The organism is Desulfuromonadaceae bacterium (assembly GCA_019429445.1).
Lineage (GTDB): Bacteria > Desulfobacterota > Desulfuromonadia > Desulfuromonadales > JAHYIW01 > JAHYIW01.
This window is the reverse complement of sequence record JAHYIW010000009.1, coordinates 1-57,671: the sequence shown is the minus strand read 5'-3', so window position 1 is coordinate 57,671 and position 57,671 is coordinate 1. Positions and strand designations below refer to the sequence as shown.

General features: G+C 57.0%; 48 protein-coding genes (1 of these 48 running past the window's edge). 18 read left to right on the top strand and 30 right to left on the bottom strand.

The annotated features are described in order from the left end of the window. Positions 1 to 302, top strand: the final stretch of a protein-coding gene (locus tag K0A93_04920) for a potassium channel protein (GenBank protein MBW6511450.1). 706 nt of this gene lie to the left of the window's left edge; the window shows 302 of its 1,008 coding nt (coding positions 707-1,008); the start codon falls outside the window, past its left edge; it ends in the stop codon at positions 300 to 302. Between the two features lie 528 nt (positions 303 to 830). Further along, positions 831 to 2,171, top strand: a complete 1,341-nt coding sequence (gene ltrA / locus K0A93_04915) for a group II intron reverse transcriptase/maturase (protein ID MBW6511449.1) — start codon at positions 831 to 833, stop codon at positions 2,169 to 2,171. 236 nt (positions 2,172 to 2,407) lie between these two features. On the opposite strand, the gene K0A93_04910 is transcribed toward ltrA, so the two are convergent. From K0A93_04910 to K0A93_04855, 12 genes are all read right to left on the bottom strand, one after another. Continuing rightward, positions 2,408 to 2,800, bottom strand: coding sequence for a DUF4124 domain-containing protein (locus K0A93_04910; GenBank protein ID MBW6511448.1), 393 nt, complete (start codon positions 2,798 to 2,800; stop codon positions 2,408 to 2,410). Between the two features lie 15 nt (positions 2,801 to 2,815). After that, positions 2,816 to 4,816: an excinuclease ABC subunit UvrB gene (gene uvrB, locus K0A93_04905; GenBank protein MBW6511447.1), complete on the bottom strand. Its 2,001-nt coding sequence runs from the start codon at positions 4,814 to 4,816 to the stop codon at positions 2,816 to 2,818. A gap of 28 nt (positions 4,817 to 4,844) precedes the next feature. Next, complete coding sequence (cysS, locus tag K0A93_04900) at positions 4,845 to 6,323, bottom strand: cysteine--tRNA ligase (GenBank protein MBW6511446.1); 1,479 nt, start codon at positions 6,321 to 6,323, stop codon at positions 4,845 to 4,847. Between the two features lie 72 nt (positions 6,324 to 6,395). After that, entirely contained in the window at positions 6,396 to 7,451 is a 1,056-nt protein-coding gene (gene cheB, locus K0A93_04895) for a chemotaxis-specific protein-glutamate methyltransferase CheB (protein ID MBW6511445.1), read from the bottom strand. Between the two features lie 5 nt (positions 7,452 to 7,456). Next, entirely contained in the window at positions 7,457 to 9,568 is a 2,112-nt protein-coding gene (locus tag K0A93_04890) for a hybrid sensor histidine kinase/response regulator (protein MBW6511444.1), read from the bottom strand. After that, positions 9,565 to 11,331: a methyl-accepting chemotaxis protein gene (locus K0A93_04885; GenBank protein MBW6511443.1), complete on the bottom strand. Its 1,767-nt coding sequence runs from the start codon at positions 11,329 to 11,331 to the stop codon at positions 9,565 to 9,567. The genes K0A93_04890 and K0A93_04885 overlap by 4 nt, the downstream gene beginning before the upstream one ends. A gap of 61 nt (positions 11,332 to 11,392) precedes the next feature. Beyond that, complete coding sequence (locus K0A93_04880) at positions 11,393 to 11,941, bottom strand: chemotaxis protein CheW (GenBank protein MBW6511442.1); 549 nt, start codon at positions 11,939 to 11,941, stop codon at positions 11,393 to 11,395. 9 nt (positions 11,942 to 11,950) lie between these two features. Continuing rightward, positions 11,951 to 13,825 (bottom strand): response regulator, encoded by a 1,875-nt coding sequence (locus tag K0A93_04875; GenBank protein MBW6511441.1) that lies wholly within the window; start codon positions 13,823 to 13,825, stop codon positions 11,951 to 11,953. 36 nt (positions 13,826 to 13,861) lie between these two features. After that, a complete protein-coding gene (locus tag K0A93_04870; GenBank protein ID MBW6511440.1) occupies positions 13,862 to 15,523 on the bottom strand; it encodes a glutamine--tRNA ligase/YqeY domain fusion protein in 1,662 nt (553 codons plus the stop codon). Positions 15,524 to 15,546: 23 nt separating this feature from the next. Next, the gene (gene ispF / locus K0A93_04865) at positions 15,547 to 16,020 is read right to left on the bottom strand and encodes a 2-C-methyl-D-erythritol 2,4-cyclodiphosphate synthase (GenBank protein MBW6511439.1); all 474 of its coding nucleotides are present in this window, start codon (positions 16,018 to 16,020) and stop codon (positions 15,547 to 15,549) included. After that, the gene (ispD, locus tag K0A93_04860; protein MBW6511438.1) at positions 16,020 to 16,730 is read right to left on the bottom strand and encodes a 2-C-methyl-D-erythritol 4-phosphate cytidylyltransferase; all 711 of its coding nucleotides are present in this window, start codon (positions 16,728 to 16,730) and stop codon (positions 16,020 to 16,022) included. Before ispD ends, ispF begins: the two co-directional genes overlap by 1 nt. Positions 16,731 to 16,777: 47 nt before the next feature. Beyond that, positions 16,778 to 17,263, bottom strand: coding sequence for a CarD family transcriptional regulator (locus K0A93_04855; protein MBW6511437.1), 486 nt, complete (start codon positions 17,261 to 17,263; stop codon positions 16,778 to 16,780). A gap of 346 nt (positions 17,264 to 17,609) precedes the next feature. Between K0A93_04855 and K0A93_04850 the strand changes: the two genes are divergently transcribed. From K0A93_04850 to K0A93_04840, 3 genes are all read left to right on the top strand, one after another. Further along, positions 17,610 to 18,530, top strand: a complete 921-nt coding sequence (locus K0A93_04850) for a putative 2-dehydropantoate 2-reductase (GenBank protein MBW6511436.1) — start codon at positions 17,610 to 17,612, stop codon at positions 18,528 to 18,530. A gap of 84 nt (positions 18,531 to 18,614) precedes the next feature. Beyond that, positions 18,615 to 19,115 carry a GNAT family N-acetyltransferase gene (locus K0A93_04845; protein MBW6511435.1) on the top strand — a complete coding sequence of 167 codons (501 nt, stop codon included), beginning with the start codon at positions 18,615 to 18,617 and terminating at the stop codon, positions 19,113 to 19,115. Between the two features lie 2 nt (positions 19,116 to 19,117). Next, positions 19,118 to 20,239, top strand: coding sequence for a M20/M25/M40 family metallo-hydrolase (locus K0A93_04840; GenBank protein ID MBW6511434.1), 1,122 nt, complete (start codon positions 19,118 to 19,120; stop codon positions 20,237 to 20,239). A 16-nt stretch (positions 20,240 to 20,255) separates the two neighbouring features. Here the strand turns inward: K0A93_04840 and K0A93_04835 are convergent, their stop codons facing one another. Together K0A93_04835 and K0A93_04830 are read right to left on the bottom strand one after the other, a co-directional pair. After that, the gene (locus K0A93_04835) at positions 20,256 to 21,383 is read right to left on the bottom strand and encodes a DUF362 domain-containing protein (GenBank protein ID MBW6511433.1); all 1,128 of its coding nucleotides are present in this window, start codon (positions 21,381 to 21,383) and stop codon (positions 20,256 to 20,258) included. Next, on the bottom strand, positions 21,384 to 22,601 hold the full coding sequence (locus tag K0A93_04830; GenBank protein MBW6511432.1) for a mechanosensitive ion channel family protein: 1,218 nt from the start codon (positions 22,599 to 22,601) through the stop codon (positions 21,384 to 21,386). A gap of 125 nt (positions 22,602 to 22,726) precedes the next feature. Here K0A93_04830 and acnA point away from each other — a divergent pair, with 125 nt between their 5' ends. The 4 genes from acnA (at position 22,727) to K0A93_04810 (ending at position 29,566) form a co-directional block, all read left to right on the top strand. After that, the gene (acnA, locus tag K0A93_04825) at positions 22,727 to 25,396 is read left to right on the top strand and encodes an aconitate hydratase AcnA (GenBank protein ID MBW6511431.1); all 2,670 of its coding nucleotides are present in this window, start codon (positions 22,727 to 22,729) and stop codon (positions 25,394 to 25,396) included. A gap of 436 nt (positions 25,397 to 25,832) precedes the next feature. Further along, the gene (locus K0A93_04820) at positions 25,833 to 27,659 is read left to right on the top strand and encodes a caspase family protein (GenBank protein ID MBW6511430.1); all 1,827 of its coding nucleotides are present in this window, start codon (positions 25,833 to 25,835) and stop codon (positions 27,657 to 27,659) included. 192 nt (positions 27,660 to 27,851) lie between these two features. Next, on the top strand, positions 27,852 to 28,754 hold the full coding sequence (locus tag K0A93_04815) for a formylglycine-generating enzyme family protein (GenBank protein ID MBW6511429.1): 903 nt from the start codon (positions 27,852 to 27,854) through the stop codon (positions 28,752 to 28,754). Between the two features lie 338 nt (positions 28,755 to 29,092). Then, entirely contained in the window at positions 29,093 to 29,566 is a 474-nt protein-coding gene (locus K0A93_04810; GenBank protein MBW6511428.1) for a transposase, read from the top strand. Between the two features lie 336 nt (positions 29,567 to 29,902). Here the strand turns inward: K0A93_04810 and K0A93_04805 are convergent, their stop codons facing one another. Genes K0A93_04805 through K0A93_04790 form a run of 4 tightly spaced genes read right to left on the bottom strand, consistent with a single transcriptional unit; the run spans position 29,903 to position 32,982 of the window. Next, the gene (locus tag K0A93_04805) at positions 29,903 to 30,388 is read right to left on the bottom strand and encodes a YajQ family cyclic di-GMP-binding protein (GenBank protein ID MBW6511427.1); all 486 of its coding nucleotides are present in this window, start codon (positions 30,386 to 30,388) and stop codon (positions 29,903 to 29,905) included. 46 nt (positions 30,389 to 30,434) lie between these two features. Beyond that, positions 30,435 to 31,568: an AI-2E family transporter gene (locus tag K0A93_04800; GenBank protein ID MBW6511426.1), complete on the bottom strand. Its 1,134-nt coding sequence runs from the start codon at positions 31,566 to 31,568 to the stop codon at positions 30,435 to 30,437. Then, entirely contained in the window at positions 31,561 to 32,085 is a 525-nt protein-coding gene (locus K0A93_04795) for a cyclic nucleotide-binding domain-containing protein (protein MBW6511425.1), read from the bottom strand. The genes K0A93_04800 and K0A93_04795 overlap by 8 nt, the downstream gene beginning before the upstream one ends. Positions 32,086 to 32,115: 30 nt before the next feature. After that, positions 32,116 to 32,982 carry a hypothetical protein gene (locus K0A93_04790; GenBank protein ID MBW6511424.1) on the bottom strand — a complete coding sequence of 289 codons (867 nt, stop codon included), beginning with the start codon at positions 32,980 to 32,982 and terminating at the stop codon, positions 32,116 to 32,118. 323 nt (positions 32,983 to 33,305) lie between these two features. Here K0A93_04790 and uvrC point away from each other — a divergent pair, with 323 nt between their 5' ends. Then, on the top strand, positions 33,306 to 35,162 hold the full coding sequence (gene uvrC, locus K0A93_04785; GenBank protein MBW6511423.1) for an excinuclease ABC subunit UvrC: 1,857 nt from the start codon (positions 33,306 to 33,308) through the stop codon (positions 35,160 to 35,162). Between the two features lie 152 nt (positions 35,163 to 35,314). Here the strand turns inward: uvrC and K0A93_04780 are convergent, their stop codons facing one another. The 3 genes from K0A93_04780 to K0A93_04770 form a co-directional block, all read right to left on the bottom strand. Then, entirely contained in the window at positions 35,315 to 35,842 is a 528-nt protein-coding gene (locus K0A93_04780) for an NUDIX domain-containing protein (GenBank protein MBW6511422.1), read from the bottom strand. 115 nt (positions 35,843 to 35,957) lie between these two features. Beyond that, entirely contained in the window at positions 35,958 to 36,113 is a 156-nt protein-coding gene (locus K0A93_04775) for a hypothetical protein (protein MBW6511421.1), read from the bottom strand. 224 nt (positions 36,114 to 36,337) lie between these two features. Beyond that, positions 36,338 to 36,562: a DUF1049 domain-containing protein gene (locus K0A93_04770; protein ID MBW6511420.1), complete on the bottom strand. Its 225-nt coding sequence runs from the start codon at positions 36,560 to 36,562 to the stop codon at positions 36,338 to 36,340. A gap of 449 nt (positions 36,563 to 37,011) precedes the next feature. On the opposite strand from K0A93_04770, the gene rpe reads away from it, so the two are divergent. Next, positions 37,012 to 37,671 carry a ribulose-phosphate 3-epimerase gene (gene rpe / locus K0A93_04765; protein MBW6511419.1) on the top strand — a complete coding sequence of 220 codons (660 nt, stop codon included), beginning with the start codon at positions 37,012 to 37,014 and terminating at the stop codon, positions 37,669 to 37,671. Here rpe and K0A93_04760 read toward each other — a convergent pair. Continuing rightward, entirely contained in the window at positions 37,668 to 39,008 is a 1,341-nt protein-coding gene (locus K0A93_04760; GenBank protein ID MBW6511418.1) for a serine protease, read from the bottom strand. The genes rpe and K0A93_04760 overlap by 4 nt on opposite strands. Positions 39,009 to 39,055: 47 nt before the next feature. On the opposite strand from K0A93_04760, the gene K0A93_04755 reads away from it, so the two are divergent. The 5 genes from K0A93_04755 to K0A93_04735 all read left to right on the top strand — a co-directional run bounded on the left by K0A93_04755 (position 39,056) and on the right by K0A93_04735 (position 46,592). After that, entirely contained in the window at positions 39,056 to 40,921 is a 1,866-nt protein-coding gene (locus K0A93_04755) for a bifunctional homocysteine S-methyltransferase/methylenetetrahydrofolate reductase (protein MBW6511417.1), read from the top strand. A gap of 47 nt (positions 40,922 to 40,968) precedes the next feature. Further along, positions 40,969 to 41,385, top strand: a complete 417-nt coding sequence (locus tag K0A93_04750) for a hypothetical protein (GenBank protein MBW6511416.1) — start codon at positions 40,969 to 40,971, stop codon at positions 41,383 to 41,385. Between the two features lie 214 nt (positions 41,386 to 41,599). Then, complete coding sequence (locus tag K0A93_04745) at positions 41,600 to 43,558, top strand: FAD-dependent oxidoreductase (protein ID MBW6511415.1); 1,959 nt, start codon at positions 41,600 to 41,602, stop codon at positions 43,556 to 43,558. Positions 43,559 to 43,668: 110 nt separating this feature from the next. Continuing rightward, complete coding sequence (locus K0A93_04740; GenBank protein MBW6511414.1) at positions 43,669 to 46,209, top strand: molybdopterin-dependent oxidoreductase; 2,541 nt, start codon at positions 43,669 to 43,671, stop codon at positions 46,207 to 46,209. 68 nt (positions 46,210 to 46,277) lie between these two features. Further along, the gene (locus tag K0A93_04735; protein MBW6511413.1) at positions 46,278 to 46,592 is read left to right on the top strand and encodes a cupin domain-containing protein; all 315 of its coding nucleotides are present in this window, start codon (positions 46,278 to 46,280) and stop codon (positions 46,590 to 46,592) included. 57 nt (positions 46,593 to 46,649) lie between these two features. On the opposite strand, the gene K0A93_04730 is transcribed toward K0A93_04735, so the two are convergent. From K0A93_04730 to mltG, 8 genes are all read right to left on the bottom strand, one after another. After that, complete coding sequence (locus K0A93_04730) at positions 46,650 to 47,054, bottom strand: CoA-binding protein (protein MBW6511412.1); 405 nt, start codon at positions 47,052 to 47,054, stop codon at positions 46,650 to 46,652. 46 nt (positions 47,055 to 47,100) lie between these two features. Further along, positions 47,101 to 48,453, bottom strand: coding sequence for a 16S rRNA (cytosine(967)-C(5))-methyltransferase RsmB (gene rsmB / locus K0A93_04725; protein MBW6511411.1), 1,353 nt, complete (start codon positions 48,451 to 48,453; stop codon positions 47,101 to 47,103). Between the two features lie 70 nt (positions 48,454 to 48,523). Further along, the gene (htpX, locus tag K0A93_04720; GenBank protein ID MBW6511410.1) at positions 48,524 to 49,354 is read right to left on the bottom strand and encodes a zinc metalloprotease HtpX; all 831 of its coding nucleotides are present in this window, start codon (positions 49,352 to 49,354) and stop codon (positions 48,524 to 48,526) included. An 87-nt stretch (positions 49,355 to 49,441) separates the two neighbouring features. Then, a complete protein-coding gene (locus K0A93_04715; protein ID MBW6511409.1) occupies positions 49,442 to 50,161 on the bottom strand; it encodes a DUF116 domain-containing protein in 720 nt (239 codons plus the stop codon). A 76-nt stretch (positions 50,162 to 50,237) separates the two neighbouring features. Next, positions 50,238 to 51,161, bottom strand: coding sequence for a methionyl-tRNA formyltransferase (gene fmt, locus K0A93_04710; protein ID MBW6511408.1), 924 nt, complete (start codon positions 51,159 to 51,161; stop codon positions 50,238 to 50,240). Between the two features lie 29 nt (positions 51,162 to 51,190). After that, positions 51,191 to 51,709 (bottom strand): peptide deformylase, encoded by a 519-nt coding sequence (gene def / locus K0A93_04705; GenBank protein ID MBW6511407.1) that lies wholly within the window; start codon positions 51,707 to 51,709, stop codon positions 51,191 to 51,193. 387 nt (positions 51,710 to 52,096) lie between these two features. Then, a complete protein-coding gene (locus K0A93_04700) occupies positions 52,097 to 54,079 on the bottom strand; it encodes a response regulator (GenBank protein MBW6511406.1) in 1,983 nt (660 codons plus the stop codon). A gap of 33 nt (positions 54,080 to 54,112) precedes the next feature. Beyond that, positions 54,113 to 55,111 (bottom strand): endolytic transglycosylase MltG, encoded by a 999-nt coding sequence (gene mltG / locus K0A93_04695; protein ID MBW6511405.1) that lies wholly within the window; start codon positions 55,109 to 55,111, stop codon positions 54,113 to 54,115. Between the two features lie 701 nt (positions 55,112 to 55,812). Here mltG and K0A93_04690 point away from each other — a divergent pair. Next, complete coding sequence (locus K0A93_04690; GenBank protein ID MBW6511404.1) at positions 55,813 to 57,105, top strand: HipA domain-containing protein; 1,293 nt, start codon at positions 55,813 to 55,815, stop codon at positions 57,103 to 57,105. Between the two features lie 16 nt (positions 57,106 to 57,121). Beyond that, a complete protein-coding gene (locus K0A93_04685) occupies positions 57,122 to 57,397 on the top strand; it encodes an XRE family transcriptional regulator (protein ID MBW6511403.1) in 276 nt (91 codons plus the stop codon). The last annotated feature ends 274 nt before the right edge of the window (positions 57,398 to 57,671 follow it).

The following is a 57,671-nucleotide window of genomic DNA, read 5'->3' as shown; positions in this document are numbered from 1 at the left end:
CCGTCCTGCGTCCTTCAGTGGTCGATTTTATCGAGTTGGCAACCACGAGCAAGCACCTCGAGTTGCAGATCGAGGAGATCGCCATCGCCGCAAGCTCCGAACTGGTCGGCAAAGCCCTGATCGACTCCAACATCCGGCAAACCATGGGTGTTATTATTGTCGGGATAAAAAACAGTGCTGGGCAGATGGTTTTCAATCCACCACCCAGTATGGTGATCGAAGCTCACTCGGTTTTGATCACCCTCGGTGAACGCAAGGCGATCAATCAACTCGAAAATGTCGCCAAGGGATCACAACGGTGAATCATTTCCGGGTTCTTTTGAGTTCGATATACTGTCCGTACGCAGTAACAGTTGAATATCTCACGGGTTAAAGTCCCGTCCGGGGAGTTATCCGTTCACCCCGGTAGCTCAAGGGAGCGGCGTTCTGGCAACAGGGGGTCGTAAGTTCCCAATTGGCAAAGCAGCAGGCCGTAACGAAAGTGAACCTACAGGTAGCCTCGTAAAATTCGCTCGAAGATGCCGACCCGGTGGACAGACGGGGAAGGCCGCCGTCACAGACTTAAGATAACGGAAGTGGTCTGTGCAATCTTCCGGGGTAGCAGGGATGGCATGTTGCGGAAGATATTCAACCCAGTGCTGGAGACCCGGTGCGGTGCTGCCTAAGGAGCAGCAACCGGCGCGTATAAGGCAACGAAATCGCGCCGGGCCGTATCGGGAGTCGGAGGGGTCCATAGTACCGTTTGAGGATATGGGACAACACAACCCAGTCCGAGGGAAGGGACCCTGCTTTGTTCACGTAACCAAAGAGCGGCGGAGATGGGGATTGCCATGTCGCTAACAACCCCGGAAACAATCAGAACGCTACAGAGGAAGCTCTACTGTAAGGCCAAGCAAGAACCGGCCTGCCGCTTCCACGCCTTGTACGACAAGGTCTATCGGGCTGACATCCTTAGTCATGCCTATGCCCTTGTCCGCGCCAACAAAGGGAGCGCCGGGATTGACGGCGTCACCTTCGCGGCCATCGAGGAAAACGAAGGGGCACCTGCATTCATTGGGGAGCTGGAAGATGCACTGAGAAACAAGACGTACAAACCCGATCCAGTCAAACGGGTCATGATCCCCAAGAGCGACGGCAGTCAGCGTCCTCTGGGTATCCCGACCATTCGGGATCGGGTGGCGCAGATGGCCGCGAAACTGGTCATCGAGCCGATCTTCGAGGCGGATTTCTGCGAAACCTCCTACGGATTCCGACCGAAGAAGTCAGCCCACGCCGCAGTCGATGACGTCGCCAAAGCCATGAATACCGGCTATACCGAAGTTATCGACGCCGATCTGTCCAAATACTTCGACACCATCCCCCATGCTAACCTCATGGCGGTGGTCGCCGAGCGTATCTGTGACGGTGCGATTCTGCACCTGATTCAAATGTGGCTCAAGGCCCCGATCATGGAAATGGACAAGGACGGAACGAAACGGAATATCGGCGGCGGTAAGGGTAACCGCAAAGGAACCCCGCAAGGCGGCGTTATCTCACCGTTGCTGGCCAATCTCTACCTGCACATACTGGACAGGATCTGGGAGCGGAATAATTTGCAACAACGATTAGGTGCCCGCATCGTCAGATACGCTGACGATATTGTCATTCTCTGCCGGAGAGGAAAATCCGAGCAGGCGATGACGGTGCTGCGACAGATACTGGAGCGGCTGCAACTGACCCTGAACGAGACAAAGACGAACGTTGTCAATGCCTTCGAGGGAAAGTTCGACTTCCTTGGATTTACGATCTGGATGGGGAAAAGCAGGAAAAGTGGGAAAATGTATCCCCACGTTCAACCATCGAAGAAATCCGAGCAAAAAGTCAAAGACCGGATCACCGCGCTCACGAAACGAGAGCGGACGATCATGCCCCTTGAATGGGTGGTGAACGAAGTCAACGCCATGGTCAGAGGCTGGGTAGGCTACTTTCATTACCGCAATTGCAGCCAGACGCTGGGCCGGATACGGAATCACCTGGAACAGCGGTTGATCACTCATTTGCGCAAGCGGCACAAAGTCAGAGACCGGAATGCAGGCTACGTCAGATTTCCCAACAGGTCTTTGTATGTGAAATATGGCCTGTACAAAGTGCCAACGACCGCGGGTTGGGTGAAAGTGCATGCCTTGCAGTGAAGAACATCGGAAAGCCGTGTGCGGGAAAACCGCACGCACGGTTTGATGAGGGAGGGCAGGGTGAAACCTGCTCTCTACTCTACCCGGAACTCCGCGCTGTCCCCGGAACTCCCGGAACTCCGCGGAACTGTTTTCACGGAATAGCGTCTAAGAGAGGGAGCATGAAATAACCAGACTCCCGTCTACTCATCCCCCTGATGGGGTCATTAAGCCTGTCCTTGACCGCTGCCGCAGCCTCAATTGGCTGCGGGTGGCGGCACCGGTTTGTGTTTCACCGTCGGCAGGGTATTCACCTTTGCGGCAATTTTGACTTCGACACTCTCCCCGTCCTGGCGCGGCTGATCGGAAAAGTGCCACTGCCCCTGCGCATCTTTCCATTTGTAGATTTTTGTCTCCGGCTGGGGGAGGGCAGCGGCGATCTTGTCCTTGACGGTGTTGATTTCCGCCTGCGCCTCGTTCAGGGTGTCGCGCGCTTTTGCTTCGAGGCCGGTCAGGTCGGGCAGGGCGACCTTCGGTGCGGAGAAATGGTCGACAGTCAGTAGCGGCTGAGCGTTTTTCCCTTTGATGACAAACGGCAGGGCAACGGCCAGCGCCACGCTGATCAACAGGTAGAGCAGCTTTTTCTTCATCGGCAAAACTCCTTGTCAGCGGCCAGGCAGCTCCAGTTCGTGCCGTTCCAGCACCAGCATGCGGTCGCGCAATTCCGCGGCTTTTTCAAACTCCAGCCCGGCGGCGGCGGCCATCATGTCTTTTTTGAGCCGGGCGATTTCTTTTTTCAACGCGCCGCTGGTGCGATATTCCGCCAATTCCTCGGCGACCTCGTCGCGTGCGTGCTGCTCCCGGTCGGCGACATCTTCGAGGACGGATCGTAACGATTTGATGATCGATTGCGGGGTGATGCCGTGTTCGGCGTTGTAGGCCAACTGGGTCTGGCGACGACGGTCGGTTTCGTCGAGACAGGCCTGCATCGAACGGGTGACCTTGTCGGCGTACATGATCACCCGCCCGGCAACGTTGCGGGCGGCGCGGCCGCAGGTCTGGATCAGCGCGCGGGTGCTGCGCAAAAATCCTTCCTTGTCGGCATCAAGAATCGTCACCAGCGCGACCTCCGGGATATCGAGCCCTTCGCGGAGCAGATTGATCCCGACCAGGACGTCGAATTCGCCCAAACGCAGATCACGGATAATCTGGATGCGTTCCAGGGTGTCAATATCGGAATGCAGGTAGCGAACGCGGATGCCGTGCTCGTTGAGATAGTCGGTCAACTCCTCGGCCATCCGTTTGGTCAGGGTGGTCACCAGGACGCGCTGTTGCCTGGCGACGGTGAGGTGGATTTCGTCGAGCAGGTCATCGACCTGATGCTGTGCCGGACGGATTTCAATCAGCGGATCGACCAGCCCGGTCGGGCGGACGATCTGCTCAACGACCACCCCTTCGGCCTTGCGCAGTTCATAATCGGCCGGGGTGGCGGAGACGTAGATGGTCGGTAGCTGCCGCGCCTCGAATTCTTCGAACGTCAACGGCCGATTGTCGAGCGCCGAGGGGAGGCGGAAACCGTAGTTGACCAGCGTCTCCTTGCGCGAGCGGTCGCCGCGATACATTGCGCCGACCTGCGAGACGCTGACGTGACTCTCGTCGATCATCAGCAAGGCGTCATCAGGCAGGTAATCGAAGAGGGTCGCCGGTGGCTCCCCCGCTTGCCGTCCGTCCAGGTGGCGCGAATAGTTTTCGATCCCCTGGCAGTAGCCCATCTCCTCCATCATCTCAATGTCGAAGAGGGTGCGCTGTTCAATGCGCTGGGCTTCGAGCAACATATTTTTTTCACGCAGGTAGAGCAGCCGCTCCAGCAGTTCATCCTGAATCTGGCGCACGGCGCGGTCGAGCGTCGGGCGGGTAGCGACGTAGTGACTGGCGGGGAAGATCGCGGTTCTGCCGATCCGATCGAGCACATGGCCGCGCAGCGGGTCGATTTCACTGATCGCTTCGATCTCGTCGCCGAAGAACTCGATACGCAGGGCACGCTTTTCCTCATAGGCGGGGAAAATTTCGACCGTATCGCCGCGCACCCGGAACGCACCGCGATGGAAATCGATATCGTTGCGCTCGTACTGAATTTCAACCAGCTTTTTAAGGAGTGCATTGCGGTCGATCTCCATCCCCTCCTCAAGGCTGATCAGCATGCCGAAATAGGCTTCCGGCGAACCGAGGCCGTAGATGCAGGAAACCGAGGCGACGATAATGACATCGCGGCGGGTGAGAAGGCTGCGCGTGGCACTGTGGCGCAGTTTATCGATCTCTTCATTGATCGACGAATCTTTTTCGATAAAGGTGTCAGTGGTTGGAACGTAGGCTTCAGGCTGATAATAGTCGTAATAGGAGACGAAATATTCAACCGCATTGGCGGGGAAGAGTTCGCGAAATTCGGCGTAGAGCTGTGCCGCCAGCGTTTTGTTATGCGCCAGCACCAGCGTCGGGCGCTGGGTGCGGGCGATAACGTTGGCCATGGTGAAGGTTTTGCCGGAGCCGGTGACGCCGAGCAGCACCTGATGATGGTCGCCGCGATTGAGCCCCATGACCAGTTCGGCAATCGCTTGCGGCTGGTCGCCGCACGGCTCAAAGGGGGATTTTAAGACAAATTTGGCCATCTTGACGGAACTGTCCGGTAGTGCACGTTTACTTGATTTTCCAGGTGGTTCCGGTGCGCGAATCGAGGAGGATGATCCCTTTGGCGGCGAGTTCGTCACGGATTTCGTCACCGCGCGCAAAGTTTTTCGCGGCGCGCGCCTCGCGCCGCTCGACGATCAGGGTTTCAATCATTTCGGCACTGAGTCCGCTGGCGTTGATCCCTTCGTTTTTACTTTTGTTCAGCCATTCGGAGGGCACGGACTGAAAGAGCCCGAGCACCCCGCCAAGGCGGCGCAGTTTGTCTGCGGCGTCCTTCAGCGCCACCAGCAACAGGGGACATTCGGCATATTTATTTTCAGCCATGATCCGGTTCATGCCGCGCACAACTTCAAAGAGGTAGCCCATCGCCTGGGCGGTGTTGAAATCATCGTCCATGGCGGCGCAGAATTTGTCTTCGAGCACCTCGATCCGGTCACATGTCTCGCGTGATTCCGCATCGAGCACGGCGCAGGTGGCGTCGCGGTTTGGATGCGCGGCGAGGTGTGCATCGGCACGTTCCAGGGCCTCGTAAAAGCGGGTCAGGCCGTGACGTGATTCCTCCAGATTCTGATCGGAGAAATCGAGCGGCGAACGGTAATGGGCGGTAACGATAAAGAAGCGGATGACTTCGGGGGCGTATTTTTCGAGAATATCGCGAATGGTGAAGAAGTTGCCGAGCGATTTGCTCATCTTCTCCTGATTGACGTTGACGAAGCCGTTGTGCAGCCAATAGCGCGCAAAAGGTTTGCCGGTGGCACCTTCAGACTGGGCAATCTCGTTTTCATGATGGGGGAAAACCAGATCCTTGCCGCCGCCGTGGATATCGAAGCTTTCGCCGAGATATTCCATGCTCATCGCCGAGCATTCGATATGCCAGCCGGGGCGCCCTTTCCCCCACGGGGAATCCCACTCCGGTTCTCCCGGTTTGGCCGCCTTCCAGAGGGCAAAATCCATCGGGTGGCGCTTCAGTTCTCCCGGCGCGATGCGCGCGCCCGCCTGCATCTCGTCAAGATTGCGTTTGCTCAGCTTGAGGTAGTCGGAAAATTTTTCGACAACAAAATAGACATCCCCCCCCGCCGCGTACGCCAGTCCGCGAGCAACCAGTTTTTCGATCAGGGCGATGATGTGGCCGATATGCTCGGTGGCCTTCGGTTGACAGGTTGGCAGATCGAGCCCGAGCGCGGCCATATCCTCGTCAAAGGCGCGGATAAATTCTTCGGCCAGTACCTTGCTGTCGATACCGCGCTGGTTGGCGCGGTTGATGATCTTGTCATCGACATCGGTGTAGTTGCGGACGTAATTGACCGTGTAACCGAGATAACGCAGATAACGGTAGATTACATCGAAGACGATGTTGGCGCGGGCATGGCCGATGTGACAATAATCGTAGACGGTCACGCCGCAGACATACATGCCGACCTTGCCCGGCACCAGCGGTTCAAAGACTTCTTTTTCTCCTGACAGGGTATTGTAAACACGCAGACTCATTCGTGTAAAAACTCCTTTGGGGGGTAACAGTACTCAAAACAACCAGCGGTTGCGGGAGAGAATTGGCGCAGCTTACCGTTTTTTCAACAATTGCACGACCGCTGGCGGAATGTCGTCCAGCGGCAGAACACGATGTGCCGCGCCACGTTCCGCCGCCACACGGGGCATGCCGAAGACCGCGCAGGAGGCCTCATCCTGGACGATATTATAGGCTCCGGCTTTTTTCATCGCCAGCATCCCCTCGGCCCCGTCGCACCCCATCCCGGTGAGGAGCACGCCGAGCACGCCGGGGGCGGTCTCCTTGCTGGCCAGGGAATGAAAGAGTTTATCGACAGCCGGTTTGCAGCAGTTGACCGGCGGGTCGTCAATCAGCTGCACGCGCTGGCGGTGAATTTCCATGTGCGTGCCGTTTGGTGCCAGGAGGACCAGGCCGGGCTCCATCTTGTCACCAGCGCGGGCGAGCCTGACCGTGAGCTGACTTTCACGGTTGAGCCACTCGGCGAAGCCACGGTCAAAACCGTTGGAGATGTGTTGCACAATCGCGACTCCGGCGCTGATATCTTTGGGTAGCGCCGTAATCAGCTTCATTACAGCGCGCGGACCGCCGGTTGAAGCCCCGATGGCCAGGGTGTGAAAAGTGGTGGCCGGTGGCAATGGGGGGGGGACAATGGTGGCGGCTGGCGTCAGCGCCTCGGGGTGGCGTTTGCGCTTGCGGAAGTGAGTGATCACCCGCACGCGGGAAAGGGTTTTGACCTTTTCAATCAGCCGCGTGGCGATTGCGTCGAACGCCTCGGTTACCACTCCGCGCGGTTTTTCCATGACATCGAGTGCCCCGCGTTCAATGGCATTAAACGCGCAGAGGTTGTCACCCCGATCGACATTGGCGGAGAGGATCAGGATCGGCGTCGGGCAGTGCGCCATAATTTCCTCGACCGCCTCAAGTCCGTCCATGACCGGCATCATGATATCCATGATGACCAGGTTTGGTTTCAGGCGCAGGGTTTCAGCAACGGCGGCGCGACCGTTGTCGACCTCGCCGACAACATGGATTTGGGAGTCCCCCGCGAGCAGATCACGCAACACCATGCGCGTCAGTTTTGAATCTTCTGCAATCAGTACGTTGATCATCACGATTAACCGATCAGGGCCTCGACCGTCTCCAGGAGGGTCCCTTGATCAAACTTTCCTTTCACGATATAAGCCTGTGCTCCAACCTCTATCCCGGTGCGGCGATGTTCGTCGGAAGCGAGCGAACTGACAATAATCACCGGCAAATCCTGAGTGTTTTCCATCGAACGAACCCGGCGGGTCAGCTCAAATCCGCTAATTCCGGGCATCTCCACGTCACTGATCATCAGGTCGAACTTGCCGCTGCGCAGTTTTTCCAGGGCATCTTCGCCGGACACTGCCAGGGTCACGGAAAATCCGTGGGTTTCGAGGATATTCTTCTCCATCGTGCGCGTGGTGATTGAGTCATCAACGACCAGCAAATTCCCTTTTCTGCTCTTTTCGCGATGGCTGGCGAAGTCTTTGCGAAGGTGTGTTCCACTCCCCTGAATGCTGGCCGTAAAAAGGTCCGGGACCGACATGATCAACGCCGGGGTGCCATCGGCAAGGATCGTTGCGCCGGAGAAGAAGCGTACACGCTTGAGCTGCTTGCCGAGATTTTTTGCTACCAGTTCCTGGGTGCCGTACGACTCACTGATGGTGAAGGCGACCTGCTGCTCGCGGAAGTTCAACACCATTACCGTGATACGTTGCAGGTGGTTGGTGGACGCCTGACGTGGAATGCCGAGCAGTGTCGCCAGATCAAAGAGGGGCAACATCCGGTCGCGAACGCGCACCACTTCCCGGGCTCCCTGGGTGAAGATATCTTCTTCCCGCAGGCGCAGGATCTCGGTTACGTAATGCAGGGGGACGGCGTAGGTTTCTCCTTCGCAGTCGATCGCCAGCGAATTGATCACCGCCATGGTCAACGGCAGATGCAGAATCATCTCGGTCCCCTGGCCGGGGGTTGAGTGGATGACCAGGTTGCCCTTGACCCGATCGATATTGGATTTGACGACATCCATGCCGACGCCGCGACCGGAGACATCGGTGATGAATTCGCGGGTTGAGAAGCCGGGGCGTAAAATCAGGTAGACGGCTTCTTCATCGCTCATCAAGCGGGCTTCTTCGGCGCTGATAACGCCGCGTTCCTGGGCAATCCGGCGGATGGTCACCGGATCGATGCCATTGCCGTCATCACGCATCACCAGTCGCACCAGGCCGAGCTCGTAACGGGCTGTCAGCTCAATCCGGCCGACCGGCGTTTTTTTGGCACGCTGCCGTTCTTCAGGAGATTCCAGGCCGTGATCGACGGCGTTGCGCAACATATGCAGCAGCATCGGCTTGAGCGCTTCAAGCATCATCCGGTCAAGCTCAACCTCTTTGCCGATGATATCGAGTTGCAAAATTTTCCCCTGTTCACGTGCCAGCGAACGGGCCATCACTTCAAGGTCTTCGGTAATCGCTGACAGCGGCAGCATGCGCAGCTCCATGGCGCTGCCGTGCAGCTCACGGACCAGGTATTCGAGCTGCACGGTATCGCGATCAAGTTCAGCGGACAACTGGCTGAAGTTGTCGAGGATTCCCTTGACAGTGCGATAGTTTTCCGCTTTGCGCAGACCGCCCATAAAGGTTTCAAGACACCCCATCAGTCCCCGCAGGTTCCGTCCGCGTTCATCAAAAAGCCGTTGGCTGATAAGGATTTCACCCATCAGGTTGACCAGCTGGTCAAGTTTGACCACGCTGGTGCGAACAGTTTCGAGCTCGATATGATCGCTGTTTTCTTTCCCTGGAGCATTGCTGACACTTCTGGATTCAGGCATGGTTCCCGTTTCGAGGGCGGTGAGTACCTGTTCCACATTGACGCTGATATCTCCCTCTGAGTGGGCCTGCGCGATCAGTGCTTCAACCGCGTCGGTGCCGAGAAAGAGGACGTCAATCAACTCCGGATTGATTGATCGTTCACCGGTTTCCAGTGATTTGAAGATATCTTCGATCAGGTGAGCAACCTGACCGAGTTCTTCCAGGCCGACCAGTCGTGCCGAACCTTTGAGGGTGTGGCCGCTGCGTAACAGCTCGTGAATCCGCCCGGCACTGAAATCTTCTTTTTCCAGCGCCAGCAGTCCCTTGCGCAGAATCTGCAGGTGTTCCTCAGCTTCGCGAGTGAAGATATCGAGATATTTCTGCTTCACGGTCAGTCCTCTTCTCCGACCAGTTCCTTCAGGCGTTCCGCCAGAGCGGTCAGTTCGGTGATCGACTGTGAGGTTTCCTGCGAACCGGTGGCGACCTGCGTGGCGACATCCCGCACCTCGGCGATGGTTTCCGCCATCTGCTCGCAGGCGGTCGTCTGCTGCTGGGTCGACAGCTTGATCTCACTCGCCGCGCTGGCGGTGTCATGCACCATCTGGGTAATCCGCGCCAGTTCGTTGGCGACGTTCGCTACCAGGTTGCTGGCCTTGTCGACGTCTTTGGTGCCATCCTCGGTGAGCATGATCGTGGCGTTGGTGGCTTTCTGGATCTGCTCAATCAACGTTTTAATCTGACTGGTGGCGTCGGCGGTGCGTTCCGCCAGTCGTTTGACTTCGTTGGCGACGATGGAAAAACGCTTGCCGGCTTCACCGGCCCCGGCGGCTTCGATTGCAGCGTTGAGCGCGAGCAGATTGGTCTGGTCGGAGATCTCGTCGATAATATCGATAATGCCGCCGATTTTCTGGGAATTTTCTCCAAGTTGCAGCATCCCCTCGGCAATCGACTGGACCTGATGCTTGAGCTCGTCCATCCCTTCAATGGCATGATCGGTGGCGGCGCTGCCACTGATGCTGACCTCGCTGGCCTGCCCGGCAAGGGACTCGACGCGCAGGGCATTTTCGGCGACCTGCTTGGCGGTGATGGCGATCTCTTCGGAGGTGGTCGTGGCTTCCTGCACGGCGCTGGCCTGTTCGGTCGCACCGGATGCCTGCTGCGCTGAAATTGCCATCATTTGATTGGCACTCGAAGAAAGCTGCTGAATGGCTTCCTTGACGTTTTTAATCAGCAGCGTACTTTTTTCGATTTCTGTTTTCAGGTTTTTAACGATGACCTGGGTCATCTGGTTGAAGGCGCTTGCCAGCTGACCGATTTCATCTTGCGATGTGATGGCGATGGTTTCATCCAGCTGCCCGCCAGCAACTTTATTGGCGACCTCGGTCAGTTGCTTGAGCGGTTTGGTGAATCGCGAGACGACGACAAGAATGGTCAGCGAGGCAATGGCCAGCAGCGCCAGCATCGACAGTCCGACGGTGCTACGCAGTTCGGCAATCGCCGCTTCGGTCTCCTGCATCGAGAAGCCGATGCGGAAGCCGCCCCAGTGCTGACCCTTGACATAGACCGGTGCGGAGACATCCCACATTTTTTCGCCGGTATCACGTTGATAAACTTGCTTCAAAAATTTGTTGCCATCCTTGCCGTCATATTGCCCGGCTTTCAGACCGACCGGATCATTGAACATGCGCTTGGTGCGGTTGCCGACGACATCCTTTTGCTTGTCACCGGTCAGCGGTTTGGAGTATCTGCTGTTGTGGGTTGGCAGGTAACCGTTGCGGTCAACCAGAACTGCGAATACTACCATCGAGTCGTTTTCAACCAGAGCATCCTGGAAGTCCTTGATCGTCATATCCAGATAGAGATCGTAGGCGGTACTGAATTTGGGTGGGTCAGCATTGGCCAGCGGTCCCGAGGTGATCTGCTGGTAGTCGACGTCAAAAAGCTGTTCCATGTTAAATTGACCGCCGGAGAGTGCTTCTTTCAGCGTCAATTCCATGGCTTTGGAACCGCCGATCGCCATGGTCTTCGCCTTGGTCAAAAGCTGTGCTTCAAGTGCTGCGCTGCGGTTGGCAACCAGTTGCTGGGTAAAGATAATCATCAGGATGGCGAGAACAATGACCAGTACGCTGACAATTTTCAGGGAAATTCGCTTGGACATGCAATTTCTTCCTTTGCTGAGCGCTGAGCTCAATCAATACTGTGATAATGAGTTTATCAGTTTATTGCTGTTCGATGACAAATTCCGTGTGTGACAGAAGTTGCTGCATATCGAGTAACACCGTAAGTTTACCGTCTTCAGTCAGTTGCCCGGTGACGGCATTGCGAGGAATGCCCCCCAGTCCTTCAGGGAAGGGCTCGACGTCATCGAGGACGACGTTGCGGGTACCGACAACGCGTTCTACGACAATCGCGGTTTCAATCCCGGCGGCTGCCATGACGATCAGCTGGCCCTGGTCGGGGATGCCACGTCCCGGCAGGCCGAAGATCGGGCGCAGATCGGTGATGGCAATAATCTCGCCGCGCAGATTGAAGACCCCGAGAATATGTTCCGGCATATTCGGGACAAGGATCTGCCGCGGCAGCCGCAATACTTCGCGGGCGATCGAGGTTGGTACCGCAAAGGTTTCATTGCCGATGACAAAAGCCAGGTAGTCGACAATCTCTTTCCCGGCGTTGTGGTCCACCTCTTCCAGCCCGCGCCAGTACTCGCGGCGCATCTCGTCAAGAACGGCCTTGATTTCATTTCCGGAATGTTGATCGTTTGCCATGGTTCGTTCTTATCTCCCGCTGGTTGTCGGTTTTGTGTGGGCCGCTTCAGTATCCGCCCGACATATTTCAAGAAAAACACTGCGCGACAGTCCGCCTGAATAGGGGATGACAGCCTCTTCGGTGGACTTCTCAAGGAGGCGAATGCTGTTGCGCAGTTCGCGCTCCGCCGCAGCGTGGTTGCCCTGCCGCAGCAACACCTTGCTCAGATAGTAGTGGGGAGCGATGAACTGCATATCAAGCCAGATCGCCCGTTTGTATTCGGTGATTGCGGCCGCCAGGTCATCTTCCATGTCATGGATCAGTCCGCGCAGGAAATAGGCGGGAGCGCACAAATCGTCGGTTTGCAGCACCCGTTCACAGATTTCCGCCGCCTGCTTGAAGTTCCCCTCGTTGGCCAGGATGATGATTTTTCCGAGCAGCGCCCCGCTGTGATCCGGCTGCTTCGCGAGGATTGTATCATATTTTTGAGATGCTGTTCTATAGTCTTCCTGATGAAAAGCTTGCTCGGCCTCGGAGAAAACCTGTGCGACCGAAAATGGCTTTGCAGCGGGCGGTTTTGGTGCCGTCGTCAGGGGGCGCGGTGGTGGTGTTGCCGGCGGCTTGTGTCGCGCCGGGACGGGGGTGCTGTTCAGGGAAGGCGGCGGGGTGGCTGTGGTGGTCTGCCGGGCGCGGCGCTGATAGAAGAACGCATTATGTTTATTCAGACGCACAAAACGATCCGAGACATTCTGCATGGTCTCGGCATGGCCAAGAAAAAGGAACCCGTTCGGACGCAGGCAGCGACTGATGCGAGCGACAATTTCGCGAATGGTGTCGATGCGGAAATAGATCATGACGTTGCAGCAGAGGATGCAGTCCACATCGCTGGTACCATTGGTCGGTGCAGGGTATGCGTCGACCTGCAGATTGAGGTAGTTGAATTCGACCATGTCACGCACCCGCCGGTCGAGAAGGTAGAGGTTGCTTTCACGGTGGAAGTATTTGTCGATGTAGTCCTCCCCCATCAGGCGGACGGCGCGCGGGCTGTAGATCGCTTCGCGCGCCCGGCGCAGCGACCTCTTGTTGATGTCAGTGGCAAGGATTTCAATTTTCCAGTCCGCCAATTGAGGAAAATGTTCCAGTAAAAAAATCGCGATAGAGTAGGGCTCTTCGCCGGTCGAACAGCCGGCCGACCAGAAACGCAAGGTACGTTCATGCTGGCGTTCGCCGATGATCTCGGGGATGACATGTTTGACAAGGGCGTCGCGATGGGAGCTGTAACGGAAAAAAGAGGTTTCACCGACGGTCAACAAACCGATCAGTTTTTTTAACTCAGCGCGGCTGTCCTGGTAGAGGTCGAGATAATCAAAATAGTCGTTGTAGGTGTCGGCACCCACCGCGCGCATGCGGCGCTGGAGTCCACGTTCGAGGATCTTTGAGTTACGCCGGTCGAAGTAGAGTCCACTGTGTTTGATCAGATACTCCTGAAATAACGTCAGTTCCTCTTCATTTAACCCGAAAAAAATTTTATCCGCGCGTTGGCGGTCGCGCAGGTAACGGATATCCTCCAGCAACCGGTGCAGATCGACCGGTTTTTTGAGGAAATCAAAAACGTCAAGCAGCTCGAATTCGAACTCGGCCTGATTGGAAATAACAATGACCGGCAGCTTGCGTGAAGTGCGCTGGTTGTGGAGCCGTCGCAACGTTTCCAGCCCGGCTGGATCTGGCAGGGAGATGTCGAGAATCAGCAGCGACGGAAGTTGCTCAAGGATTGAGCGATAGCTGCTGCTGCCATCGACGAGACATTCAACACGACAATCGGCTGCGATAAGTGGCGCGCTCAGCTCTTCGCAAAGGCGCCGGTTTTTATCGACAATCATGATCTGGAAAGCGTCGTTTGCCATGATTTTTTTATGGTCCGGTGAGAAAAACACGGTGATCTATTTATCCCAGGTATCGCGCAGCGTGACCGTCCGGTTGAAAACCGGCGCTGCGGACGAGAAGTTATGGTCGGCGACAAAGTAACCAAGGCGTTCGAACTGAAAAGTGTCGCCAGCAGCGGCCGTGGCAAGGGCCGGTTCGAGGCGGCAGCCCGTCACGATTTCCAGTGACTCCGGATTCAGCGCCGCGAGAAAATCACTGTCTTTGCCGGCATCGGGGTCGGCGCTCCGAAAGAGCCGATCATAGACCCGAACCTCGGCTGTCACTGCGTGCTCCTGCTCAACCCAGTGGATCACCCCTTTGACCTTGCGACCGTCCGCAGGATCTTTTCCCAGGGTAGCTGGATCATAAGTGCAATGCAATGCGCAGATTTCCCCGTTGGTATCACGCATGACCTCGTCACATTTAATGATGTAAGCGTAGCGCAGCCGAACCTCACGGCCGGGGGCGAGGCGGAAAAACTTCTTCGGCGGATCGGTCATGAAATCATCCCGTTCAATGAAAATTTCACGACCGAAGGGGAGGGTACGTACGCCACGCTCTGGTTGTTGTGGATGGTTGGGGGCGGTGAGTTCCTCGATCTGCCCGGCGGGGTAGTTGGTAATGACAATTTTAAGCGGGCGCAAGACCGCCATTGCCCGGGGGGCGGTTTCGTTAAGAACTTCGCGCACACAATCTTCCAGGATACTGAGTTCGATGCGATTGGCGGCGCGACCGACGCCGATCCGCTCGCAGAAATTTTTCACTGCGGCCGCCGGTACGCCCCGTCGCCTCAGGCCCGACAGCGTCGGCATGCGTGGATCATCCCAGCCGTCAACGTGTTTTTCGGTGACCAGTTGCAGCAGCTTGCGTTTGCTCATCACCGTGTAATCAAGGTTGAGGCGGGCAAATTCGATCTGTCGCGGGGCAAAGATGTTCAGCTCACGCAAAAACCATTCATACAGCGGGCGGTGGTCTTCGAATTCCAGCGTACAGATGGAATAGGTGACCCCCTCGATCGAATCGGACTGCCCATGGGCGAAGTCGTACATCGGATAAATCGCCCAGCTGGTGGAGGTGCGGTGGTGGGGGGCGTGCAAAACACGGTAGATGACCGGGTCACGCAGATTGAGATTCGGCGACGCCATGTCGATTTTGGCGCGCAGGACATAACGGCCAGCGGCAAATTCGCCGTTTCTCATCCGCTCAAACAGGTCGCTGTTTTCTGCTGTCGAACGCTCCCGCCAGGGACTTTCTTGCCCCGGCGTGGTCAAGGTGCCACGACCCTCGCGAATTTCGTCCGCAGTCTGGCCGTCGACATAGGCCTTGCCGCGGTTGATCAGCATGATCGCAAAGGCGTAAAGTTTTTCGAAATAATCGGAAGCATAATATTCATGTTCGCCCCAATCAAACCCGAGCCAGCGCAGGTCGGTTTTGATGGCGTCGATATATTCCTGCTCCTCCTTGACCGGGTTGGTGTCGTCAAAACGCAGATGACAGCGCCCGCCGAAGGCTTCTGCCAGACCGAAATTGAGGCAGATCGACTTGGCGTGACCGATATGCAGATAGCCGTTCGGCTCCGGCGGAAAACGGGTCACAACCTGCTTGCTCTTGCCGCTGGCGAGATCCTCGCTGATGATATTACGGATGAAATTTGCGGACGCTGTCGAGATGTCGCTCATGGGTGTTCCTTATAATTATCGATTTATGCCGCGTGCAGCAAAGCCACGGCATGGGCTTCGATCCCTTCGCCGCGCCCGGCAAAACCGAGGTGTTCGGTGGTGGTTGCCTTGACGTTGATCAATGCAACGTCAACGTTGCAGGCGGCGGCAATATTAACTGTCATCTGCTCAATGTAGGGGGCCAGTTTCGGCTCCTGGGCAACGATCGTCACGTCCATGTTGACAACCCGGTACCCCCGTTCCGTGGCCATTGCCACCACCTGCTCCAGCAAGCGGGTACTGGCAATGCCGCGATAGCGTTCGTCATTATCCGGGAAGTGCCTGCCGATATCCCCCGCGCCGAGCGCGCCGAGCAGGGCATCGCAAATGGCGTGCAGTGCGACGTCGGCATCGGAATGTCCGAGCAGACCGCGTTCAAAAGGGATTTCGACTCCGCCGAGAATCAGTTTGCGTTCCGCGACCAGGCGGTGAACATCGTAGCCGTGACCGATGCGCATCATTCCCGCTGCCCTCGTTGTGCCTCGTGCTCTGCCCAAATGGCGCGGGCCAGCGGCAGATCGTCAGGGGTGGTAATTTTCAGGTTGTATTTGCTCCCCGTCACCATGGTCACCGGTGCCCCGCTCCATTCGATCAGCGCGGCGTCGTCGGTCGTGACAAATCCTTGCGCCAGGGCTCGTTCGTGGGCGGCGTGAATCAATCCATAACGAAAGGCTTGCGGGGTCTGGGCCTGCCACAAGCGTCCTCGTTCCGGGGTTGCTACAACCTGAGCGGCAACAACTTCCTTGATCGTGTCCTGAACCGGAATGCCAACCAGACAGGCGCCAGCGGTGCGCGCTTGTTCAATGAGGAGCGGGAGTTGTGCAATGGGAAAGAAAGGGCGTGCACCATCGTGAATCACGACAATATCGTCGTCCTGCGCCACGCAGGCCTGCAAGCCATTACGTACAGAGTCCTGACGCTGTGCGCCGCCGGGGACGACAGCTCTGACCTTGGTAAATCCGTATTGTTCTACAATGGCGGTGTGACAGTAATCGATCTCGTCGGGCGGGGAGATGATGTAGATGTCATCGACTTGCGGGGCATTGTCGAAGAGGGCAATGGTGTGCGCCAGAACCGGACGGTCACCGAGGCGCAGATACTGTTTGTTGACAGCGGCACCCATCCGGCTACCTGTTCCCGCGGCAGGGATCAGAACAATGATTTTCATGTGACTCCTGATCACAGGGAGGGACCGGTAAAGCCGCAGGGGCGTTGTCAGTTAATGAAAATGTTTTCGACGCGTTTGACGACCATGTCTTCAGCTTGTCCCTGTGCCAGTGCCAGTTCTTTAACCAGCAGGCGCCGGGCCAGTTCGAGTACCTTCTTCTCACCGTAGGAAAGTTCTTTGCCTTCCTTGATCATGTACAGTTCGCGGAGGACTTCGGCCACTTCAAAAAGATCGCCGGATTTGATTTTGTCGTTATACTCCCGCTGCCGTCGGCTCCACGAGATGGTGGCCGGGATCTCGGACAGCTTTTCTTCGAGCAATTTATACACAGAACTGATGCGACCGCGATCAATCAAGGTGCGCAGGCCGACCTGGGCAACATTGTTTACCGGAATCATGATGGTCATGTCGTTGTCGACGATGCGCAAAACGTAAAAATTATTCACACTGCCGCCAATATCGCGCGATTCAATCGCTTCGACAATGCCGACCCCTTGCGACGGGTAGACCGCCATATCTCCAACTTTAAACATTTGGTTACTCCTCTCCCACGCTGGGACTAAACACTATAGCACAGCGTTGTGGAATCCGTCAAGGCGAGTGATTTTTCATGATAAAATCATATTTGATGCACTCGCAAAAACTCATGGGATGGCTAAGCAAAAATTTCGTCCTCCAAGGCCTGGTGGTTTTTCAGGGACGAAGGCCTACATCAGGTAGGTCGAGGTCCTGAAAAACCGGCGTAACGCAGTAGGGCGGACTTTTTGCGACGCCATCATATTTTAATCGCCACAACGAGCAGCGTGGGGTAACCGTTTGCGACTGACAGATGGTCGAACGCATGATAGATTCGGAACCGTGGAAAGGAGAACATGACCAATGCGAATTGCTGTCATCGGTTCAGGGGCGCTGGGACTCTACTACGGTGCGCTGTTGCAACGTGGCGGGAACGATGTGCGTTTTTTGTTGCGCAGCGACTTCGACGCGATCACCGCGCAAGGTTTGACGATCATCTCGGCGCAGGGAAACTTTCATCTTGATCAGGTGGCCGGGTTTCGTGCTCCGCAGGAGATGGGGGAGGTCGATCTGGTCCTGGTCGGGCTGAAGACGACGGCCAACGACGTGTTGACCCGGCTCGTCGCGCCGTTGATGCTGAATCCGGCGTGCAGCGTCCTGACGTTGCAAAACGGCCTCGGCAACGAAGAGCTGCTGGCCGACGCTTTCGGCCCGGAACGCGTGCTCGGCGGGATTGCTTTTCTCTGCTCAAATCGTGGCGAAGCGGGGATCGTTCATCACCTCGGCCAGGGGTCGGTCCGGCTCGGTGAGTTTCGCGGCGGCAGCAGTGCGCGGACGGAGCAGTTGGCGGTGACGTTCAGTGCGGCCGGAATTCCCTGCGCTGCGGTGGCTGACCTGTGCAGGGCGCGCTGGGAAAAGCTGGTGTGGAACATCCCGTTCAACGGGTTGTGTGCCCTGACCGGCAAGGATGTCACTGAAATTCTCGCCGCACCGGCCTGTCGTGCACAGGTGCGGGAAATGATGCTGGAGGTGTCCGCCGGAGCGAATACGCAGGGGTTGTCAACGCCGCTTGACGGTGAGCCTTTTGCCGAAAAAATGTTGCTGGCTACCGACGCCATGGATCACTATCGCCCCAGTATGATGCTCGATCGGCTGGCGGGGCGACCGGTCGAGGTGCAGGCAATTTACCATGAGCCGTTGCAGCGCGCGGCACGCTGTGGTGTGACTATGCCGCGGGTGCAGTTGCTGGCGGCGTTGCTGAGTTTGCCAGGATCGCTGTGCTGATGCGCAAAAATATTTTCTCGCGTTATTTTATCTGCTATGCTCATCCGAACATCAAGGCATTCACCTGTTTTATCGAGAGGACCCATGTCAAAACATATTCCTGAAGAACAACTTGGAATTCGTGAAATGTCGATCGACGACCTGGCGGCCGTTTTTCACCTTGGGGAGGAATTGTTTACCTCCGAATATTCGTCGAGCATGTATCGCACCTGGGACGAATACGAGATCACCACGCTGTTCAATTCTGACAGTGAATTGTGCATCGTCGCCGAACTAAACGGCGTGATTGTCGGTTTTGCGCTGGGGACCACGGTAGAGAAGCATAACTCCTCGTGGAAGTATGGTTATCTGGTGTGGATCGGGATTCGCTCCGGGTTGCAGAAGCTGGGAGTCGGGCACAAGCTGTTCAATGAAATCAAGCAGCGCATGGTTGAGCAGGGGGTGCGGATGATTATTATTGACACCGATGCTGACAACGAGGCCGGGATCGGCTTTTTCAGGAAGCAGGGGTTCGACAATATTCAGAAGCATGTTTACATGACCCTTAACCTGTCACGCGCACGGCAAAAGCGCAAAAAGGGATGACGATGGACATGCGCCTTGAGCAAGTGTGGGCCGCTATCGATCCACACCGGTTGCGTGGTACCCTGATGGAGATGATCGATATCTACTCACCATCGGGGAAGGAAGAAGATATCCAGCTTTATCTGGAAGAGCTGCTGGCTGCGACCGGGATTCCGGTGCGGCGGCAGGTGGTTGATGAGGAACGCTACAATCTGATCACAACGATGGGGGCGGGAGCCCCGTCTTTCTATCTGGTCGGGCATGTTGATACGGTCGCTGCCTGGGATATTGAGGAGTACGCGGCGGTTGAACAGTGGGGGGTGGTGCGTGGTCTGGGGGCCGCCGACATGAAAGGCGGTTGCGCGGCGATGGTCGAAGCGTGGCTGGCGCTGGCGACATTGCCCGAGGCGCAACGCCCGTCCCTCGGTCTGTTGCTGGTGGTTGGCGAAGAGGAAAACGGCGACGGCAGTGCGCGCTTTCTGCAGGAGTATCAGCCCGAGTGGGTGGTGATCGGCGAACCGACCGCGATGCTCCCCGCATTTCGCCATTTCGGCTACATGGAGGTGGCACTGGTCACGCAGGGGTGGCGCATTCATTCCTCCCTGCCGGAACTGGGTCATAATGCTATTGAGTCGATGTTGCGGGTGTTGTTGCAGTTGCAACGGCTGCCACTCCTTGATCCGGGGAGTGGTCGACTGGTCTACTCGATTCGCGAGATGAGTTCGTCGCAGGCGGGCTTCGTGGTGCCGGATCGTTGTGAGGCATTGATTGATCTGCATCTGTCGCCCGATGTTGATCCGGGGGAGGTACGGCGCGAGATGGAAAAGATTCTGGTCAAAGCCCGGCGCCTGATCAAGGATCTCAATCTGGAAGCGCGTTTCGATTTTGAAGCGGGAGGCTATGAGCTGGCGCTCGATAACCCGCTGGTGGCCATCATGGAAGAAACTTTTCCACAGCTGAATCTGCCGTTGGAGTTTGTCCCGTTCCGCTCCCACTCTGACGGCAACCTGTTTTTCCAGGCCGGGTGCAAACCACTCATTCTCGGTCCTGGTTCGCTGGAAACCGCCCATACCGCTGAGGAACAAACCTCACTCGCCGAAGTCGAGGTTGCCGCGCGGATCTACGTCGCGCTGGCGCTCAAATGAAGGTGCGGCGTACCCCTTACCACCCCTTGTCACTCTTCGGTTCCAGGGATATCAGCGTGTAGTCTCGCGATCCCAGCCCAATCTTCTCACCATGTTCCAGCGTGGTCTCCCAATCAATCTGCGGATAGACGCCGCGGAATTTGTCCCCCCCTGCTTCATGTCCCGATTGCAGCGCACTGTCAGCCAGACCGGGAGCGCGATTAACCAGATCGGCGCAGGCCTGATCGATGGCGACCGGATCGGTGGCGACGAGAATCCCCTGATCGGCGACGATCGGGGCGTCGCTATGGCCGTAACAGTCGCAGGCCGGCGAAACCTGGGTGACAAAGCTGACATAGAGGGTCTTCCCCGCCTTGCCGGTGGTGGCGCCGAGGGCATATTCCGCCATTTTTTTCATGATTGTCGGGGGCGCTTCGTCCCAGTTGATGTCGATCGCTTTATCTGCGCAGATCGCGATGCAGCGCCCGCAACCGGTACATTTATCGCTAGCGATGCTCGCCTGCGGGGCCTGAACCGTGATTGCCCCGTGAGCGCAGGCTTTGAGGCAGGCACCACAGACGGTGCAGCGCTGATTGACAGTGGGGGCGGAGACCGAATGTTGTTCCAGTTTGCCTGCGCGGCTCGAACAGCCCATTGCCAGATTCTTGATCGCCCCGCCAAAGCCGCTGATCTCGTGACATTTAAAGTGCGAGACGGCCAGCAGCACATCGGCCTCGATGATTTCGGCACCGATGTCGGTGGCCGTCAACAACTCCCCCGCAATCGCGATACGGCGTGCTGAATGACCGCGCAGGCCATCGCTCATGATCAGTGGTGCGCCGACAACGGCGTAAGCGAAGCCGTTTTCAATCGCGCAGGTGAGGGCAGAAACCGCCTCTTTGCGTTGGCCGGGGTAGAGGGTGCTGGAATCGGTGAGGAACGGTTTGCCGTGGAGTTCCTTGACCCGCTCGACAATGCGGCGGAGGAAGGGGGGGCGGACAAAAGCGTGGCCGCCCTTTTCGCCAAAGTGAATTTTGATTGCCGTCAGATCGCCGTTGCCGACGATCCGGTCGATCCCGGCCAGGTCAAGGAGACGGGTCAGCTTGCCAAACAAGTTCTCGCGGTGGCCAGTGCGCAGGTCGGCGAAATAAACGGGTGTCGACATTTAAGCTTTCCCTTTCTCATTGGTAGTGATCGGTGCTCCGTGTGCAGGGCCCGGCAGGCCGTCCCCCGGCATTTTTTCCACATAGAGTGAGCGGCTCGGGAACGCGATTTCCAGCCCCAGCTCTTCGAGAATATCCATAATTTTCAGACACACATCCTGGCGCGCATCGAGATATTCTCCCCAGACGGTGGTGGTGGTGAAGCAGTAGACCATGATATCGAGGGAGGAGGCGCCGAAGTCGGTGAAGTTGACGAGGAAAAATTCCTGGTCGATCGCCGGGTGTTCACGCAACAGGGTGCGAATCCGTTCGACCACCGTGCGCATCTGTTGCGGGGTGGTGGCATAGGTAATGCCGACGGTGAGTTTGATGCGGCGTTTCGGCATGCGGCTGAAGTTGTTGATGCCGAGATTGGCGACAATATTGTTCGGCACGGTGATTTGTGTCTTGGCGAAGGTACGAATCTTGGTCGAGCGAAACCCGACCTCTTCGACGGTTCCTTCCATATCGCCGGCGACAATCCAGTCACCGACCCGGAACGGACGATCGAAGATAATCATCAGCGAACCAAACACGTTTGACAAGGTATCCTTCGCCGCCAGCGCCACCGCCAGTCCGCCGATGCCGAGGGAGGCAAGGAGGCCGGAGACGGAATAGCCGAAATTCTGGATCGTCATGATCAGGGCGAGAAAGACGATAAAGACGCGCAGGCTTTTGCGGATCAAGGGCGTCAGATTGTCATCAAGGGTCGATACGGTGCGCGCCGCCCAGTTGCTCAGGTATTTGTCGAAAATATCGATCAGGTTAAAGAGCGTCCAGGCGATGGTGAAGGTCAACAGCACCTGAGTCAGGGCGTTGCCGAAGTGCAACAGGTTGACCGGTTCGCTCGGCAGTTTGAGAATGTCGAGGGCCAGACGAATGCCGCCGATGGTGACCAGAAAGCCCGCCGGGCGACGCAGACATTTCAGCAGCAGATCGTCATACTCGCTGCCGGTTTTTTCCGCCAGTGGCAGCAGCAGACGGTCGTAAAAGTACAGTGCGATGCGGCGGATAATCAGCGCACCAAGAATAGCACCAAATGCGCCGCCGTACTGAGCGAGGCTGATGCCGAGGAAGGTCTGGTCGAGCAGTTCTGCAAATGCGAACACGGCGTTCTCCTGCGTTTTTGATCCCTCTACATAGCAAAGATAACGGGGGTTGGCAAGCAATGGTCGCAGCATTTTTCAGCTCTGGCGGCGGACACACGGCAAAACGCTTGAGAACAGGAACTATTCAGCAAGAAATTGACTTTGTGATACACTGTCCCGTAGTCGTTTTTGCAAATATTGATCATGGAGAGAACATCATGAGCGAACATCCGCACGATACCCTGCACACCCGGCGCACCATGACTGTTGGAGGTGAAAATTATGAATATTTCAGCCTTAACGCCGCTGCCGAAGCACTTGGTGATGTCTCGAAGCTGCCCTTCACCCTGAAAGTGCTCCTCGAAAACCTGCTGCGGTTTGAAGATGGCGAGACCGTTACCGTTGCCGACATCAAGGCGGTTGTGTCGTGGCTCGACACGCGTCGTTCACAACATGAAATTGCCTTTCGTCCGGCGCGGGTACTGATGCAGGACTTTACCGGGGTCCCGGCAGTGGTTGATCTGGCAGCGATGCGCGATGCCGTAGCGCGGGGCGGGGGCGATCCGCAGCAGGTCAATCCGCAGGTGCCGGTCGATCTGGTCATTGATCACTCGGTGATGGTCGACAGTTACGCCACCCCCGAGGCGTTCGCCAGCAACGTTAAGCGGGAAATGGAGCGCAACTTTGAGCGTTACGCTTTTTTGCGCTGGGGACAAACCGCCTTCAGGAATTTCCGCGTGGTGCCCCCCGGCACCGGTATCTGCCACCAGGTCAATCTGGAATATCTTGGCAAAACGGTCTGGGTCAGTGAATCCGGGGGAACGACGTTCGCTTATCCCGATACGCTGGTCGGTACCGACAGTCATACGACAATGATCAACGGCCTGGCGGTACTCGGCTGGGGGGTCGGCGGGATCGAAGCCGAGGCGGCGATGCTCGGCCAGCCGATCTCAATGCTGCTCCCCGAAGTCGTTGGTTTTCGGCTGAGCGGAGCGCTCAGCGAAGGGGTGACCGCCACCGACCTGGTGCTGACCGTTACCGAGAGGCTGCGCAACTTCGGCGTCGTCGGCAAATTTGTTGAATTTTGCGGACCGGGACTTGATCAATTGCCGCTGGCCGACCGGGCGACGATCGCCAATATGTCCCCGGAGTTCGGTGCGACCTGCGGGTTCTTCCCGATCGATCAGGTGACAATCGACTATCTGCGTTTTACCGGGCGCGACGAGCCGAGTTGCGCACTGGTCGAGGCCTATGCCAAAGAGCAGGGGCTGTGGCGGACGGAGGTCGAACCGGTGTTCACTGACATGCTGGAACTGAATCTGGCCGATGTGACGCCAAGTCTGGCCGGGCCGAAACGCCCGCAAGACCGCGTCGATCTGGCGGGTCTGCGGTCAGCATTTGACGCGATCATCCCTGCCGGTGATATTGACAAGACGTCTCCGGTGGCGGGAGCGGACTATGCGCTCCGGCAAGGGGATGTTGTCATCGCCGCGATCACCTCCTGTACCAATACCTCAAACCCGGCGGTAATGATGGCCGCCGGGCTGGTGGCAAAAAAAGCGCTCGCAAAAGGGCTGCTGACCAAACCGTGGGTTAAAACCTCGCTGGCGCCCGGTTCGAAGGTGGTCACCGCTTATCTCGCTGGCGCCGGATTACAGGAACCGCTCAATACCCTCGGTTTTCATCTCGTCGGGTACGGCTGCACCACCTGTATCGGCAACTCCGGGCCGTTGGACGAACCGGTCGCCGCTGCGATTGACGCCGCCGGGCTGACGGTGTCGTCGGTGCTATCCGGTAACCGCAACTTTGAAGGACGCATCCATCCGTTGACCAAGGCCAACTGGCTGGCGTCACCGCCGCTGGTGGTCGCCTACGCCCTTGCCGGAACCACCCGCATCGACCTGAGTCGTGAACCGCTCGGCATCGGGTCCGACGGCAACCCGGTCTTTCTGAAAGATATCTGGCCCACTAACGCCGAGGTGTCGCAAATGGTCGCCCGAGTGTCGGCGCAGATGTTTCACAACGAGTATGCTGACGTTTCTCAGGGGGACGAGGCGTGGCGCAATCTGCCGATCCCGGCCGGTCAAACCTACGCCTGGGATGAGTCGTCGACCTATGTCAAGGAACCGGGTTTTTTTGCGGTGCGCGAAAAGCTGGCGGCAGGGTTGGAAGGGTTCGCGGGCGCCCGGATCCTGGTGCTGCTCGGCGATTCGATCACCACCGATCATATCTCCCCGGCGGGGTCGATCAAGGCGGACACCCCCGCCGGACGTTATCTTCTCGATCATGGCATCGCCGAGACCGATTTCAACTCCTACGGTTCACGGCGTGGCAACCATGAGGTGATGATGCGCGGCACCTTCGCCAACATCCGCCTGCGCAACGCCATGGTCCCCGGTACCGAAGGCGGCTTTACCCGCCTGATGCCGGACGGCAAGGTCATGTCGATCTTTGACGCGGCGCTGCGCTATGCAGAAAGTGCCACACCGCTGGTGATCTTTGCCGGCAAGGAGTACGGCACCGGATCGAGTCGCGACTGGGCCGCCAAGGGGACTCTGCTCCTTGGCGTGCGCGTGGTGATTGCCGAAAGTTTCGAGCGCATTCACCGTTCCAACCTGATCGGCATGGGGGTGCTGCCGTTGCAGTTCAAGGCTGGAGAGAGTCGCCTGACGCTGGGGCTGGAGGGCACGGAGGTTGTCAGCCTGAGAGCGGCAGCGGAGCTGGTGCCGGGGCAGGATGTCACATTGACGATCAAGCATGAAAGCGGATCATCCCGCGACGTTGTGGTGACCAGTCGGCTCGATACCGCCAATGAAGTCGAGTATTTCCGCAACGGCGGGATTCTCAATTATGTGCTGCGGCAGATGGTGGAGGGGGCGCGAGAATAATGTTTCACCACGAAGAGCACGAAGGTCACGAAGAAAATCTATTGTAAGGGTCTCTCCGTGCGCTTCGTGATCTTCGTGGTGATGCAGCCTTTGGTGGTCGATGGAAGACCCTTTCGCGGCTGAAAGCCGCTCCCACAAGGGCAAAGCCATTTCCACAGGGGCGGGGCGGCAATGATGGTCTTGCTGTTGTGGGAGCGACATCCTGTCGCGAAGTTTTCGATGGTAGTTGGCCGCCCCTTCGCGGCTGAAAGCCGCTCCCACAAAGGAAAGCAACTCCCACTGGGGCGGGGCGGCAATGATGATAATGCTGTTGTGGGAGCGACATCCTGTCGCGAAGGTTTTGGTAGTCCTGGCGGTTTCCCCACCTTTTTCTTGTTCTGTGAACGAGAATCGTTTAAAATCACCTTTCATGTTTGTCCCCGTGAGGAGGTTCCCGATGCGCCGCTGTCTGTGCTTTTTCCTGCTTGTTCTGCTGCTGTCCCCCCCCCTGTTGTTTGCCAATGACCTGTGTGGCCTGGCTGATGCCGTGACCGACAAAGCGGTCAAGGCGTTTGAGGCTGATCGTGCCGAGGGGTTGAAATTGTTTCTCAAGGCCAGTGAGCTGTGCGGCGAAAAGGCCGATATCGCCTATAACCTCGGCGTGGCCTACTACCGTTACGGGCGGCTGGTCGAAGCGCGGGATGCCCTCGGCAAAGCTGTTGCCAAAGACGGCAGCAACGCCGCCGCGCTCAACAATCTGGCCCAGGTGCTGCTTGAACTGCGGCAGGACGAAACTAAAGCCCTTGCTTATGCAGAGAAAGCGGCGCGTTCTTCGAGTGACCCGGCGGTGACCGACACCCTGGCTCGCGCCCGTTACGCCAACGGCAACGAGGTTGATGCCCTCAAGGGACTGCACACCGCTTTGGCTAAACAGTCGCACCAGGATTTGCAGGCCAGTTATGACGAACTGCTCGACCGCTATCTGGCGACGCAGGTCGAAGCGGCGCAGTCCGGGAAACGGCAGCAGGCGTTGAGCACCCTTGCCCGACTCGATTTTGAAGCCAGGGCGGCTTACACCCGCATTCAGTTGCTGGCCCTTGCCGGACAGGGGGAAGACGCCCTCAAGGCGGTGGCCAGCGCCCAACGTCAGTTCCCGAACGACAAAGCTTTACGCAACGCCACCGACGCAGTCGGCAACCAGGTCGCCGGTGGGCTTTACCAGCAGTTCCAGTCCGGCCAGACCGCCGCGGCGGTCTCTCACGCCAAAAAACTTGCCGAAGCTTATCCGCAGATTTCAGCCCTGAAACAGGCTTATGACAAACTCTTTGAAGCGATGCTCGCCGATGCCTCGACCATCGCCGTTCCCGAGGCCGTGGCGCGAACCCGGCAGCCGGTCGGCGGCGGGCGCACCGCGCAACTGTTGGCCGGCATGGCCGGCGGCACGGCCCCCGACGCCAGCGAGGTCGATTTGACCGTTGATGTCGACCAGAACATCCCCAAGGGCAAGAAGGCAGGCAAGTACGATGTTGCCGTGGTGATCGGCAATCGCACCTACGGGGTCGGCGGCGTGCCCAACGTAGATTTTGCGTGGCGCGATGCCCGCACCATGCGTCAGTATCTGACCACCACCATGGGGTTTGATCCCGGCATGATCATCTATGAAGAGGATGCCGGTTACGCCAAATTCAACGAAATTTTCGGCAACGAGCGTGATCATCGGGGCAAACTGCATAATTTCGTCAAGGACGGCCAGTCGCGCGTCTTTGTTTTCTATGTCGGTCACGGCGCGCCCGATCTCGACAGCGGCGACGCCTACTTCGTGCCGGTCGACGCCAACCCGCAGTTTCTCAAGACCAGCGGCTACCGGGTGCAGACCTTTTACGACAACCTCGCCAAACTCCCGGCCCAGGACGTCACCGTGGTCCTCGACGCCTGTTTCTCTGGCAACTCGGCCAGTGGTCTTCTGTTTCAAGGGGTCAGCTCGATCACCCTGCGCACCCGACCACAGGTCGCCAAGCCGTCCGCTGCGGTGGTTTTTGCCAGCGCCGCCGATGATCAGGTGTCAACCTGGTACCCGGAGAAACGCCACAGCCTCTTTACCTACTACTTCCTCAAGGGGTTGCAGGGCGAAGCTGACAGCAGTGGCGACAAAAAGATCACCGTGGCCGAGATGGAGGCCTACCTCAACGAGAACGTCACCTGGATGGCAAAAAAGCTCAAAGGCACCACCCAGCAACCGCAGGTGTCGGGACACCGTCAGCAGGTGCTGGCGGTGCTGAAGTAGGTTCAGTTTCTAACCGGAAACATCCTCTGTGTAGGAGCGGGCTGCGATGATGGTGTTTTTTGTGGGAGCGACATCCTGTCGCGAAGCTTTTGGTGGTAGCTGGAAGACTCTTCGCGGCTGAAAGCCGCTCCCACAGAGACAAACTCCAGCTTCCCTCTTGTTTAGGTGATGATGCTATGTAAAGGAGAGGCAATGCGTGTTTTAACTTTCTGTGCTCTATGGATGACCGGCTTGTTGGTGGCCCAGCCGGCACAGGCGTGGTTTATCAAGGATTTTCGCACCAGCAGACAACCGGCCAGCCGCTCCGGTGGCAGTGTCAGCGGTGGCGGCAGTTGGACCGAGTCGCTGACCGGGATGGCGTTTGTCCGCGTGCCGGGCGGCTGTTTTCAAATGGGGAGTCCCTCAAGCGAAAAAGATCGTAGCAGTCACGAGGGGCCGGTGCACGAGGTGTGTGTGGATGATTTCTCGATGGGCAAGTTTGAGGTGACCAATGCACAGTATCGCAAATACAAATCCGGGCACACCAGCACGGACTACGAAGGAAATAGTCTGAACGGCGATGATCAGCCAGCAGTCTATGTCAGCTGGGAAGATGCGACCGAGTACGCCAAGTGGTTGTCGCGTCAGACCGGCAAGAGCTTCCGTTTGCCGACCGAGGCGGAGTGGGAATATGCGGCCCGTGCCGGGACCCGAACGGCACGCTGGTGGGGTGAAAGTCCGGATCAGGCCTGTCGCAATGCGAATGTAGCTGACCAAAGTGCGAAAAGAAAATGGTCGAACTGGACAGTTCACAACTGCGATGACGGTTATGCAGTAACAGCCCCGGTGGGACGTTTTGCAGCCAATGCGTTTGGTTTGCACGACATGCTTGGCAATGTATGGGAGTGGTGCCAGGACTGGTACGACAGCGGCTATTATGCTAAAAGTCCCAGGCAGAATCCGCAGGGTCCGTCGGGCGGGTCGTACCGCGTCGGACGCGGCGGCAGCTGGAACAACGACCCGAGGCACGTGCGCTCGGCGAGCCGGAGCGGGAACGATCCGGGCGACCGCTACGACGGCCTGGGTTTCCGCCTTGTCACTCAAGACCGGGGTTAGGTGGAGGTGTGATTGGAGGCGCTGGCAGCGCGTGGCGGAGCCGCGCTGACGGGCGCTGGAAATGACACCGGAACCTGAAATTTTTTTGTTTTGTGGGAGCGGCTTTCAGCCGCGAAGGTTTTGGTGGTAGCTGGAAACCCCTTCGCGGCTGGAAGCCGCTCCCACAGGGGCAAAGCCATTCCCACAGAGACGGGGCGGGGCAGCGATGATGGTCTTGCTGTTGTGGGAGCGACATCCTGTCGCGAAGCCCTTGGTGGCAGCTGGAAACCCCTTCGCGGCTGAAAGCCGCTCCCACAAAGGCGGGGCTGAGCGCAAGATAAATCAACAATGGAGGGAACTTGGACAATCAAATATTGACAACACATTCCCGTTCCCATGCCTTGCGCAAAGGACGTGTCTCCCTCGCAAAAAACCTCTATCTGCTGACCTCGACCACCCATAATCGCCAGCCAGTTTTCCATGATTTAACCGCCTGTCGTATCTGTATCAACGCATTGCGATTTCAGCAAGAACAAGGACGTGCAGTCACATTGGCCTTTGTCTTGATGCCAGATCATCTGCATTGGTTGATTTCGTTGGAGCAGGGTACGCTTGCCCAGTTGATGCAATCGGTCAAAACATTTACCTCTCGTCAGATTAATCTTCAGCGAGGGGGGTCTGGTTCGTTATGGCAACCTGGATATCATGACCGGGCGTTGCGCAAAGATGAAGATGTTCAGTCAGCTGCCGGATATCTGGTAACCAATCCGGTGCGAGCAGGACTGGTAGCGAAAGTGTGGGATTATTCACATTGGGATTCGGTGTGGATTTAAATCAAAATCTTTCGCGGCTGGAAGCCGCTTCCACGGGAGCTGGGCTGCGATGATGGTATTGATGTTGTGGGAGCGACATCCTGTCGCGAAGTTTTTGGTGGCAACTGGAAGACCCTTTCGCGGCTGAAAGCCGCTCCCACAAAGGAAAGCCGCTCCCACAAAGGAAAGCCGCTCCCACAAAGGAAAGCCGCTCCCACAAAGGAAAGCCGCTCCCACAAAGGAAAGCCGCTCCCACAAAGGAAAGCCGCTCCCACAGAGACAGGGGCGGGCAGCGATGATGATATTTATTGTAGGAGCGACATCCTGTCGCGAAGCTTTGGCTATTGCGGTGAAAACTTACGAACGCATATTTTCAAATTGCAGTTCAATGCCCAGATCTTTCCCCTTGAGCAGCTGAATCACTTCCTGGAGATCGTCGATCTTTTTGCCGGTGACGCGCACCTGATCGTCCATGATCTGCGCCTGTACCTTGAGTTTGCTCTCCTTGATTTCTTTGATGACCTCTTTTGCTTTTTCCTTGCTGATCCCCTGTACCAGCGCTGCCTTCTGACGCACCGCACCCATCGAGGCGGGTTCTTCCTTGCCGTAGTCAAAACAGCGTGTCGAGACGCCCCGTTTGACCAGTTTACTGATCAGGATATCCTTGATCGCGGTCAGTTTGTAATCATCGGCAGCGAGGATCGTCAGTCCGTCTTTGCCGAGGGCGATTTCATTGTGCGTGCCTTTAAAATCGTAGCGCTGTTCAACTTCCTTGATCGCCTGATTGACGGCGTTGTCGACTTCCTGCATGTTGACTTTTGATACAATGTCGAAACTGGGCATGCTGCCTTCTCCTTCTGTGTCACACTCTTGCCGTAGTCCAAAAATCCTATTCCTGTTCGTATTCGCCGCGCGTCAAGCTGAAATTGTGGCGGTACTGCATGATACTCTGCACGGCGATTTTGATGATACTGGCGACCGGCACGCCGATAATCATGCCGATGACGCCGGACAATTTGCCCCCCATGATGATCGCAACAATAACGATGAACGGGTGCAGATTGGAAACCCGCGAAATAAATATCGGGATGAGGATAAAGCTGTCGACAATGATCTGGGCGATGAGGATGTAGACGCAGACAATCCACCAGAACTCGCCGCCGACGCCGAGATCGGCAAAAGCGATCAGAATGCCGGGGACCATGCCAATGATCGGGCCGACGTAGGGGATCAGATTGGTGATGCCGGCGAAGGCGCCGAGGAGCGGGGCGTAACGGATATCGGTCATACTCAGTCCAATAGCGACGACCAGTCCGACGATGAAGGCTTCGATGATCCGCCCGCGAATGAACTCGGAGAGCTGACGACTGATCAGAAACGAGAGGTCGTGCGCCATTTCAAAATGACGGTTGGGGGTCAGCGCCACGCATTTGCGGATGGTGGCGTGGCCGTCGCGTAAAAAAAAGAACGAAAAGAGTGGCACCAGAATCATCAGACTGCCGATGAGCATCGCCGATTTCGGTGTTTCAATCAGGATGTCGGCAGCGATCTTCTGCGCCAATGCTTTGGCTTTTCCGGGCAGATCGTATTCAGTGACGTAGGGGGCCTTGTTGATCAGATAGCTTTGCAGTTCATTCACCAGACCGGTAATTTTTCCGGTGTAGCGGGGAAGATCGGTTTTGAGTGAAGACCACATTCCGTCGAGGTAGGGAATCAGCCAGAATGCCAGTAACGTTGCGATGATTGCAATCAGTATGTAGACAAAGAATATGCCAAGGGTGCGATTGAAGCCTTTGCGTTCAAAGTAACGGACCGGTGGGTCGAGTAAAAAAGTCAGGATGAGCGACAACAGGACCGGCAGGAAGAGACCCGCCGTCGCGGTCCTGAGCAAATTGATAATGTTGGTGGCCGAGGTATAGAGCGACAAGCCGGTCGCCAGTGACAGCGTCATGACCAGATAAAAGATAATCAGTTGTGCGCGGGTGAACCCTTTGCGCGAGCTGCTGTTCGGTAGGCTACTCATCATGGCGGTTCACAGTTTCAAGCTCGGTTTTGAGCCGAATGATTTCGGTATTCGAGGCGAGCAGTCGTTCACTCATGATGCGGGTGAGCATCATCAGGATCTTGTTGGCGATGTCGGCCTGTTTCTGAACCATTTCGAGCAGGTCGGCACGGAACAGACCGATCAGTACACTTTGTTCGAGGGTTCGGACGCAAGCGGTGCGGGCGGCGGGAGCAGTCAAGGTCGTTTCGCCGAAAAAATCGCCCGGCCCAAGGACCGCCAGCTCCTCTTCCTCTTTGTTGATATTGCGTGAGAAAACCTGCACTTTTCCCGAGCGGATGACGTACATGCCCGAGCCGGGATCGCCCTGCTCGAAAACGGTTTCAAACGGGGCGTAGTCACGGGCGTGCATCAGCCGTTCGAGCTGATTCAGCTCCTTGGGGCTCAGTTCCGCGAAAACCGGCACAGTGCCAAGAAAAAAAGCCAGTGATTCTTCCTGCTTTTTTTTCGAGAAAATATTGCTCCACAGTGGGTTCAAGGCAAATCCTCCATCAGAATGATCAATTAACTACTCGCCATTGAGAGCCTGGATGACAAGGTCAGGCAATGGTTTGTTGATAATGTAGTTACTGAAAGTAACTTCGATGCGCTCGTTGCGATCCGGGGTGCGGATGTTGCGCACCTGCCTCCCCGGCACCAAAAACCCGCCGACAGTGACAAACTCGGTGGTCAGACGGGTATCGACGCCGCCGTCCGCGGTGGTGAGATGAACCTCCGTGGGGAGCAGATTCCCGGCGATTTCAAGATGACGCAGCTGAAAATTCAGCCGCGACTTCCCGGTGGAGACGATTTCCATCCGGCGCAGAATGTTGCGGTCCGGGTCGATGTCGAAAACCAGTTCGCTGATATTTGTCCGCGGGAGTGGCAACCCCTCGGTGTAGAATGCGTTGCCCACATCGACGGCGTCGCGGAATAGTGCGGTGATGGAGATGGTCCGGTCGTTGCCGATGCGTGTTTCGAAGGTTTTGATTTCTGCTTTTTGCAGCAGCGCGGCACGCTTGCTCGCACTCTTTGCCGACAGCACGAGAGTGCCCGGATCGATGGCAAATTCACCCGAAAAGTAACGAATCATTTCGCTGATGGTGGGAAAGACCGTTTGAGTTGTCGGCAGGATGACGGTGCGCCCGCTCGCGCGGCTCCAGAATTTGCGCAGCTCCGGCACCTGTGGCCGGGGAGTATCGGCGGGCATGTTGGCCGTCATGCGGGCGATCATGACCCCGACCTGATCGGTATTGACGGTTGCCTGATAGCTGTCGAGTCCCTTTTGGCCGATGGCGTAGTGTTTCGCGACCCTTTCGAGCAGGGTCGGGTCGGCAAACGCAAGGAGGGGCGTCAACAACAGACAACAGATCAGGTAAAACGCAATTCGCAACATTTGCTTGGCGTCCTCCAGCGAGGGATAGTTTGATGGCGTCGCAAAAAGTCCGCCCTACGGCGTTACGCTGGTTTTTCAGGACCTCGACCTACCTGATGTAGGCCTTCGCCCCTGAAAAACCACCAAGCCTTGTAGAACGAAATTTTTGCTTAGCCACTTAATTCTTTTTTGCGAGTGCAACATAGTTTGAGACGAAACACGCCTATTATAGCGGATGTCCTGGAAACGACAAGGACTATTTAGTCGCAATCACGAGGTGTTGACAGGTGCCGCAAGGGGTTGTTATCTTCGCTTAACGAACGTAGTTGCGCTTATGGAGTACGATGGATTTTCAATCCAGCAAATACCCGGCAGCACCGGGGGTTTATCTGATGCGGGGCAGCGACGGGCAAGTGCTTTATGTCGGCAAGGCGAAGCGGCTGCGCAATCGTTTGCGGGGTTATTTTTCCGCGGCAGGCGACGGACGCGGCCATATTCGTTTTCTGATGGCGCGGGTTGCAACGATCGACACCATTGTGACCGATACCGAGAAAGAGGCGCTGATCCTTGAAAACCTCCTCATCAAGGAACATCGCCCGCGCTACAACATCGATCTGCGTGATGACAAAACCTACCTGTCGCTGCGCATCGACCTGAACGAGGAATTCCCCACGGTCAACCTGACCCGGCGGGTGGTTAATGACGGAGCGCTCTATTTTGGTCCGTATTCCTCTAGCGGGGCGATTCGCTCCACCCTGAAGACTCTGCGCCAGGTCTTTCCGCTGCGCCAGCATGATCTGGCGACCTGTCGACGGCGCGGGCGTCCCTGTCTTTATTTTCAACTCGGGCAGTGCAGTGGCCCCTGTCACGGCAAAATTTCTGTGCCGGATTACCGCAAGCTGGTCGACGGGGTGATCGCACTGCTCGGTGGTCGGGAAAGTGAAGTGCTGGCCGATTTACAGCGGCGGATGACGCGTGCCGCGCAGGAGCTGCGCTATGAGGATGCCGGGGCGTTGCGTGATCAGATGCGGGCGATCAACAAATCGGTTGAACAACAGAAGGTGGTGATTGCCGCTGGCGGTGATCGCGATGTGGTCGGACTGCATCGTGAAGGGGGGGAGGTGGAGATTGCGCTACTCTGTGTTCGTCAGGGAAAGTTGCTCGACCGGCGTGATTTTAATCTTGACTGGCGACTCGATGAGGATGAACTGCTCTCCTCCTTTCTGCGCGAATTCTACGCACGGGAGGTCGTGATTCCCGGCGAGATTTTGCTGCCCTTTCTCCCTTCCGACGGCGCCACACTGGGCGAATGGTTGTCGGAACGTCGCGGGCACAAGGTCACTCTTGTGGCCCCGCAACGTGGCCCGCGGGTCGAACTGGTGAGGCTGGCAGCGCGCAATGCCAGCGAGGCGCAGCGCGAACGCGGCAGTCGTCGCGCGGCACGTACCACGCTGCTGAACGATCTGGCGGCCCGTTTTCATCTCTCTGCGCCGCCAACGCGCATCGAGTGTTTTGATATCTCCACTATTCAGGGTAGTTTCACTGTTGGCAGCATGGCGGTGGTTATCAATGGTGAGCCGGAAAAAAGCGCCTATCGTCATTATCGCATCCGTGAGAGCGGTGGCGCCGATGATTTTGCCGCGCTTGGCGAGGTGTTGCGGCGGCGTTTGCGGCGCGGTATTGAAGAAGGTGTGCTCCCCGATCTGGTGTTGATCGACGGCGGCAAGGGGCAGCTCGGTGCGGTCGTTGCGGTGCTTGAAGAACTCGCCCTGCACGGGCGGGTGGCGGTGGTCGGGATGGCCAAGAGTCGGGTGCAGGCCAATGTGCGCGGCAAGGCGGTCGAACGGAGTGAGGAACGGTTTTTTCTCCCCGGCCGCAAAAACCCGGTCACGTTACGTCAGGGCTCAGCGTTGCTTTTTCTCCTCGAACGACTCCGCGATGAAGCTCACCGTTTTGCGATTACGCACCACCGCCAGTTGCGCGGCAAGGCGGCATTGCGATCAACGCTGGAGGATATCCCCGGCGTTGGCGCGGTACGCCGCAAGTTGTTGTTGAAACAGTTCGGCAGCGTCAAGAAAATCCGTGCGGCACAGCTGGCAGAGCTGCTGGCCGTGGCGGGGTTGCCGGAGACGACGGCGCGGGAGGTTTTTGCTTTTTTTCATGATCAGGAAGCTGCAACAGAACAACAAGTGCGTCATTAATGATGCACTCACAAAAAAGAATGAGATGGCTAAGCAAAAATTTCGTCCTCCAAGGCTTGGTGGTTTTTGAGGGGCGAAGGCCTACATCAGGTAGGTCGAGGTCCTGAAAAATCAGCGTAACGACGTAGGGCGGACTTTTTGCGACGCCATCATTAATGACGGAATTTATCTCCCCGAAAATCTTGCAATGCCTGCCGAATTGACGCGAAAGCGATCTTCTCGAAATCGATATCCTCGGGCCTGACCAGGACAACCTCTGCGACATCGTCCGCCGCAACCGGTACGGTGTCTTCTGGCACGCTGGCGGTGAAGATCAAATCAAGGGTGCGGTATTCGATTTCACGATAGTAATAACGATTCTGATAAGAGGCGCAATAACGCGGGGTATCGATGACCATGCCGAGCTCTTCGTGAACTTCGCGGATGATCGCTGCCTCGACGCTTTCGTCGGGGTCGACAAAGCCGCCCGGAAGATCGAGCAGTCCCGCGCCGGGATCGCTTTTGCGCAAGGTCAGCAGAAGTTGGTCGCCGCGGGTGAGGATGACCGCGCAGGCGGCGGCGATATTGTGGTAGTAGACCAGGTCACAGGCCGCGCAGCGCCAGCGGCGGTCATCGAGAAACGTGTAGTTTGCCGAGGTGCAGCGCGGACAGTAACGGATGGCACGGACATCGATGCTCATCCCGGATGGCGTTTCTTCTTGCGATAAACAGTGCCGGTAACGGTCGCGAGCGGTTCGCCATCGCGGGCACCGGCACGGGAAAATGTGTCGCGCACGGTGAATCTCTGACCCGTGTTCATGGGTTGCCTGTTTTTTCCTTCAGGTGGGTTTCGATCTCCCGCATCTGCGCGTTGATGCGCCCGGCGGAGACCGCCATGGCCAGCGCCTGCACGGCGCTGATTTCCTGCTCGGTAATCCCGTTGTCCCTGGCCACGCCAAGGTAGTGCTCCACTCAGGGAAAGCACCCGGCGGTCAAGGCTGCCGCCAGACCGACCAGTGTGGTGGTTTTGACATCGAGCCCGGCGGCGCGGGCGGAATCGTAAAAAGCACGAAAGGTTCGGGCTTGATCGGCCTGGAGCATGACAGTTCTCCCCGGAGTGGATATTGATTTAGCACAGTTGGTAAGGGCCCAGCGGGAACCCGGACTGGGCTGCATTCCTGTCCGGTTGCAATGTTTCAGTATTTATCCGGCGGCGTATTCTTTGTTTTGCGTCCGGCCAGGGTGGTCAAGAGGACACCGATGGTCAGGCCGCAAACGAAGACAAGCAAAAGCAGCAGGGCCTGCGAGAGCGAAACGCTCCACACAAGAAATGTCAGTTCGACGGCGGCGAGATTCTGCATAACGAAGAGCAGCACCACACCAAGCAGGATCAGACTGACGAACAATTTTGTTTGCTTCATGGGTATTTCCTTAAAATGTTGGCAGCAATCATTCTGTTGCATCGCGTAAATTATCCCCGATTCGCCAGGACTATGCAAGAGGCACCTTGGGAAAGGATTGTGGGTCGACAGCATAACCGTTTCCTTCTGTTCAATCTCGGTCAGGTCGCGGTTTATTTGCCGGGTGACTGCTGACCGTTGTTCACTGGGGGGCATTTGTTTTAAAAAAGGCCCCCTCTTTTCTGAAAAACCCTTTAGCTCCCTCCTGAAATCTGCTAAAAGAGGATGGCGTCGCAAAAAGTCCGCGCTACTGCGTTACGCTGGTTTTTCAGGACCTCGACCTACCTGATGCAGGCCTTCGCCCCTGAAAAACCACCAAGCCTTGGAGGACGAAATTTTTGCTTAGCCACCCTTTGAGTTTTTGCGAGTGCATCAAAAGAGGATCACCTTAACTTTTCTACGGAGTCCCTATGGTTAAAATTGCCCCGTCCATCCTGTCTGCCGATTTTTCCCGTCTCGGCGAAGAAATCAAGGCGGTTGAAGCCGCCGGTGCTGATTATATTCATATCGATGTCATGGACGGTCATTTCGTGCCGAACATCACTATCGGTCCGCTTATCGTCAGTGCCGCGCGCAAGGTGACCCGCCTGCCTCTGGATGTTCATCTGATGATCGCGAATCCTGATCGCTATATTCCTGCTTTTGCCGAAGCGGGCGCCGATATCATTGTCGTTCATCAGGAGGCGACGGCACATTTGCACCGCACCGTGCAGTTGATTAAAAGTTGCGGCAAGCGGGCGGGGGTAGCGATCAACCCGGCAACTCCGGTCAGCACGCTAGAGGTGATTCTTGACGATCTGGATCTGGTGTTGGTGATGACCGTGAATCCCGGCTTTGGTGGGCAAAGTTTCATTCCTTCCGGGCTGGAGAAGATTACCGCGCTGCGGGGTGAAATCGACCGGCGTGGTCGATCGATCGAGCTGGAAGTCGACGGCGGGGTCAAGGTCGACAATATCGCTACCATTGCGGCTGCCGGGGCGGATGTTTTTGTGGCCGGGAGTGCGGTGTTCAGTGCGGATGATTATGCCGCCGTGATAAAAGCGCTGCACGACAACGGCACAAGGGGTTAAATCCTTCCACTGGATGACTCCCGGTGCTCCTGGAGGGTTTCTTCCGGGGGGATTTTTCCATTGAATTCAGCGTCCTGGGTGCGTGCCCAGGGGGCTCGGGGGAAATCGCGCCAGGGGGCGATCACCTTGCGCAGCGTCGTTGCCGGAATGACATGCCCGGTGTTCGGTTGGCTGCTGTCGCGGCTGATCGTCATGCCAACCACACGTCCCTGAATATCGAGCAACGGTCCGCCGGAATAACCCGGTTCGAGTGCGGCGCTGATAATGATAATTTCGGTTTGCTGATGCTTTTCCTGCCCCAGATAGCGGGCGGTGGCCACCTCCGGGGTTGCGCCGGGAAAACCGATGGCGTTCAGGATGCTGGCCGACGTAAGGCCACTGTCATCGCCGAATTCGGCGGGTTCCTCATGCCGACGCGGGAAAGACAGGACCGCCAGATCGTATTGCGGGAGTCGTTCCACGACAAAGGCCGTCAACTGGTTGCCGTTACACCACTTTAGCGTCAACCATTCGGCATCTTGTACCACGTGCAGGCTGGTTAGCGCAAAGCCGCGGCGCGAAATAACGAAAGCACTGCCTTGCCCCTGAGCGGAATTGACCCGCGCCAGAAAAGGGAATGCGGCCATCGTCGGTTCCCGGGGCGAGCTGAGTTCGACAGGAATGCGCCCCAATTCGATGCTACTGCGGTTAATGAGGCGCGCTAAAAGTTTGTCGGCCAGGCCGGTCAGGATATCCCATTTTTCAGCGGTTTTCCCCGATGCAAAAAAATCACCAGCGACGTGTTCTTCAAGAGGTATTTTAAGCTCTGCGAATAATGATTGTCGCTGACCATTGTCATCAAAAAGAACCGCACTCAAGGTTGCTTCGGAACGCAAGGAAAAGAGGGGTATTTCAGACAGCGCGGTCCAGAAACTGCTCCGGGCAGTCAACCGGGGGCTGTCATCCGCCGCGACCGGGACGTAGGCGAATTTGATGTCGACAGCAATCAGCAGGCTGTTTTTTTTACCGTTGTCACGCAATTGCCACAGCGCGGCATCCGGGGCCGTCGGGAACAGGCGGAAGGTGAGGTTCGGGCGCATACGCCGCAGCCGTTCGGCAAGCGTATCACCGAAATCCGCCGCGCGCTGATGGAAAAAACGGTTGAGTGAGGCAACGCTTTCCGGTCGCCAGCGCAGCTCGTCATGGATCAGCGTGTCGATGCTGACACTCAGCCAGGCGTGGTCGATGCTGGTCGCCTGGACGAGCGGGGCAAAGAGCAGCAACAGGGCGCATACCAGCACGACAACCGCCATCGGCAGCCGGGGGAAGCGCTTTATTTTTATTGTGGAATATGGCATAACGGATGACATTCCGCGAGAATATCTGATTTGAAAGCATTTGTCACATGAGTTTATTAAATTTTTCTCCTCGTAGTGTTGAATTCCTTGAACGGCTCAATACCCAGGTGATCGTCGGCGACGGCGCGATGGGGACATTGCTGTACAGTCGCGGTGTGCCGCTTGACGTTAATTTTGAACAACTTAACCTGCGCGATCCGCACCTGGTGCGGCGCGCCCACGAAGATTACCTGGCTGCCGGGGCGCAGCTTATCGAGACCAATACCTTTGGTGCCAACCGGCTGCGTCTGCTGGCCAGTGGCCTGGCGGAGCAGACCGTTGAAATCAATCGGGTCGGTGCTGCCCTGGCGCGTCAGGCGGCGGGAGAGCACCGTTTTGTTGCTGGTTCCGTCGGCCCGCTGCCGCGCCTGCGTGAGGATGATGACGAAACGGTTGGCGACCGTACGCAGGAGGTGCTGCGCGAGCAGATGACGGCTTTGGCTGACGGCGGCATCGATCTTTTTCTGCTGGAAACATTTGCCAAGCTTGAAGATCTTGAAACCGCGCTGGCGATTGCCCATGAACTTGGCTTGCCGGCGGTGGCGCAACTGGCGTTTCTTGAAGCGGGACGCACGCGCGACGGGGTGACAGCGACTGCCGCCGCACGCGCCTTGAGCGCTGCCGGAGCGGCGGTGATCGGGGCTAATTGTGGATCCGGCCCACAGGGGATCATCCGCGTGGTGGAGGATCTTGCGGCGGCGTGCACCTTGCCTTTGTCGGCTTTTCCAAACTCCGGTTTTCCGCAATATGTCGACGGTCGCAATATTTATCTGGCGACGCCCGAATATTTCGCGGCCCGCGGTCGTGATCTGGTCGCCCACGGCGTGGCCCTGATCGGCGGGTGTTGCGGCACAACCCCCGCGCATATTGCCGCCCTGGCCACTGCGGTTGCCGCGCTGACACCGCTGCGGACGCAGGTTGCGCGCCTGCCGGTAGAGCGGAGTGCGGCACCGGTTGCCGTTGCACCGGTTGAGCCCCGACGCAACTTTCTTGCGGCGTGGGGAGAGCGCCCCGTGGTGACGGTGGAGCTCGACCCGCCGCGCGGTCTCGATTGTCACAAGGTTCTTGCCGGCGCACAACTGCTCGCTGACGCAGGGGTTGATGCGATCAGTATTGCGGAAAATCCGCTGGCGCGGATTCGCCTTGGCAATATTGCTCTGGCGCGGGAAATTCAGCAGCGCTGCAAGGTCGAAACGATCGTCCATATCACCGGTCGCGACCGCAACCTGATTGGCCTGCACGCCGACCTGATGGGGGCACATCTGCTCGGTCTGCGCAATATTCTGGCGGTCACCGGTGATCCGGTTGCCGTCGGTGGCGAAGCAGGCGCAACCGGCGTTTTTGACCTCAATTCGGTCGGCTTGCTCGAATTACTCGCTGCGCTCAATAATGGCTGTGACCTGATGGGAAACACCCTTGGGGGGCGAACCAGTTTCCAGCCTGGCGCGGCGTTCAATCCCAATCCGGAAAATCTTGCCGGACAACTGCACAAGCTGAAGAAAAAAGTTGCCGCCGGAGCGCGTTACATCCAGACCCAGCCGGTCTATTCGATTGCAGTTCTCGACCGGTTGCTTGCTGCCACTGAACCGTTTGCTATTCCGGTGCTGGTTGGTATCTTGCCGCTGGTCAGCGAGCGCAATGCCGAGTTTCTGCATAATGAAGTGCCGGGAATCACCCTGCCTGACGAGATTCGCGGGCGGATGCGTGGAACGTCCGGTGCGGTCGGGGTCGCCATGGGGATGCGTATCGCGCGGGAGTTGATCGCTGCTGCGCACGGGCGCGTGGGCGGCTTCTATCTGATGCCGCCTTTCGGGCGGGTTGAGCTGGCACTGGAATTGTTGGAAATGATTCGTGCCCAGGCACAGGTTGGCTGAAGCTGTTGCGCGGCGTAGCGCAGAAAATTGCAGGATGGAGGTCAACGATGCGTTGGTGCTTACGGTTTTTGGCGATGGTGGGGCTGCTGGTTCTGTGCGGCTGCGCATTGCTGGATTCAAACCAGACCGATTTGCAATCGAGCGCTGACGATTTTTGTCAGCGGCTGCGCTGGGCTGATTATCAGGGTGCGGTGCGGCATGTTGCCGCACGACGGCAGGAGACGTTTCAAACCGCCGTGGTCGCGCCGGGACAGGACCTGAAAATGGTCGAGGTCCATTTTGAAAAAGCGGGGCCAGCGGGGCGCGATGGTCGGCGGCCAATGACCCTGGTGATGGAATACTACCGGCTGCCCTCCACCGGGATTCGCACGGCCCGGATCGATCTGGAGTGGATCTATCTCGATTATGGTTGGACGCGCCCCGGAATCTGGCTGATCGATAGTGATTTCAGTCCTTTGCGGTAATTTTCCACGTTGTATCCGCTGCGCCGGAACGGTTAGAAATACTCAAGTTTTCCCTTGATTTACGCGCGGCGGTTGTGCTATTAAGCTGCATACTGTATACAGCCTGACGGGGTTGCGTAAGCGCTGAAGAACAAACCAACAGCGTTATTCTTCACGGAAGATTCCGTCTTTTTTTTTACGCTTGGTTCGCAGACGGCAACAAGAGGAGGTCAACTTGGCTGAGGTCGTTTTTTCCAGCTGGGGAAGAAATATTGTTGATAACCGCGCCGGTGGCGACGCTGACCTGGCGTCATTGAAGGTTCGTTTGCCCGAGAGCTATCTCACCGAGGGCAAGGTCGGCGCGTTTATTGGTTGGGATGGTCTGGTGGTCATGGATAAAACCACTGATGTCGTGACTCTGGTTGCCGCGTACATGCAGCGGGTGCAGGAGAATTACTGCTGCGCCAAGTGCTCGCCCGGAAGAAAAGGGACGCGGGTTTTGCAGGACACGCTGAAGCGGATCATCTCCGGGCAGGGGAAGGAACAGGATCTCGATGCGCTTGAAGCAGCGGCTACATTGCTGGAACATTGCAAGTGCACGCTCTGCATGACATCGGCGGTGCCGGTACGCGATTCGCTGAAATATTTCCGTGACGACTATCGTGCCTACCTCCGTGGCGAACGCAGCTCCACCCCGGCCAAGGCGTATCGCGGCAAATTGACTGCGCCGTGCATTGACAAATGTCCCGCACATATCGATATCCCTTCCTACATCGAAGAAATCAAGGAATACCGCCATGTTGAAGCCCTCGGCAGCATTCGGCGCAACATGCCGATTCCGGCAGTTTGCGGTCGGGTCTGCCCGCATCCGTGCGAGACGGCTTGTCGGCGTGCGCTGGTCGATGAGCCGGTCAGCATCATGGTCCTCAAGCGGGTTGCTTCCGACCACGAGTGGATGCACCATCATCAACCACCGATGGCGCCGAAAAACCCGACCGGGAAAAAGGTGATAGTGGTTGGCGCTGGACCAGCTGGCTTGACCTGTGCCTACTATCTCGCCCTTGAAGGGCATAAAGTCAAAATTATCGATATGCTTACCGAGCCCGGCGGCACCGTCGCGGTTGGAATTCCTGACTACCGGATGCCGCGTCCGCTGTTGCAGCGCGAGGCTGACATTATCAGCGCGCTGGGGGTCGAGATTGAGTATGGTGTCAAACTCGGACGGGATGTTTCCCTGCGGGAGCTCAAGGCGCAGTACGATGCCATCTTCCTCGGTACTGGCGCGTTCAAATCGAAGCCGATGGGGGTCGAGGGCGAAGACCAGGGTTACGAAGGCTTTTCCGAAGGCGGTATCCATTATCTGCGTGCGGTCGCTCTGGGTGAGGGGATGGTCACGTCGAAGCGGGTCATCGTTGTCGGTGGCGGCAATACCGCAATTGACTGCGTGCGGGTCGCCCTGCGCGAAGGAGCGGAGGCGTCGATTCTGGTCTACCGCCGGACACGGAAGGAAATGCCGGCCGAGTCGTACGAAGTTGATGATGCCGAAGAAGAGAATGTCCAGTTTGAGTTTCTGCGTAACCCGACCCGGCTGATCACTGAAAACAACAAGGTGGTGGGGGTCGAGGTGATCAAGATGGAACTTGGCGAGCCGGATGACTCGGGACGACGGCGTCCGCAGGAAGTTCCCGGCAGTGAATATGTCATTCCCTGTGATCTGGTTATTCCGGCGATCGGTCAGGACCCTGACCTCTCCTATCTGGAAGATGGCGATTGCGGCATCAACCAGACCCGCTGGAACAGCATTGTGACCAAGGGCGGGACGATGATGACTGACAACGAAGGTGTCTTTGCTGGCGGTGATTGCGAGTACGGAGCCATGACTGTCGTTGTTGCGGTCGGTCACGGTCGCCGTGCAGCGCGGGCAATGCATCGCTACCTCACCGAGGGGAAAGCGTATCTCGATGAAGAAGACGCCATGGAAGACGTGATCAACAATCTTGGTGTGTTCGACAAGAATGAGCAGATTGGCATTCTCGGTGGGCTACATCGTCAGCATCAGCCAAAGGTTACTGGTGCCGAACGGGCGCAAAATTACGACGAGATTGAATTGGCCATGCCGGAAAGCCAGGCGGTGCGCGAAGCTGAGCGATGCCTGCGCTGCTACCGGGTGGGAATGGTTGCGGTTAACGACTGAAAGGTCGGTCGCGATCAGATCGAGACGACGGGAAGTTTCATAATACAATAACGGTCGATACGGCTGTAAAGCGTTATCGACCGTTATTCAACGTTTGAGGTGAGACACCGATGATCAAGCTGACCATCGACGGAAAAGCTGTTGAGGTTGCCGCTGGAGCGACTATTCTGGAAGCTGCTGAAAAAGTGGGAGTTCGGATTCCGACTCTGTGCTTTTTGAAGAAGGTTTCGCCGACCGGCGCGTGTCGCCTTTGCGTGGTCAAAATCGACGGGGTTGACAAACCGATGACCGCCTGCAACACGCCGGTGGCTGACGGCATTGTCGTTACCACCCAGTCGGAGCAACTAGCAAAAATTCGCCGCCAGACGATCGAGTTATTGCTGGTGAATCACCCGCTCGATTGCCCGGTGTGCGATGCGGGGGGCGAATGTGAGTTGCAGAATGTCTGCTACGAACATGACGTTGTCTCCCAGCCGTTTGCTGCCGAGGATGTCAGCGCCGCAACGATTGATCACTGGCCGTTGATTCAGCAGGTGCCGAACCGTTGTGTGCTCTGTGAAAAGTGCGTCAAGGTCTGCTACGAAGTGGTTGGCTCCGGGGCACTGTTCATCAACGACAAAGGCGACAAGGCGTTTATCGACAAGGACCTCGACAAGTGCGAATTCTGCGGCAATTGCGTCGCTGTGTGCCCGACCGGCACGATGATTTCCAAAACGTTCAAATTCAAGGCGCGACCGTGGGTGCTGAAAAAAACGCCCTCGGTCTGCACCGCATGCAGCGCCCAATGCCAGATCGACATCAATTCCCGCCAGGGGCAAATTTTGCGTATCACCTCTGACGCCACCACCGTCAACAACGGCAACCTTTGTATTGGCGGATTCTACAGTTACGGTTATTCCAATTCTCCGCAACGGTTGACCGCACCGCTCCTCAAAGTGCAGGGGCGGCAACAGCCGGTTTCGTGGGACGCGGCGTTCGCCGCGACGGTCACCGGACTCAAGCAGGTTGCTCCCGCAGCGGTTGCCGGCCTCGCCTCGCCGCGGCTGACCAACGAAGAAAATTATCTCTTTCAGAAACTCTTCCGCGTTACCCTCGGCAGTAACAATATCGATTCCGAGGCGCGCTTTGGTGCCCTGCGCACTTACCGGACGTTGCGCGCGGCGCTAAATCTTCAAGGGGCCAGTAACCGTTTTGATCGGATCGGTGTCGCTCAGTCGATCCTGGTTTTCGGGTGCGATGTCACTGCCGAGGCTCCGGCGGTTGACTGGCAGATCCAGCAGGCAAATCGCAAACGTGATGCCAAACTGGTCGTCGCCAATATGCGCGCAGTCAAACTGGATCGTCAGGCCAATGCAACGCTGGCCTATCGACCAGGCAGTGGCGCAACCCTGGCGACGGCGCTGACCAAGGTCATCCTTGATCGCGGGCTGGCTGACCAGGATTATCTGCAGCGTTTTGTCGTTAATCTTGATGAGTTGCAGGCCGATCTGGCCAAGGTTGATCTTGACCAGGCCGCCGCCGTAACCGGGATTGCTCGCGAGTTGATCGAAGCAGCGGCCGGCTATTTGGGAAGTGCAGATTCCGTGGCCCTGATCTTTGGTGCCGATGTAAGCAAAGGGCGTGAGGCAGAAGCCACCGTCGCCGCGCTGGCTAATCTGGCGCTGGTTTCAGGTGCACTGCACGGCGATTGCGGCGGTCTCTTTCCGCTCGACGAAAAAGGGAACATGCAGGGGTTGCTCGACATGGGCGTCTGTCCCGAGCTGCTGCCGGGTGGACACGACTACGCTGCCGGTGCGCCGTTCGCCAAGGCCTGGAACGCGACCCTCCCCGCAGGCGGGCGCAACGCCGGGGAAATTCTTGCCGGGATTGAGAGTGGGGAGATCAGGGCACTCTATCTGGCGGCAACCAACCCGCTGGTTTCTTTCCCCGAAAGTGCCCGCTGGCGCAAGGCTTTGGAGAAGATTGACTTTCTCGTTGTACAAGACATTCTCGCGACCGAACTGACGCTAATGGCTGATGTTGTCCTGCCGGGGGCGACGCCGTTTGAGAAGAGTGGCACGGTCACAGCGGCTGATCAACGCATCAATGTGCTGCGCAAAGCGCTCGATCCGGTTGGCGAGGCCCGTGAGGACGGTGCGATTCTGGCTGAACTGTATGCCCGGCTGAGTGGTGGCGTGCGACCGGAAATGTCCACCGTGCAACTCGAAATCAAGCAGTTGGCAGGGATTTACAATGACACCTGTTTCGTCACCGATGCGGCGTGTTGGAAAACTTCTTTCAGTCCGGCGGACAAGAGCTTGCGCTATAGCGCTGTTGCCCCGCAAACCGCGCCGACTGATGATTTGCAGTTGTTAAGTGGTAAGATTCTTTTCCACTTTGGCACCACCTCTACCTGCGCACCTGGCCCCAACGAGGTCGCGCCGTGCGGATATATCGAAATGAACGCGGTCGATGCAGACCGTATCGGGGTTAAGGACGGTGATGCGGTTAAAGTTGTTACCACCGTTGGTGAGACAGTCGGTCCGGCACGGGTCAGCAGCAAGGTCCCGGCGGGATTGATTTTCGCTCCTTATCATTTTGCTGATGTAAATATCCAGCAGGTTATCCCTGCCGACACCAATCTGGTTACGGTTCAGGTCACTAAAGGCTGATCTCCCGCAGCTGTTTATGACTCAGCGCCTCGGTATTGCCGGGGCGTTTTTTCATTCGGAGGCATTCTATGCAAACAAGTTTCTGCGATTATGAAGATAAAGTGGTCTATTCGAAAGAGAAGGCCAACAAGGTGGTGCTTCACGAAGGGGTTCATGCCCGGACAACTCTTTGGTGTCTGCTGCCGGGGCAGCATATTCACTCTCACGTTCACGCAGGTGATCATGTCTGGGTGGTGCTCGAAGGGGATGGGTCGTTTCTGAGCGAGGCAGAATCACGAAATGTTACCTCTGGCACGATCCTCCACGCGCCAGCCGGTGAGCCGCACGGCATTGAGAATCGCGGCGACTCCGGGCTGGTTTTTGTCAGCATCTCGGCAGGGTAGGTGCGCGTTTGATGTGAAACAAAAAGGCCTCGACATGATCATGTCGAGGCCTTTGCTTTAATGGTCGTGATAACCGAGAACCACCAGCAGACAACTGCCGTCGGCAATGACGTTCAAGCCGAGTTTTTCGGCGGCGGCGATCGCTGCCGGACTCTGCGCGCCCGGTTGCAGCCAGATGTTTTCAATCCCGTGGGCGGCAGCCTGGGGGATTAGTTGTATGGTGATTGCTGGCGGGGTGATGATCGACAGACTCTTGACATTGGCCGGGAGCTGGTCGATATGCGCAACGCAACGCAGCCCCTCGATTGCGTCGGCAGTGGGGTTGATCGGCGTTACTGGCAGCTGATGCTGCTGGTAACAGCGTAGCACCTTGTTCCCGAATTTGCCGCGATTCGCTGAAGCGCCGGCGACGGCGAAAGCTTCGGCGCTGAAAAATTTGCTGATACGTTCCTCGGTTGTCATCAGAACCTCCGCATGAGTCAGTGGTTGATTCGAGTGCGTCGGCGACTCAGTTGCGGAGCAAGCGGACCGCGTAAAATCCATCCATTCCACCGTGCCGTTGTGGACAGGTTCGCAACGCGCCACATTCATCGATTAAAGTGCTCCAGCCTGTCGGAACAGTGCTGTGCAAATCGACCCGGGAAAATTCCGGATACATGGCCAGAAACAGGGTAACGGTTTCTTCTGTTTCCTCAGCCGTCTGTGTACACACCGAATAAACCAGCGTGCCTCCGGGGCGCAACAGGGGCGCAACCTGAGCGAGAATCATCCGTTGCAACTCCGCCAGGCGCGGGATGTCGTCCGGTTGCCGTCGCCAGCGTCCATCGGGGTTGCGGCGCAATACGCCGAGCGCGCTGCACGGGGCATCGACCAGCACCCGGTCGAAACCGGCCTGCGGCAGAAAGGTTGGCGGGTGAGTCAGATCCCAGACGCGGGCATCAATGCCTGAGCAACCGAGGCGTCGCGCTCCCTCCTTGATCATTTTCACCCGATGCGGGTGCAGATCAAGGGCGGTGATTTGCGCCTGATTGTCGGCCAATGCAGCGATGTGGGTCGTTTTTCCGCCAGGGGCAGCGCAGGCGTCAAGGATCCGTTCCCCCGCTTGCGGGGCGAGCAGGTGCGCAATCAGCATGCTCGCCTCATCCTGAACCTGAAAAGTTCCGGAGGTCAGTGCCGCCGCCGAAATGGCCGCGCGACCACTCAGCGTCACCCCCTCGGGAGCGTAGCCGGTGGCAATGGCCGGATGGTCGGCGGCATGCAGCTGGGCCAGAAATGAGTCACGATCGGTTACCCGTGTGTTCACCCGGAGGGTCAATGGTGCCGCTTCGAGTTGTGCGGCGGCCAGCTGCAATGCCTGATCCGCGCCGAGTTCGTCCAGCCAGCGCTTTGCCAGCCAGCCGGGGAGTGACAGATAGTGGGTCAGGTAGTCGAGCGGCTGCTCCGGCGCAGGCCAGGGAATCTCGGCCTTACGTCGTTCCAGATTGCGCAGCACGCCGTTAATAAATCCGGCGGCGCGCAACAAGCCGACCTTTTTCGCCAGCTCGACAGTGGTATGGACCGCTGCCCGTGGCGGAATGCGATCGAGAATCAGCAATTGATACGTGCCCAACCGCAGCAGATCGAGAACGCCGGGCTCAATCTTGGCCAGCGCCTGCGTGCAGAAATGCGCCAGGGCAAAATCGAGTCGCCCGCGATAACGGCACACCCCGTAGCTCAGTTCCGTTGCCAGGGCCCGGTCGCGTGGGTCAAGATGCGGTTCGGCATTTAATTCGGCGTCCAAAGCCAGGTCGGCGTAGGCATCCGCTTCCTGAACCTTGCGCAAGACATAATAGGCGATACGCCGGGGATCGGGTTGTGACATGAGAGAGTTCCCCAAAAAAAGCGGGGGCGTGAGAGTCACGCCCCCGGAGCTGATTATGCTGCCAGGCCCGTTACGGTTGCATGGTTTCGAGTCGGCGTATGCGTTCCGCGACCGGCGGATGTGTCGAAAAAAGAGTTTTCAGCCCGGCACCGCGCAGCGGGTTGACGATGAACATATGTGCTGTCGCTTCGTTCATCTGCGCCATCGGCATGCGGCTGTTGGCCATCTCCAGTTTACGCAGGGCGTTGGCCAGATTGTGGGGATTGCCACACATCAGCGCGCCGCCGCGATCGGCTTCATACTCGCGCGAACGGGAAATCGCCATCTGGATCAGCATTGCCGCGATCGGTCCGAGGATCATCAGGATGATCAGCGCCACCGGGTTGCCATCCTCCTCATCCCGTCCGCCGCCAAAAATCATTGCCCACTGCGCCATGTGCGACATGTAGGAAATGGCCCCGGCGAACGTTGCGGCAATTGAGCCGATGAGAATATCACGATGCATCACGTGGCTCATCTCGTGGGCCATCACCCCCTTCAGCTCATCACGACTGAGAATCTGCGTAATCCCCTCGGTCGCTGCAACGACCGCATGCTGCGGGTTGCGACCGGTAGCGAAAGCGTTCGGCGTGGGTTGCGGCAGGATGTAGACTTTCGGCATCGGCAAATTGTTGCGGGTGCAGATTTCATGCACGACGTCAAACAACGGACCTTCCTTTACCTCACGACCGCGATACATTTTGATCACGATTTTAGCGGAGAACCAGTAGGAACCGAGGTTCATTGCGCCGGCCAGAATCAGGGCGAAGAGTGCGCCGCTCTGTCCGCCCAGCATGTTCCCAGCCCACACCAGGACCAGTGTCAGCAGCGTCATCAGTGCGGTGGTGCGGATCATATTGATCATGGTTGTTTTATCCTTTGTCAAGTTGTTCATCGGTGCACGGTTACTCTGCTCTGGTGGCTAATATAAGCAGCGACCGGAAAAAAATCAAGAGACGTTGATAATGTGTTCCTGCAATGCGCGCTCAACCTCGTCAAAAACAATCCTGGTGTTAAAGCAGGGGCCGTAAGGACGCCGGTTGAGGACACCGAGTACTGGCAGCGGGTAGGCGTCACGGATACCAGAGGTCAGGTCACGTTCGCAGGCGACGGCGAGAATAAAAAGCGGGCGCTTCTCGACAATAATTTTGCGCGCCAGGGTGCCGCCGGTGGCGACGGCAATGTCGATGTCGTAATGCGCCGCCAGTGCGGTCAGCTCGGAAATATCACATTTGCCGCAGCGGACACATTTGCCCACATCACCGGTAATCTTGATCGCGCAATCGAACAGTTGAATACAGTGGGGGAGCAGAATCAGCGCGCGCTCGGCGGGGACGCGAACTTTTTTTGCGCGCACCAGCTGGTTGTTGAGAACGATAAATGATTGTTGCAGAGTGTCTCGATCAACGCCGACCAGTCGACCGATGGTGATGATTGCCGGAAACAGGTAGCGGATGACAATTCCGCGTAATCGTTCAGAAATAAACAGGTCACGTTCAGTGAGCAGGGTGAGAATCAGCAGCGCCAGTCCGCCGACAATGATAAAAACCAGACAGGCCAGCAGGGTACCAAAGATGGTCGGCAGAATCGGGTGGATCGCATGCAGCCCGACACTCGGCACCCACCAGAGCAGGAAGGTTAAGCCGAGAATCACCCCGCAGGCGAGCATCAACAGTCCGATAAAAAGGCGTTTGCGGGGGCGGTAAGCTGCCTCGGCGGCGCAAACCGTGCCGCTCAGTGGTGCCTTATCTGTCACCAGCGGATCCCAGGCGGGTTCCCGGTGGTAAAGGGTGCCCCTTAACAAATTCAGTCGCCAAAAGCCACTTCTTCCCCGGCAACTGCAAGGTGCCGATACGCAACGCACCTGTCCCGCAGGCGACCACGACTCCGTCCGCCTCCACCGCCAGCACCATTCCGGCTGAGCCGTGGCTGTGTGTCGGCGTGGTTGCGGCCAGTTTCAACACGGTGGTGTCGAGCAACGTATAGGCTCCGGGCCAGGGAGACAACCCGCGCACCTGATTATGAATCGCGGCGGCGCTGCGGCTCCAGTCAATCAACCCGTCTTCCTTTTTCATCAGCGGGGCATAACTGCTCAGCGCATCATCCTGCACCTCGGGGTGCAGTGTCCCCGTGCACAGCTGGCGCAAGGTTTCTTCGAGGACCTCGCGCCCCAGTATGGCCAGCCGGTCGTGCAGTTCCCCGGCTGTTTCGAGAGGGCCGATGGACAACGCCCGTTTGACCAGCATGGCACCGGTATCAAGACCGGCATCCATCTGCATCGTTGTCACCCCGGTTTCAGTTGCACCGTCAACAAGGGCCTGATTGATCGGTGCCGCTCCGCGGTATTTCGGCAGCAGCGAGGCGTGCACATTGATGCAGCCGAAGCGGGGGATATCGAGGACACTTTGCGGGAGAATCTGCCCGTAGGCAACGACCACAATCAGGTCAGGAGCCAGTGCACGCACCACTTCGACCGCGTCGGGACTGCGCAACCGGGTGGGTTGAAAAACCGGGATGGTGTGGCGTTCAGCCAGCAGCTTGACCGGCGGGGGGGTCAGTTGTTTGCCGCGCCCCTTGGGGCGATCCGGCTGGGTGAACACACCGCACACATCAACCCCGGCAGCAATCAGCCCTGCCAGGGCGGCAAGGGCGAAGTCAGGGGTTCCCATAAAGACGACGCGCAGTTCTTCAGGACGGATCAAAGGGATTCCTCCAGCTGAGCGAGAATTTTTTTGTATTTTTTACGGAACAGCGATTTTTTCAATGATGACAGTCGATCAACAAAAAGCATTCCATTGAGATGATCGATTTCGTGCTGGAAGGCCACGGCCAAAAGGCCGTCAGTGGTCAGCTCGTGTTGCTCCCCGGCAAGATCAAGAAAACGTACCGTGATCTCTGCATCGCGTTCGACGCGCGCATAATAGCCGGGGACCGAAAGACACCCTTCCTCTTCAAAGAGTGTCCCGCTGTGCGCAACTATTTCCGGATTGATCGCGGTGTAAAGCTGCCGCGGTTCATCTTTGGGGGTGCAATCAAGGACGATCAAACGACGTGATATCCCCACCTGCGGGGCGGCCAGGCCGACGCCGGGGGCCGCATACATGGTTTCGGCCATGTCGCTTGCCAACGTCCGCAACGCAGCGTCGATTGTGTCGACCGGTTCTGCCACGCGGCTTAACACCGGATCGGGGTAGTGCAATATCTTGAGAAGTGCCATCTTGAAAACTCGTTATCTGTTCTGGAATAAAAAATGTAACTGTTCAGCTCTTTCGTAGGAGCGGCTTTAGCCGCGAACAATCGCGCCTGAAGGCGACTCCTACAGCGTCATTCCGGCAAGATTTCAGCCGGAATCCAGGGTTTTCAAGGTTGAACGTCTGGATCCCCGACAGGATCACTCGGGGATGACGACCCTTGGACGGGCAGGTGAATAGTTACTAAAAAATAAATGCTCTGTGCCACGAAGCTCAAACAGACATGAAAAACGGGCTTTGAGGGATTTGGGCCATTGCGTGTTTGCTGTTTGTGCCGTGATACAAAAAGCTTGAACTATCCAGTGATGATAGCGGTTGCGCACGTCAAATGTCAATGTCAACGACCGCTATTCTCAGCGAAACATCCGTTTGAAAAGGCCTTTATTATCCTGCTCGCGTTTTTCATTCAGCGTTTTCAACCCGTTGCGGGCGAGGGTGTGGCGGGGGGTGATTTTCAGTGCCTTGCTGAATTCCGCCTCAGCCAGGTTCTCCTGCCCGTTTTCAAACAGAATCCACCCCTTGTAGGCAAAGCCGTCGGCGGTTTTCTGGTTTGAAATCGCCCGATTGAGCATCTGTCGCGCATTGTCGAGCATCGCCTTGCTGTTGGCGTTTTTGGGGTTACGATAGATTGCCCAGGCCAGATGCGCCTGGTATTCCCCGTTTTTCGGATCGTGATTGATGGCGTCGCGCAAGGCGCTGGCGGCGTTATCCCACTCTTCCATTTCCAGGAAAACCTTGGCCGACTGATATTGCACCTGGGCCTGAAAAAGATCATCTCCCGCTTCGCCAAGCCCCACCTTTTCGGAGCCGAGCATCTCGTCGTAGCGCTCCTTTTTGACCACGTCGGACAAGGTGTTATAGGCCGTGGTTACGGTATCGAGAATCTTTTCAACCAGCACCGCTTCGGCACCCCCCACCTGCATGAGCACTTCTGGACCGAAACTGCGGGTATAATCAAAATAACGCTCCTTGAGTTTGTCAAAAGAGAATTCCCCCTGCCGCAACTTGAATATTTCGTAGTAATTTTTCCCTTCAAATTCGGCATGGGTGGCACGAATCCGCTGCCCCAGATCCGCTGTCGCTGTTTCAGCCTGTTGCGTAATTGGCGGCGGTGCCGCGAAATCTGCCTCGCCATCAGCGGCGCTGACCAGATCATCAAATTTGACCAGCGTCGCTTCCTCAACCCCATCAAGATCGTCGCTCTCCGGGATATTGAAAAAACGCCGCACCGGAAAATCGGCTGTCGCCGCAACGAGTGGAGAGGGGGCAAAGTTGAGCATCTGTAACGCGACCAGCGTCTGCAGCAGGGGCAACAATTTATCACTGTCACCCAGACACTCATCGAGCCGCCGGTTGCCGTCGACACGCGCGATAAATGACTGTTCCTCCTCGTTGAGATCTAAAAAGTTGATATGCCGAAAATAGGCGGGCGCAAAGGCGACATACTCGGCGCCAAAACGTTGTCGCAATTCCTGCCGCGCCGCAACACTGCCATGGCGGTGGAAGCCATGATAGATGATCTGTGCCATGCCCACCCCAGGTGGTCGCCAGTCGGATAAGGGCGCGAGAGGTTGCAGTTTAACCTGCCCCGGCGGCAGGCCGAAGCCGGCGGTTAACTCCTCCGCCAGCCAGCCGAACTGCTCGCGCGCCAGGACGATATCATCGAAGCAGCCCATGCGCACGAATGTCTCGCCCCGCCCTTCACCACCGCTGCGATAGTAACGGCACTCTTCCTCGGTCACCAGCTTACGTTTAGACAGATACTCACCAAGATCATGACAGACAAAGCCGGGGCGAACCGCCACCGGCAAGCCGTCGCAAAAGATCAGCAGGTGATTTCCGGTCGCAGTGGTCAGCTCGCAGCGCCCGGTAAAACGGCGTCGCCAGGCCTGTATCAACAGTTGATCAAACGCCAATGACGGACCGCTGCGGCCGCCAGAAACTGAAGGGCGTGCCGGCTGCGTGGCAGCCGGGAGCATCGCCTCAAGCGCCGCGAGCAGGGCTTCCGGCTTGAACGGTTTTGCGAGATAATGGCTGACCCCGAGTGAACGCACGGCCTGGACGTGTTTGTCACCCTGATATACCCCTGACATGACGATGACTGGCAGATCTTTGGTGCGCAGACTTGCACGCAGTTTTTTAAGCAAATCGATGCCGTGCAGACGTGGCAGCTTGAGGTCGAGCAAGAGCAGATCGGGGGGGGAGGAAACAATTCGCGTCAGTGCTGCCACCCCATCGGCGACGGTTTCTGGCGCAAAGCCGCGACGCTGCAAGAGTGCACTCAGCGCGGTGCAGATATGCGGATTGTCTTCGGCGATCAGAATGCGTTGCGACATCGTACCCCGTTGCGATAGTCAGTACCAAAAAGTTCAGTGACGAAGTTGATAACGTCGTACTGCGCGATTATGGTCGCGCAGGTTGCCGGAAAATTGGTGGGTCCCATCCCCTTTGGCGACGAAATAAAGCGTGTCGACCTCCGCCGGATGGGCCGCTGCGTGCAGCGCTTGTGCGCCCGGTGCGGCTATCGGTCCCGGTGGCAACCCGACAAAGGTATAGGTGTTGTACGGCGTCGGGGCGCGCAAGTGACGGCGGGTCAGATTGCCATCAAAATTTTCAATCCCGTAGATCACCGTCGGATCGGTCTGCAACGGCATGCGCAGTTTCAACCGGTTGTGAAACACCGCCGAGATCAGGGGCATTTCGGCATTGACGCCGGTCTCTTTCTGGATCAGCGATGCCAGCGTCACCAGTTGATGAGGATCAAGACCGACTTTCGCGGCAGCGGCGAGCAATTCCGGGTTGAGTCGGGTACGTAACTCCCCCACCATGGCGGATACGATCTGTTTCACCGAGGTGCCACGGGAAAAGGCATATGTCTCGGGGAAAAGGTAGCCCTCCAACGTCTGTGCATCGATATCCAGCGCACGGACAAAATCCGGATCAGTCACTGTGCTGAGAAAGTCGGTCGCCGGGACAAGACCGGCAGCGGCGACACGTGCAGCGATCTGGCGCAAGTCAAACCCTTCCGGGATGGTTACCTTGCGTTTGTAGACATCGCCGGAGATCAGCCGAGCAAGGACCTGATCGGGGGTTGCCGCCACGCGAAATTCGTATTCCCCGGCCTTGATCCGCCGTGCGGCTTGACGCCAGCGGGCCAGCAACCTGAATTTTCGCCCATCACTGACGATCCCCTGCGTAACCAGCCGTTGTGTCGTGGTTGCAAAAGACTGCCCTGGAGCAACGTCGATCAGCACCGCGTGCGACGGAGTCACTGCGGTGGTCAAGAAACGGCTGGCCACAACGCCAGCCGCAGCAAGCCACAGGAACAGCCCAAGGCCGATAATAATGAATAAATTGCGTCGTTTCATAGGCTCAAAACAGTGGGGTTAATAAATAAATGATTCATCATAAAGGAGTTTGGGCGCTGGCGCAAGAATTTGAATTAGCGTTCCAGTCATACGCAAAGCTGATAGCCATACGTCGTTGAAATGTTGACATTCTTGAAATGTTCATCCGAATGTCAAAATAGCGAGGATGTCCTCTTGTGTCGCGTTTCCGTCAGTGCCAGCAAATTTGAAAAACGATCCAGCAATGACTGTCGGTCGGTGTCATCAAGAAAAATATCCCCCGCCGACCGCGTTCACGAAGGCTCGCGAGATTTTCGGGCAACCCATTAGAGGGACAACTAAAAATAGGCCCATAGCCCTATCAAAATTGATATGACGCTCAAAAATACAGGATTATAACCAATTATTTAACAGAGCCCGGATAATTAGAGGGACGTGCCGAACCTCACTGAAGTGATTTATGTCTTGAGATCCCAGCGTCTCGAAATGGCCCGCGACTTCAGCCACCCCCCCTCCTTCAAATAAGGGTCACCCATTCAACGCAGGCACCGCCCTGCCGACAAACCGATTCAAATGGTGACGAATATACGTTGTCGCCATGCGGGTGCCACAGATTTAATTAGCCAAAATATAATAATTATGGTATTATAAACCCAATTTTTAAAGAATATATGGCATTTTTATGGGATCATAATCCAATAAAAAGATTTTGGAGTTAATGAATGGACGAGGTCATAATTGAAATATATGCCGAAGGGGAGTGGCGCAAGGTAGCCGACTTCGGTGTCTACGGAAAAAATTACGGGGCGGGGTATCATGCTGAATGCCGCCTCCTATATGATGTTGATTATGTCCTCTCGCGAATGGAGGAAGACCGAATCGTCGACCGGGTTGGGTGTCGTTACCCCATTAACTTTGACAGCTATGAAGGCGGCAGTTGGCCGGCCTTTTTGCTCGACCTGCTGCCGACCGGCGCAGCAAGAGATGCCTGGCTCAAAATGCTTGGGATTAAAGATGACGCTTCGTCCTGGTGGCAGCTTTTGAGATTTGCGACAGGGAATCCGCCCGGCAATCTCCGCATTGCCGGAGCCGCCGTCGAGCCAAAAGAGCACCCCGGCTTTGAAAAGAAGAAGATTGTAGAGAAAAACGTCGACTTTATTGAGTACGCTGAAGCCAACGGGGCGCTGGTTGCGGGAGCCAGCGACGTGCAAGGACAGGCTCCAAAATTTTTGCTGATGGAGGACCACAAAGGCCATTGGCATGCAGAAGGCGCCATTCCTGAAGACCAAGCCAAGTGCCATTGGCTGGTCAAATTCCCAAGAGGAAAAACAGAGGCCGACAGGCTGGTGCTTCGCAACGAGGCCCCCTATTACGAGGTAGCCAGGGCCTTCGGCCTGCGGACCGCAGCCCCCCTGGAATATGAAGACGGCGCCCTCTTTGTCCGTCGCTTTGATCGACGGGTGACACAAGGGGGTGTGGAGCGATTCGGGCTGGAAAGCATGGCATCGATTTGCGGCATCAGTGAATTTGGGATTAGAGGCTCCCACAACAAGGCCTGCAAGATGATCCGACGCTACACAACCGAGCCTCACAAAGAAATTCTGGAATACATCAAAAGGGATATCCTCAATGTTGCGCTGAGAAACACGGATAACCACGGCAGGAACACAGCATTTCTGAAATTTCCCTCGGGGGAAGTCGTCCTGTCTCCACTCTTCGATTTTGCCCCGATGTTTAAGGACCCTGAAGGAATCGCCAGGGCTTATCGGTGGGACGCCGAAGGAGAAAAGGAGATCGGATTGCCCGACTGGGGCCGTGTAGCTGAGGACCTCGAAAAGGAAACAGACCTCAACAGCAAAGACCTGCGCAATTGGTTTGCTGATTGTGCCCTCGAAGTTGAGCGTCTGCCAGAGATAATGATTCGTTGCGGCGTTGAGGAAAGCCTTTTCGATGACCTTTTAGGAAGAATCCGGCAGATAGCCAAAAACTTAAAAGAGGCGTGTCCGCCACAGTGATAAAGGGTCGGTGTCCATGAAAAGACCAGATGAGAAAGAAATAAAGCGACTGCGCCGGGAATTGTTTGACGCCATAGAGGAGGGGTGCATCACCTTGGCGGAAGCAACAAGAATGATGCGCAAGGTATTGGGCATGAACAGGAGGGACTACGCGGAAAAGGTCTTGAAAATAGGCTTCGAAACCTTGCAGGCCGTAGAGACGGGGCAAGGGAACCCGACGCTGAAAACACTTAGAACCATCGGCGCCCCCTTTGGATTAGATGTCGGATTTGTGCGAAAGAGGCGCGAATAGCGGCACCAATTGACCAAATTCGAGGAGTTTGGGAAGGCTGGCCTTTTTAAAGAGAAATCGGGTTGAGATGTGGGAATGCCTTGGAAAAACGACAAGTTAACCAGCTTAACAACGTCCCCCAATTAACGCAGCATCATCCCAACGCTTGTGCAGACGGCCAAACGCCAGGGTGTTCATCCCAGGGAATTGCTGCACATCCTCCATACAGCGGACACCGCCACGACACAGGCCGCCCTGTTCAACAACTCAAGCTGAAAATCGGCAGAAGAAAACT

Excerpts from the sequence above, each read along its gene's own strand:
- ltrA (MBW6511449.1), top strand. The coding sequence starts at position 831 with ATGTCGCTAACAACCCCGGAAACAATCAGAACGCTACAGAGGAAGCTC.
- K0A93_04910 (MBW6511448.1), bottom strand. The coding sequence starts at position 2,800 with ATGAAGAAAAAGCTGCTCTACCTGTTGATCAGCGTGGCGCTGGCCGTT.
- uvrB (MBW6511447.1), bottom strand. The coding sequence starts at position 4,816 with ATGGCCAAATTTGTCTTAAAATCCCCCTTTGAGCCGTGCGGCGACCAG.
- cysS (MBW6511446.1), bottom strand. The coding sequence starts at position 6,323 with ATGAGTCTGCGTGTTTACAATACCCTGTCAGGAGAAAAAGAAGTCTTT.
- cheB (MBW6511445.1), bottom strand. The coding sequence starts at position 7,451 with ATGATCAACGTACTGATTGCAGAAGATTCAAAACTGACGCGCATGGTG.
- K0A93_04885 (MBW6511443.1), bottom strand. The coding sequence starts at position 11,331 with ATGTCCAAGCGAATTTCCCTGAAAATTGTCAGCGTACTGGTCATTGTT.
- K0A93_04880 (MBW6511442.1), bottom strand. The coding sequence starts at position 11,941 with ATGGCAAACGATCAACATTCCGGAAATGAAATCAAGGCCGTTCTTGAC.
- K0A93_04875 (MBW6511441.1), bottom strand. The coding sequence starts at position 13,825 with ATGGCAAACGACGCTTTCCAGATCATGATTGTCGATAAAAACCGGCGC.
- K0A93_04870 (MBW6511440.1), bottom strand. The coding sequence starts at position 15,523 with ATGAGCGACATCTCGACAGCGTCCGCAAATTTCATCCGTAATATCATC.
- ispF (MBW6511439.1), bottom strand. The coding sequence starts at position 16,020 with ATGCGCATCGGTCACGGCTACGATGTTCACCGCCTGGTCGCGGAACGC.
- ispD (MBW6511438.1), bottom strand. The coding sequence starts at position 16,730 with ATGAAAATCATTGTTCTGATCCCTGCCGCGGGAACAGGTAGCCGGATG.
- K0A93_04855 (MBW6511437.1), bottom strand. The coding sequence starts at position 17,263 with ATGTTTAAAGTTGGAGATATGGCGGTCTACCCGTCGCAAGGGGTCGGC.
- K0A93_04850 (MBW6511436.1), top strand. The coding sequence starts at position 17,610 with ATGCGAATTGCTGTCATCGGTTCAGGGGCGCTGGGACTCTACTACGGT.
- K0A93_04845 (MBW6511435.1), top strand. The coding sequence starts at position 18,615 with ATGTCAAAACATATTCCTGAAGAACAACTTGGAATTCGTGAAATGTCG.
- K0A93_04840 (MBW6511434.1), top strand. The coding sequence starts at position 19,118 with ATGGACATGCGCCTTGAGCAAGTGTGGGCCGCTATCGATCCACACCGG.
- K0A93_04835 (MBW6511433.1), bottom strand. The coding sequence starts at position 21,383 with ATGTCGACACCCGTTTATTTCGCCGACCTGCGCACTGGCCACCGCGAG.
- K0A93_04830 (MBW6511432.1), bottom strand. The coding sequence starts at position 22,601 with ATGCTGCGACCATTGCTTGCCAACCCCCGTTATCTTTGCTATGTAGAG.
- acnA (MBW6511431.1), top strand. The coding sequence starts at position 22,727 with ATGAGCGAACATCCGCACGATACCCTGCACACCCGGCGCACCATGACT.
- K0A93_04820 (MBW6511430.1), top strand. The coding sequence starts at position 25,833 with ATGCGCCGCTGTCTGTGCTTTTTCCTGCTTGTTCTGCTGCTGTCCCCC.
- K0A93_04815 (MBW6511429.1), top strand. The coding sequence starts at position 27,852 with ATGCGTGTTTTAACTTTCTGTGCTCTATGGATGACCGGCTTGTTGGTG.
- K0A93_04805 (MBW6511427.1), bottom strand. The coding sequence starts at position 30,388 with ATGCCCAGTTTCGACATTGTATCAAAAGTCAACATGCAGGAAGTCGAC.
- K0A93_04800 (MBW6511426.1), bottom strand. The coding sequence starts at position 31,568 with ATGAGTAGCCTACCGAACAGCAGCTCGCGCAAAGGGTTCACCCGCGCA.
- K0A93_04790 (MBW6511424.1), bottom strand. The coding sequence starts at position 32,982 with ATGTTGCGAATTGCGTTTTACCTGATCTGTTGTCTGTTGTTGACGCCC.
- uvrC (MBW6511423.1), top strand. The coding sequence starts at position 33,306 with ATGGATTTTCAATCCAGCAAATACCCGGCAGCACCGGGGGTTTATCTG.
- K0A93_04780 (MBW6511422.1), bottom strand. The coding sequence starts at position 35,842 with ATGAGCATCGATGTCCGTGCCATCCGTTACTGTCCGCGCTGCACCTCG.
- K0A93_04770 (MBW6511420.1), bottom strand. The coding sequence starts at position 36,562 with ATGAAGCAAACAAAATTGTTCGTCAGTCTGATCCTGCTTGGTGTGGTG.
- rpe (MBW6511419.1), top strand. The coding sequence starts at position 37,012 with ATGGTTAAAATTGCCCCGTCCATCCTGTCTGCCGATTTTTCCCGTCTC.
- K0A93_04760 (MBW6511418.1), bottom strand. The coding sequence starts at position 39,008 with ATGCCATATTCCACAATAAAAATAAAGCGCTTCCCCCGGCTGCCGATG.
- K0A93_04755 (MBW6511417.1), top strand. The coding sequence starts at position 39,056 with ATGAGTTTATTAAATTTTTCTCCTCGTAGTGTTGAATTCCTTGAACGG.
- K0A93_04750 (MBW6511416.1), top strand. The coding sequence starts at position 40,969 with ATGCGTTGGTGCTTACGGTTTTTGGCGATGGTGGGGCTGCTGGTTCTG.
- K0A93_04740 (MBW6511414.1), top strand. The coding sequence starts at position 43,669 with ATGATCAAGCTGACCATCGACGGAAAAGCTGTTGAGGTTGCCGCTGGA.
- K0A93_04735 (MBW6511413.1), top strand. The coding sequence starts at position 46,278 with ATGCAAACAAGTTTCTGCGATTATGAAGATAAAGTGGTCTATTCGAAA.
- K0A93_04730 (MBW6511412.1), bottom strand. The coding sequence starts at position 47,054 with ATGACAACCGAGGAACGTATCAGCAAATTTTTCAGCGCCGAAGCTTTC.
- rsmB (MBW6511411.1), bottom strand. The coding sequence starts at position 48,453 with ATGTCACAACCCGATCCCCGGCGTATCGCCTATTATGTCTTGCGCAAG.
- K0A93_04715 (MBW6511409.1), bottom strand. The coding sequence starts at position 50,161 with ATGCTCGCCTGCGGGGTGATTCTCGGCTTAACCTTCCTGCTCTGGTGG.
- fmt (MBW6511408.1), bottom strand. The coding sequence starts at position 51,161 with ATGGGAACCCCTGACTTCGCCCTTGCCGCCCTGGCAGGGCTGATTGCT.
- def (MBW6511407.1), bottom strand. The coding sequence starts at position 51,709 with ATGGCACTTCTCAAGATATTGCACTACCCCGATCCGGTGTTAAGCCGC.
- K0A93_04700 (MBW6511406.1), bottom strand. The coding sequence starts at position 54,079 with ATGTCGCAACGCATTCTGATCGCCGAAGACAATCCGCATATCTGCACC.
- mltG (MBW6511405.1), bottom strand. The coding sequence starts at position 55,111 with ATGAAACGACGCAATTTATTCATTATTATCGGCCTTGGGCTGTTCCTG.
- K0A93_04690 (MBW6511404.1), top strand. The coding sequence starts at position 55,813 with ATGGACGAGGTCATAATTGAAATATATGCCGAAGGGGAGTGGCGCAAG.
- K0A93_04685 (MBW6511403.1), top strand. The coding sequence starts at position 57,122 with ATGAAAAGACCAGATGAGAAAGAAATAAAGCGACTGCGCCGGGAATTG.